The organism is Arthrobacter sp. UYCo732, assembly GCF_040547265.1.
Lineage (GTDB): Bacteria > Actinomycetota > Actinomycetes > Actinomycetales > Micrococcaceae > Arthrobacter.
In genome coordinates this window covers 1-53,508 of record NZ_JBEPPJ010000005.1, presented here as the reverse complement: position 1 = coordinate 53,508, position 53,508 = coordinate 1, and the positions used below count along the sequence as shown (strand labels likewise).

Below are 53,508 nucleotides of genomic sequence, written 5' to 3'. Positions count from 1 at the left end.
CCGTTCCGCGTGGTCTCGCTCATGAGCAGCGAAGCCGTCCGCGATCTCGGCCTGGAACTCGGCTCTGTGGCCACCGCGGTGGTCAAGGCCACCACTGTCATCATCGAAACCCTGCACGGAAAGGGCTCCGCATGAGGCGCGGCGCCCTTGCTGCCATGGCGCTGGTGCTCGCCCTGGTGCTCGCCGGCTGCGCCGCGGTTGGTCAGGGAGGCGCCGCAGGGCAGGGCGGAACGGACGACGGCGCCGCGTCAGGCGCCGCGGGCACCGTCACCGTTTTTGCCGCCGCGTCCCTCAAAGCCGCCTTCACGGACCTGGCCGGAAGGTTCGAGGCGGAGAACCCGGGGACGGACGTCGTCCTCAGCTTCGCGGGTTCGGCCGATCTCGCCACCCAAATCACCCAGGGCGCCCCGGCCGATGTCTTTGCCTCCGCGGACACCCGGACCATGGACAAACTCACGGGCGAGGGCCTGGTGGACGGCGAGCCCAGGAACTTCGCCACCAACACCCTGACCATCGTGGTCCCGCCCGGCAACCCCGCAGGCCTCACCGGCTTCAGCGACCTCGCCAGGTCTGGCGTCAAAGTGGTGGCCTGCGCCAGCCAGGTCCCGTGCGGCGCCGCAGCCCGGGCCATCGAGCAGGATACTGGCACCACGCTCAGCCCGGTGAGCGAGGAATCCTCGGTCACCGACGTCCTGGGCAAGATCACGTCGGGGGAGGCCGATGCCGGACTGGTCTACGTCACTGACGCCAAGAGCGCAGGGGCCAAGGTAAATGAGATCCCGTTTCCCGAGGCCGCCAAGGCCGTCAACACGTATCCCATCGGCGCGGTGAACGGCGCCGGGAACAAGCCTGCGGCCCACCGGTTTGTGGAGTTTGTCCTCGGCGCCGAAGGCCAGGCAGCCCTCGCAACGGCCGGCTTCGGCAAGCCGTAGGATCCCATGACCGCCCGTAAAGCCGCAACCTACACCGGCATCCCCGCCTGGATCTACGCCGTCGCGGCCGGCGGGGCGCTGTTGGTGGTGCTCCCGCTGGCGGCGATGGTGGCCAAGGTCAACTGGGCCCAGTTCATCCCGCTGGTCACCTCGGAATCCTCGCTGACGGCCCTCGGCCTAAGCCTGCGTACCTCAGCCGCCAGCACAGTCCTATGCATCGTCCTGGGGGTGCCGCTCGCGCTGGTCCTGGCCCGCGGCAGTTTCCCCGGCCAGCGGGTGCTGCGCTCGCTGGTCCTGCTGCCGCTGGTGCTGCCGCCGGTGGTGGGCGGCATCGCGTTGCTGTACACGTTCGGCCGGCAGGGACTGCTGGGCCGGACACTCGAAGTCGCGGGCCTGCAGATCGCATTCTCCACCACCGCCGTGGTCCTTGCCCAGGCTTTCGTTGCCCTGCCATTCCTGGTGGTCAGCCTCGAGGGGGCACTGCGCATCGCCGGCCCCAAATACGAAGCCGTGGCCGCCACCCTCGGCGCCAGCCCCAGCACCGTATTGCGCCGCGTCACGCTGCCGCTGGTGCTGCCCGGCGTTGCCTCCGGCGCGGTCCTGTCCTTCGCCCGCAGCCTGGGCGAATTCGGCGCCACCCTCACCTTCGCGGGCAGCCTCCAGGGTGTAACCCGGACCCTGCCGCTGGAAATCTACCTGCAGCGCGAAACGGACGCCGACGCCGCCGTCGCACTTTCCCTGGTCCTCGTAGCCGTCGCGGTGGCCGTGGTGGCGCTCGCCTACCGCAGCCCCCGGGCGGCCAGGCAGGCCACCTCCGGGAGTACGACGGCGGCGCCCGCCGCTGGCGGTGCGGTCCCGTGACGTTCCGGGTCCGGGCAGCCGTGGCTGATCGGGGATTCGAGGTGTCCCTGGGCGTCGGACCGGCCGAAACAGTGGCCGTGATGGGGCCCAACGGCGCGGGCAAATCCACCTTGCTCAACGTCGTCGCCGGCCTCCTGCATCCGGACTCGGGCACAGCTGAACTGGACGGCAGAAGCCTTTTCAACCTCGCCGCGGGCCGCGGATCATGGACTGCACCACACCGCCGCGGCACCGCCCTCCTGGCTCAGGAACCGCTGCTTTTTCCACACCTGAGCGTGCTGGACAACGTCGCGTTCGGGCCCCGGAGTGCGGGCGCCTCGAGGGAAGCCGCCAGGAAATCCGCCCTGCTGTGGCTCGCGGAAGTCGAGGCCTCGGAGCTCCAGGCCAGGCGCCCCGCAGAGCTGTCCGGCGGGCAGGCGCAGCGCGTGGCGGTGGCCCGGGCGCTTGCGGCCGACCCCGGACTCCTCCTGCTGGACGAGCCGATGGCTGCACTGGACATCCACGCCGCGCCACTGCTCCGGCGCCTGCTCAAGCGCGTACTGGCCGGCCGGCGCGCCATCATCATCACCCACGACGTCCTCGATGCCCTGATGCTGGCCCACCGCGTGGTGATCCTTGAAAATGGCCGGATCAGCGAGGAAGGCCCCACCCGCGAGGTCCTGCAGCGGCCGCACAGCCGGTTCGCCGCCGGGCTCGCCGGGCTCAACTTTGTGGCGGGGCAGATCACGGACCACGGCCTCCGGGCGGACGGGCTGGAGTTCTACGGCCAGCACCACGACCTGCCCGGCCCGCTGCCCGCCGGACAGGCGGGCGTGGCGGTCTTCCCGCCGTCGGCCGTTTCCATTTTCGTGTCCGAGGCGCACGGCAGCCCGCGCAACTCCTTCCCCGTGACCGTGACCGACCTGGAGCCGCACGGGGACCAGATCCGCGTCCGCGCCGGCGAAAACGGGCAACTGAGCGCCGATATCACCCCGGCAGCCGCGTCGGATCTCGCGCTCTCGCCGGGCGCGCGGGTCTACTTCGTGATCAAGGCCGGCACCGTGGCTATCTACCCCGCCTGAGCGGCGCCATCCCCCGAGTTTTTGTCCAGATAATCTGCTGCGGGGGCGCCATTTGGAAGATTATCTGGACAAAAACTCCGGGTAACAAACACGGTCAGGACGGGCCGAGCACAGTGAGGACGATCAGCACGCAGTTCAGGCCGACGATGAGCGTCGCACTGGTCCAGCCGGCGATCTTCAGCGGACGGGAGTCCGTGTGGATGCCCATCACCTCACGTTTGCCCGTGAGCCGAATCAGCGGAATCAGTGCGAAGGGGATCCCGAAGCTAAGCAGGACCTGGCTAAGAACCAAGGCCAGGGTCGGCTCGATTCCGGCGCCCAGAATCACCAGTGCAGGGATCAGGGTGATCACGCGCCGGATGAGCAGCGGCACGCGGATCTTCAGCAGCCCGCCCATGACAGTGGCCCCGGCGTAACATCCCACGGACGTGGAGGCCAGCCCCGAGGCCAGCAAACCAATCGCGAAGACGACGCCGATCCCGGGCCCCAACGCCGCCGTCACCGCTGCGTGCGCCCCGGCGATCGTATCGGTGCCCTCCACCCCGCGCAGGCTGGACGCCGCCAGCAGCAGCATCGCGATATTCACCACGCCGGCCAGCAGGAGGGCGCCGCCGACGTCGTATCTCGTGGCCCGAATCAGCCGGGTCCGCACCGCCGGGTCCTCGGAAAAGCCGTGCCGGTCCCGGGCGAGGGCCGAATGCAGGTAGATCGCGTGTGGCATCACCGTGGCCCCGAGCATACTTGCCGCGAGCAGGACGGTATCAGTTCCCTCGAACCGCGGCACAAGCCCGGACAGGGCGCTGCCGGCGTCCGGCGGGTTTACGAACAAACCGGAGACGAATCCGACGGCGATCACGCCAAGCAGGGCCAGGATCGCGAGCTCAAAGGACTTTTGGCTCCGGTGGGACTGCAGCGCGAGCAACACCATCGATGCCAGTCCAATGATGACGCCGCCGGTCAGCAGCGGAAGTCCGAACAGCAGATTCAAGGCCACCGCACCGCCGATGACCTCGGCCATGTCCGTGGCACCGGCGACGATCTCCGCCTGCACCCAGTACGCCCGCCGCCGACCGTTCCCAAGACGCTTGCCCAGAATCTCCGGCAGGCTCATCCCCGTGGCCAGCCCCAGCTTCGCAGACTGGTATTGCACCAGAACGGCCATCGCATTAGCCATGACGAGCACCCACACCAGCAGGTACCCGAAGCTCGCCCCGGCTGTGAGGTTGGCGGCCACGTTGCCCGGGTCCACATAAGCTATGGCAGCCACAAACGCGGGACCCAGCAATAGGAGCCTGGACCAGACCCGGGTCACCGGGCGCTCGCGAAGGGTGGTAACTGCCATCGATCATTCCTCGTCATTGGGGCGCGCTGATATTCCGAGGATAGACCAAAGTTAGGCATACCGAAAAGTAGTAATTAGGTACCCTGAAGCGATCGCATCCGGCGCTGGAATGCGCGCGCGGAACAAAGGTCCCCGGTCACACCCGTGTCCTAGGTAGATCATCGGGGCGGCGATACAGTGCAAAGACACTACTCTGCGGGAGCCCCGGTGATGTCACTGAAGGGCAAAAATGCTGATGATGTTGCAAACATCAAAGTTGAGCGTAGTAGACTCAACTTAGTTATTGAACATCCCGGAAGGAGCTCTCTTTGGACATCAAATTCACCACCAAGAGCCAGGAGGCTCTTTCGGCAGCAGCCATGAACGCCTCCACGGCAGGGAACCCGCAGGTCGAGCCGGCCCACCTGCTCAAGGCGCTGATGGACCAGCGGGACGGTGTCTCCGTCGCGCTTCTCCGCGCCACCGGTGCCGACCCGGACGCCGTGAGCGTGCAGGCGAGCGGTGCCATCAAGGCACTCCCGGCAACCTCGGGCAGCTCCACGCAGCAGGCCCAGCTGTCCCGGCCCGCGCTGCAGGCCATGCAGAACGCCAGAACCGAGGCCGACCGCCTCGGTGACACCTTCGTGTCCACCGAAGTGCTGCTGCTGGGGCTCTCCGCCGGAAGTGACGCCGTCGGCCGGTTAATGCGCGACGCCGGTGCCTCCCATGAGGCGCTTCTGGCCGCCCTGCCGGGTGTCCGCGGTGACCGCAAGGTCACCAGCCCCGACCCCGAAAACACGTTCCAGTCGCTGGAAAAGTTTGGCACCGACCTCACCGCGATGGCACGTGCGGGCAAGCTGGACCCGGTCATTGGCCGCGACACCGAGATCCGGCGCATCATCCAGGTGCTGAGCCGCCGCACCAAAAACAACCCGGTGATCATCGGCGAACCTGGCGTGGGCAAAACGGCCGTCGTCGAGGGCCTGGCCCAGCGGATCGTGGCCAACGATGTCCCCGAAAGCCTGCGCGGCAAAACGCTTATCGCCTTGGACCTGGCCTCCATGGTGGCCGGAGCCAAGTACCGCGGCGAGTTCGAGGAGCGGCTGAAAGCGGTCCTGGAGGAGATCAAGCACTCCGAAGGGCAGATCGTCACGTTTATCGACGAGATCCACACCGTGGTGGGCGCCGGTGCCACGGGCGAGTCCTCCATGGATGCCGGAAACATGCTCAAGCCCATGCTGGCCCGGGGGGAGCTGCGGCTGATCGGTGCCACCACGCTCGATGAGTACCGCGAGAACATCGAAAAGGACCCGGCACTGGAGCGCCGGTTCCAGCAGGTCTACGTGGGTGAGCCGAGCGTCGAGGACACCATCGGCATCCTCCGCGGACTCAAGGAACGCTACGAAGCCCACCACAAGGTGACCATCGCCGACTCTGCCGTGGTGGCCGCTGCCACACTGTCCAACCGCTACATCTCGGGCCGCCAACTGCCGGACAAGGCCATCGACCTGGTGGACGAGGCCGCCTCCCGGCTGCGGATGGAGATTGACTCCGCGCCGGAGGAAATCGACCAGTTGCGCCGCGCCGTCGACCGCCTCACCATGGAGGAGCTTGCCCTCGAAAACGAAAAAGACGCCGCCTCGGTGGAGCGCCTGGCTGCCCTCCGCGCCGACAAGGCGGACAAGACAGAAGAGCTGGACGCGCTCAACGCCCGGTGGGAAGCCGAAAAGGCCGGCCTGAACCGGGTGGGCGACCTGAAGGCGAAGCTCGACGAACTCCGGAGTGCGTACGACAAGGCGGCCCGCGAGGGCGACCTGGAGACGGCGTCACGCGTGCTCTACGGCGAAATTCCGGCCGTGGAGCGCGAACTGAACGCCGCCACCGAGGCCGAAGCGGCCGTGACCGACAAGTCCGCCCAGATGGTGGCTGAGCAAGTGACCGCCGACGACATCGCGGAGGTCATTTCCGCCTGGACCGGCATTCCTGCCGGACGCATGCTGCAGGGCGAAAGCCAGAAGCTGCTGCACATGGAGGAGGAACTGGGCCAGCGGCTGATTGGCCAGTCCAAGGCTGTGACGGCAGTATCTGACGCCGTCCGTCGCGCCCGGGCCGGGATCAGCGATCCCAACCGCCCCACGGGTTCGTTCCTGTTCCTCGGACCCACGGGAGTGGGCAAGACTGAGCTCGCGAAGGCGCTGGCGGATTTCCTCTTCGACGACGAACGCGCCATGGTGCGGATCGACATGTCAGAGTACGGCGAGAAGCACTCCGTGGCACGGCTCGTGGGCGCACCTCCGGGCTATGTCGGCTACGAGGAGGGTGGCCAGCTGACTGAGGCCGTCCGCCGTAGGCCGTATTCGGTGATCCTGCTCGACGAGGTGGAGAAGGCCCACCCTGAGGTCTTCGACATCCTGCTGCAGGTGCTCGACGACGGCCGCCTCACCGACGGCCAGGGCCGCACCGTGGACTTCCGCAACGCCATCCTGGTGCTCACCTCCAACCTGGGCAGCCAGTTCCTCGTCGACCAGAGCCTGGACGCCCAGGCCAAGCGGAATGCCGTCATGGCCACCGTCAACGCGTCGTTCAAGCCGGAGTTCCTGAACCGGCTGGATGAGGTGGTGCTGTTCGGCGCGCTGACTGTGGACGAGCTGTCCCACATTGTGGAACTGCAGGTGGCTGAACTCGGAAAGCGGCTGCATGACCGCAGGCTCACCCTGGAGGTGTCCGAGGGCGCCCGTGCCTGGCTGGCCATGTCCGGTTACGATCCGGCGTACGGTGCCCGGCCGCTCCGCCGGCTGGTGCAGCGCGAGATCGGGGACCGCCTGGCCAAAGCCATCCTGTCCGGTGAGATCGCGGACGGCGACACTGTGCAGGTGGACACCGCGGCCGACGTCGAAGAACTCACCATCGAGGGGCAGGAGGCTCTGACGGGGCCCGACGGCGGTGCTCCCGCCGGCACCGGCCTGGTGGTCCGGCGGAAAAAGTAGGTGGGCGGGGCCGGCGGCGGAGCAACACCCGGATCTGGGGCTGGCCGGCGGAAGCACCCTATGGCCGTTCGTATGCCCGCAGACCACCAAGTAGGGCCGGCTAATTCGCGGTGTCGGCCTTGCGGCCGGCGCCGATGGACCAGACGCGCGGGGGAGTGGTGCCGTTGACGGCGTAATCGCCGACGATGCGGGCCTTGAAGACCCACGGGTTGTGGCTCGCGGCCGTGCGGGCGTTGCGCCAGTGCCGGTCCAGGTTCTTCTTGGTGCTGGTGCCGGAGGCGGCGAGGGCGTCGAAGATGTCCGAGGTAGCCCGGGTGGAGAGCTCCGTCAGGATGACCTGCGCCTGGGCGGTTTCGAGTTCGGCGAGGTCGTTGAGGCGCTCTTCCTCTTCGGAGTTGTTCAAGAATGAGCCTTGCTAGGCTCCCTGCAGTGCGCGGGCGGCGCGTTCGAGGGTGGCTTCGGCTGCGTAGGCTCGGGCCGATACCTGGCCAACGACCTGGAGGATCTGCGGGTCGGCTGCGAAGGAGTCGGCGTTGCCGTGGGAAAAGATCCTCGTCCGGTTGCGGACCTCGGTGGCGATCTCCCGCTCCGCGGCCTTGATGCTTCCGGCCAGCACGGCGAGGAGCACGGCCTGGTAGAACGCGGTCTGGTACTTGAAGCGGGTGTCGAAGTCGATGACGTTCCCCGCCTCGACGGCTGCGTCCGTAAACGTGCTGGTGCCGGAGCCGGTGGTGCGCTGGCCAAAGCCGTCCCAGTCATCGGAGTGCGCGACGCCGGGCTGGTGGGCGTTAACCACGGCGATCACCTTGACTTCGTTGTCTGTGCGCTGGGCGAAGGTGTCGATCCAGTCGGCGAAGATGCTGCCGGTGGAGTAGTACTTGGTGCCGTTGATCCTGAAACCACCTGTGGTGCTTTTATGGTCCGGGCTGACCTTGGTGAGGACGTCGCCGATCTTGACGGTGCCGACCTCGGTCCAGGAGTTGCCGGCGATCTCGCCCTTGACGAAGCGCTCCAGCCACAGGGCGCGCTGGGGGCCGGTGGAGACGAGACGGTCCTCGACGAACGCGAAGTGGCCGCGCAGGGCCTGCGGAATGTTCGAGTCGGCGGCGGCAAGCTCGGTGAGCAGGCGGAATAACTGGGGCAGTGTGGCGCCGAACCCGCCGTCCGACACAGGTACACGGAGGGCGCCGAAGCCTGAGGCGGTGAGTTCCTTGATTTCGGCGAAGGGCAGTTGGTGGTCCTGCTCGCGGGCGCTGGCGCCCTCGGCAATGCGGGCGAAGATGGGACGGAACCGGTTGGCGAGGGTGTCGTAGTCGGCCTCAGGGGTGGTGGCGGTTAGTGATGTCATGGGATTGCCTTTCGTTCATGTTCTGCGGGAAGTGGATTTTGTTTTGCTGAGAAGTTGTTCGTGGAGTCTTTATGCGGAGACCGGTTCGGCCGCCCCGCTGGTACGGAGCGCGGCTTGTCAGGGATCCTGCGAACGGCTGGTTTTGCTGATCACCAGGGCCGCGGCGTAGAAGACGGCGAGCAGGGCAACCAGCGCGCAGAACCAACCGAGCCCGGCGGACCCAAGCTGAGCAGGGCGTTGAGCCCGACGTAAAGGGCGGTGATGCCGAAAGGGACAATGCCGGAAGCCCCGGAGAGGATCAGGCAGAGATAAGACATGGAATATTTCCGTCCACGAGGACGCCACGCCGAAGCGGGCTCGATGCTTGCCGCAGCGCTTTTGCGAGGCGGCCGGATCTTCACCTGGGGCACCCCACCACGAAGAGGGTTGCCGCCCAACAAGCCAGGGCTCAATGTTGGAACTCTTGATCTGTGAGTAGGACTCTATGGGCCGCGGGCCGGCCGTACAACAAAGTTGACGCCGAATGAAGGGACGGCTCGAACGCGCGGAGCGTCTGCGGCCTGGATTACAAAAGAAGTCGACCTGGCGCCCGGTAAGCGCGGCGACGGGGGACCCCCAGCCTCCCGTGCCTTCCACCGCAGCGAACTCCGTGGACGGCGCGCTACTCCGCATTGAAACCCTAAGTTCCACGGATGGTGCGCCCCCTTTACAAGAAGATGACATCAGTGACACTGGGCTGCGACATCGGAGGAGCATCCTGGTCTAAAGGGTTAACCTGCACAAAGAAGGAGCTGGCCGAGGCTACAGCCGGTGTCTAGATTGGCGGGGCGTTTCCGAACTGGATATTGTTCAAAACGTACCTTGGGGCAACTCCTCACCCTGAGGTCAGACCGGCAATCGTGAGTCACCCGAGATGATCTCCGTCCGAAGCCCCGCCAGCGGGTCACCGAGATCGACCGGGCCCTGCACTTCTCCGGACCCACCAAGCCCCTTGCGGTTGACGTCGACGCCGGCACCATCGCGTCCAAGCTCAACAACAGCCGGATCCTTGCCTTGGCCATCGGCGCACTGGCATAGCCTACGTGGTGGTCCACTTCATCCGCGGCGGCGGCGTTGACCTGAACCTGATCAACTTCTTCATCCTCTTCCTCGGCATCCTGCTCCTGGGCACCCCCAACGCCTAACGCCTGGAACGATCTTGTCCAGCCGTTCTGGATCCTGCCGGCACTGGCCATCTCCAAACTCAAGCTCAAGGACTTTATGGGTTACACCGTGCTCATGATGCCGAAAGCAACGACGAACTGCACAACATGCTTTCGGGCCTGCCGCTGTTCCCGTACATGGACATCTCGGTCACACCCCTGGCGAAGCACCCCTCAGACATCCACTGACGCTGGAACTGATGCAACGACGTCGTGCTCCCTTGAACAGTCAGGGGAGCACGCTGGCGTTGATCGCATTTCCGCCGTCGGCCATGACGTAGCAGTCCACCCGGCGGTCGCCCGATTCCCAGCTCGTGCTGCTGGGGTACGCGCGCTGGAAGTTCAGCGGGTAGTCATTGGCGGCAGGTGCCAGCCTGGCCGCCTGACAGGCTTCCAGGGCCTTGGCGGCGAGGGCTTCCCGGCCCGGGTAAGAATCATTGCCCGGGTAGCGGAAAACGGCCACCAGCTGGGCGGAGTGGCCCGTATCGCAGGCCACCACCGTTGACCGCAGCGCCGCAGCATCAAAGTCCTTGAAGCAGTCCCCCAGCCGGTAGTCCGGCGGAGTTACACCGTCGCGGGGAAGTGCGGGCGGGGTGGGCAGGCGAGTGGGCAAAATCTCCACGACGCCGGAGCCCGGGTCTGCGGGCGGGCCGGTTGTCTCTGCTCCGAGCCAGCTCGCGAGCCACACCAGCCCGGCCACCACCCCCAGCAGAACCACCGCAAAGACTGCTTTGAGGGAAGTGGATGCTACCCGCCGGGGTTTTCGCGGCGGGTGGCCCGTCGCTGCGTCCGTCTCTGCCGCTGTTTCCGCCGGGGCTGCCACCTGTGGCACACCCGCTGTGGGCGGGGCGGCAGGTCTGGGCGGGATGGGATGCTGTTCCCTGTTGTCCATCCGGATACCTCCCGTTTCGCCTTGTCAAAGTGCCGTTCCGTGCACCCGCACCGGCAGCTGTTGAAGAGACTCTATCCAACAAAAAAGCCCGCAACCCGCGGTTCGGCGCGGTAAGGGTACCCGACATGGCCGTCGAACGCACAGGCTGGCAAGCACCTGCCGCCGAAAGCATGTAATCTAGGTGTACGACAAATTGACCAAACATTCCGGGGCCTCACCGATAGCCAAGGTGACCACCTCCGGTCCGAGTACAAAAGGGGGTCACGCCATGGGGCGCGGCCGTCAAAAGGCAAAAGCTACCAAGCAGGCTCGGGATATTAAGTACTATTCCCCGAACACTGACTATTCAGCCCTCCAGCGCGAGCTCAAGGGCCCTGAAGGTCGAGCCACAAGCCATTTCGCGAATGAGCCCGTTGAACCGGACTATTCGGCTTATGTGGATAAGTACGCGGACGATTTGGAAGAAGACGACGACGAGGTACATACCCGTCGCATCGGCTAGTTGTCGCAAACCGGATTCGCCGTAGGGCAGCCGGTCCCGTGACGCCGCAGTACACTCGGACGCCACATCTGTTCGCTTGTACAGCGCTTCTTTTTTCAGCACCCCGGATCCGGGCGGACCTGCGGTGCTGGCCTCAGTTATCAGGCCCGTTGCCTGTGCCGGAATCCGGTGCAGGCGGCGGGCCTTTTGGTGTTGACTGGAGTCTGATGCGATGTGCCGCCCGCGAAAGGACCTCCCATGACAGAGAACTCCCCCACTCCCCGCTACCGGCACGGCGAACCGTGCTGGGCCGACGTCCAGACCCGGGACGTCAACGCCGCCAAGGCCTTCTATGCAGCGGTATTCGGTTGGACGTTCAAGGACCTGCCCACCCCTGATGGCCGCAGCTACGCCAAGGCGTTCGTGGGGGAGGACCTGGTGGCCACAGTCGCGCCGCAGAACCCGCACCAGGAGGCGCAGGGGACCCACGCCCAGTGGAACATCTACTTCGCGGCGGAGGACGCCGCAGGGCTGGCCGAGGACGTCCCGCACGCCGGCGGCTCGGTGCAGTTCGGCCCCGAGGAAGTGGGGGACACCGGCGTGATGGTGTTTGTGGATCCTCCCGGCGGCGGGACCACCGGGGTCTGGCAGTCCGGAACGCACACCGGGACAGGCCGGTACAACCAAACCGGGTGCGCTCTCCTGGACGGAACTGCTGACGCCCGAGCCGCAGGCCGCCGTCGGGTTCTTCCAGCAGCTGTTCGGCCACGAGGTGACCGAGTATCCCCAGGACGACGGCGGGACCTACTCAACGCTGATGGTTAACGGTGCCGAAGTGGCAGGGATCGTCGCGGCTGAGGCTCCGGCGAGGTGGCAGATCTACTTTGGCGTCTCCGACGTGGCCGACGCCGTGCGCAAGGCTGCGGCGGCCGGGGCGGATGTACTAATCGCGCCGGAGTCTGACGAGGACGATGCTCCCGGTGCCACCGCAACCCTCAAGGATCCGCAGGGTGGCGTGTTCAGCCTGCTGGAGGTCTGAGGCGGAATATTAAGCAGGAACGCCCCGCAGCCGCTGACGAGCGGATGCGGGGCGTTCCCGTTCGTTTAAGCGCCCTAGGCGTAGGCGTTGACCAGGCGGACAGCGCCGCCGTCCACGCCCTTGGCGCCCTGGATGTAGTCCGGACCGGACTTGAGGATGGAATCCGAGTCCGCTGTGACGGTGCCCATGATCCAGGACGGCAGGCCACGGTCGTTGAGACGGCCCACGGCGGCGTCGGCAGCTTCGGCGGACACGATGGCCACCATGCCCACGCCGAGGTTCAGGGTGCGCTCCAGGTCGGCGAGCGGGACGTTGCCCAGCTCGGAGACCAGCTTGAAGATGGCCGGCAGTTCCCAGGTGGCGCGGTCCACCGTGGCCACGAGGCCCTGCGGCAGGACGCGGGCCAGGTTGGCGGCCAGGCCGCCGCCGGTGACGTGGCTGAAGCCGTGCACAGCTGCACCGCCGGCGGAGCCGCTGACCGGGAAGGTGCGGGCCAGGTCCAGGCAATCGGCGGCGTAGACGCGGGTGGGTTCCAGCAGCTCTTCGCCGAGGGTGCGGCCGAGTTCGGAGACCTGGCGGTCCAGGGCCCAGCCGGCGTGGTTGATGACGCGGCGGACCAGGGAGTAGCCGTTGGAGTGCAGGCCGGAGGAGGCCATGCCAATGACAACGTCGCCGGCGCGGACGCGGTCCGGGCCGAGGAGGTCGGAGGCTTCGACAACACCGGTGGCAGCACCGGCGACGTCGTACTCGTGCTCGCCCAGCAGGCCGGGGTGCTCGGCGGTTTCGCCGCCCACCAGGGCGGTGCCGGCAACTGAGCAGGCCGCGGCGATGCCACGGACAATGTCTGCGATGCGCTCAGGGACAACCTTGCCGCAGGCGATGTAGTCGGTCATGTAGAGCGGCTCGGCGCCAACCACCACGATGTCGTCCACCACCATGCCCACCAGGTCAAAGCCGATGGTGTCGTGGATATCCATGGCCTGGGCGATGGCAACCTTGGTGCCCACGCCGTCGGTGGACGTAGCCAGCAGCGGGCGCTTGTAGGTCAGCAGCTTCGAGACATCGTACAGGCCTGCGAAGCCGCCCACCCCACCGATGACGGAGGAGTTGTGGGTGGCCTTCACGGCACCCTTCATCAGCTCAACGGCGCGGTCGCCGGCTTCAACGTCAACACCGGCAGAGGCGTACGTGATGCCTGCGGCGTTCCCGGAAGTGTTGCCGGCGGCGGGGGTTGCGGAAGTCATACGGACTCTTTCTTGTCGGCGCCGGTGATGGCTTCGTGGAGGATCGCGGGAACGTGGTCTTCTTCGGTGAGCAGGTTCTCGAACTCGGCGTCCGGCCCCGGATCGCAGCCGGTGGCTCCGGCCTTCTCCGCCGGGTCCTCGCCGTCGTCGACTACGGGTGCAGCCAGGGCGGCCGTGGCGCCGGGGAGAGCAGAGGCCGACGGCGTCAGGCCGCCGAGGTCGGTGCGCTCCAGCAGGTTCTTGCCCAGTTTGTCCGAGCCGGGGAGCTCGATGGGGTATTTGCCGGTGAAGCAGGCGGTGCAGAGGCGTTCGCGGGGCTGCCGGGTGGCGTCGATCATGCCGTCTTCGGAGATGTAGGCCAGCGAGTCGGCGCCGATGGCCTGGGAGATTTCGTCGATGGTGGCGCCGTTGGCGATCAGTTCCGCACGGGAGGCGAAGTCGATGCCGTAGAAGCAGGGCCACTGCACCGGCGGGGAGGAGATCTTCACGTGAACGGACGCGGCGCCGGCTTCCCGGAGCATCCGGACGATGGCGCGCTGGGTGTTGCCGCGGACGATCGAATCGTCCACCACCACAACACGCTTGCCGCGGATCACGGATTCAAGGGCGTTCAGCTTGAGCCGGATGCCCAGCTGGCGGAGGGTCTGGGAGGGCTGGATGAACGTGCGTCCCACGTAGGAGTTCTTGACGAAGCCGTGCGCGAACGGGATGCCGGATTCCTCGGCGTAGCCCACAGCGGCAGGGGTGCCGGATTCAGGAACCGGGATGACGATGTCAGCTTCCTGGGTGTTTTCGCGGGCCAGCTGGCGACCCATCTCCACGCGGGACTCGTACACCGAACGGCCGGCGATCGCCGCGTCCGGACGCGCGAGGTAAACGTATTCGAACACGCAACCGGCCGGCGTCGCTTCCGCGAAGCGCTCGGAACGTACGCCGGCCTCGTCGATGGCGATAAATTCGCCCGGTTCGATTTCACGAATGAAGCTGGCGCCGACGGTGGCCAGGGCGGACTGCTCGGAGGCAACTACCCAGCCGCGTTCCAGCCGGCCGAGGACCAGCGGGCGGATGCCGTAGGTGTCGCGTGCTGCGTAGAGGGTGCCTTCATCCATGAAGACGAAGCAGAAGCCGCCCTTGATCTTCGGCAGCAGCTCCATGGCGGTCTGTTCGAGGGACTTGCCCTCTTCGCCCTCCAGGAGTGCGGTGACCAGGGCGGTGTCCGAGGTGTTGCCCTGCTTCATTTCGCCACTGAGCTGGCCGCCGTTGCGTTCCATGATCATGGCGTTGAGCTCGGCAGTATTGGTCAGGTTGCCGTTGTGCGCAAGTGCCACGGTCCCGGTGCTGGTGGCACCGAGGGTGGGCTGGGCGTTGGCCCAGTGGCTGGCTCCGGTGGTGGAGTAGCGGCAGTGTCCCACCGCCAGGTGCCCGGTCAGGGTGTTCAGCGTGGTCTCGTCGAAAACCTGGGAAACGAGGCCCATGTCCTTGTAGACGTTGATCCGCTTGCCGTCACTGGTAGCTATACCAGCCGACTCCTGACCACGGTGCTGCAGTGCATACAGCCCGTAATAGGTTAATTTTGCTACTTCTTCACCTGGTGCCCAGACCCCGAACACGCCACAAGCGTCCTGAGGGCCTTTTTCGCCAGGGAGAAGATCATGAGAAAGTTTTCCATCGCCGCGTGCCACCGGTCGATTATCTCACGAGATGGGGTAAGACTTTTCCGCGGCCACGTTTGTGACTGCCGGCAGGCAGCCTACTGGCCGGTACCGTCGTCGGGCTCGGAATCAGGGACGGCTTCCACCACGGCGCGTTCCTGGTGCCTGACGCTCCAGCGGTCTAGGATCAGGGCCGTCACGGCGCCCAGGATGGCCCCGCCCGCACCGAAGGTGACCAGGAAGAAGCCGAACACCGATCCGCGCTCAAAGCTTTCATCACCGGGGAGCGCGTACGCCACCACGGCTGCGACGGCGACGCCCACCAGCGCGCCGAGAATGAGGAACGGCACATATTTGGGTGCCCGGCGGACGGTGACCTGGCGCCGCTCGGCGGGTGTTTCTTCAGAAGGCATGCCATCTAGCCTACTCATTCCTGCGGTTGCCCCATCAATTACAACTGGCAAAACCGCGCTGGATGGGAGCTCAGAGTGATAGGGCAACCGGGAAGGCCGATATCATCGGCGGAGGACTGGGGCGTGGGACATACCAAGGGGGACAGCACTGCATGGAGACCGTCACATACGGGTGGACAGCGGCGGAATCGGACCGCACAGCGGCGATACAGGACTATGGGTTGGCCCCGGTGTCCGCCGGCGGACCTCCGGCGCTCCCCGATGCCGAAGCCGGCGGGGCGCTCAGCAACCTGGTCACGCTGGCCGCCCGGCTCTGTGCCGTGCCGTTCGGCGTGGTGAACATCATCACCGAGGATCAGCAGGTGCAGATCGCGGCGTCGGGTGTGGACCCCGGCGTGTGCTCGCGGGAAGACTCGATGTGCGCCCAGGTCTTCCTGAGCGGACAGACCACCGTGGTGCCCGATGCGTCCCAGGACGTGAGGTTCGCCGACAACCCGTTCGTTACGGGCCGGATCGCCAAGGTCTGGTTTTATGCGTCCGTTCCTCTGAAGACGGCCTCAGGCTTTGTACTGGGCTCACTCTGCATTTTCTCCGACGGCCCCGCCAGCCCCACGGCAGAGCAGATCGGGATGCTGGAAGTGCTGGCCCACCAGGTGGTGGAGGTCCTTGAGCTGCAACACCGCACCCTGCAGCTGAGCGAAGCGCTGACGGAACTGGAACGCAGCAACTCCATGCTGGGGGAGTTCGCCGGGCGCGTCAGCCACGATCTCCGCATCCCGCTGACCACCATTCTGGGCTACGTGGAGCTCGCCGAGGACGATCCGGATATCCCGCCGGGCCATCCGGCCATGGAGTACCTGGAGTTCATCGGGGGCGGTGGCCGGCGCATGCTGAAGACCCTCGAGGATGTACTGGAATATTCCCGCGTGGACGGGGCCCTGCGCCGCGAACGGGTTTCGCTGCTGGCGGTAACCGAAGAAGCGGCACATGACCTGGGGCTGGAGCTTGGGTCCGCGTCCGGCATCTTCTGCGATGACACGGAACTGCTCGCGGACCGGTCCCAGCTGCGGACGCTAATCCAGAACCTGATCGCCAATTCCCTGAACTACCGCAGCCCGGAGCGTGACCTCCGCGTCACCGTGGGCGCAGCCGCCAGCGATCGCGGCGTGCTGGTCAGAGTCTCGGATAACGGCATGGGAATCCCGCAGGCGGACAGGAAACGTGCCGTGGAGCCCCTGGTCAGGCTGAACCGGGCAGGAGACGGCCCAGGCACCGGCCTGGGCCTGGCGACGTGCCGGCGGATCGCGCACGCCCATGGCGGGGAACTGGACATCCAGGACACGCCAGCGGGCGGCGCCACCATTTCCGCACTGTTCCGCTGGGAACTATCGGAACAAGCCGTCCGTCCCTAGGACTGTGACGTCTTGGACAGGATCCAGGTGTTCGTGCCGTCCTGCCGTTCGAAGCTCACGGTGGTCACCAGCGCCTCGATGAGCGCCAGGCCGCGGCCGGACTCGGAATCGTCATCCGGGGTGCCGGGTTCCAGCGGGCCGAACGGCGGCTTGGCATGGAAGGCGCTGACCCGGGCCTGCAGGAGCGTGGGCTGGACACTGATGTCCACGCCCAGTTCCACGCGCCGTTGGGTTTGGGCCGGGCGCGCGTGCTGGACAATGTTCGACGCCGATTCGATGACGGCCGTGGTGAACGTCATCTGGTCCATGGCCTCGACAAACGGGGCGTCGTTCCAGAGGCCGTCCAGTTCGTCATGGACGGCCTCGATGGCCTCTGCCGCGGCGAGGCCCCGGAAACTGCGGTGGGCCAGGACGTCAGTCATTGCTGAACGCTTCGTCCGCGGAGGCATAGGCATTGAGTACCCGGTCCATGCTGGTCAGCTCCAGCACCATTTTCACCTGCGGCTGGACGGACGCGATGCGCAGGTCCCCGCCGGCCTGGCGGGCGGCCTTGAGGCAGCCGATCAGTGCGCCGAGTCCGGACGAATCCATGAACGCCGTGTTCTCAAGGTTCACCACGATCCGCGACGAACCGCCGGCGATCACGTCGGTGACAAACTCACGCAGCTTCGGCGCGGACACCATGTTCAGCCGCCCGTCCGCTCTGACCTCCGCGTACGAATCCTTGACCTCGTAACTAAACTCCATCGTGTTTCCTCTCTCCAGCATCAACGTCCCCAGCGGGTTCGTAGCCCTTGTACAAAACGGCCCGAACCAGGATGCTCATGACCACCAGGTCAAAAATAACCCAGGCCACGTTCACCAGAGTGCCAAGTGGCTCGGCCAGTCCCGTGGCGAGGCGGACGAGTCCGACGACGGCGGCAACCGCCAGCAGTGCGGCGACGATGAGCTGGGGCCGGATCAGGCTCCAGCTGGGGCCGCCGGTCTGGCGGGCTTTCGGCGTCACCGCAAACCCGAGGGGGCGGCCGAACCAGACGTTCTTGGCCGCCGTCGAACACGCCTTGATCCAGGTGGGGAACAGGGCGAGGCTGTACTGCTGGCCGCGCCAGGTGGGGATCCCCCGGCCGGCCACCGCGAACAGCAGTTGGTTGGCCACCATAAACGGGATGAACCTCAGGAAGAAGTCCCAGCTGAGGCTCGTGACGGGCAGGACGCCCAGCAGCAGGTAGATGATGGGGGCGGCGAAGTAGATGACCGCCGCGTAGCCGCTGAGGTAGGTCCACATGGTGGCGAAGTACATCAGTCGCTGGCCGATCTTGAGGCCTTTCTGGACCAGCGGGTTCTCCCGGAGCAGCACCTGGATGGTTCCCTGCGCCCAGCGGAGGCGCTGGGTGAGCATGGTTGCGATGTCCTCGGGTGCCAGGCCGTAGGCGAGGATTTCGTGGTGGTAGACGCTCTCCCAGCCCATGGCGTGCATGCGCATGGCGGTGGCCATGTCCTCGGTGACGGAGATGGTGGCCAGCGGCATCACCGGCTGGGCTTCGTCGTTCCGCTCCACGTTCAGCGCGTCCAGGACGGCCTGCACGGATTCCAGTGCGCCCAGCGGCGACCAGTCGCGGGCTGCCATGCGCTGGACGGCGTCGTCGGCCACTACGGGCACGCCCGCGTCGCCAACGTGTGCAAGTTCCATGGCGGCGATTTCCTCGAGGTCCGCCTGCAGGGCGGACATGTCCGCCTGGACCAGGATCTGGACGGCGTTGTCCACACGCCGGCGGACCCGGTATGTGATTTCGCCCAGGGGCTCGGCGGCGGCGAGCTGCGCCTGGGCTTCCAGGGTGGCGGCCGCCACCTCGTCCAGCACTTCAGACACCAGGGGAGTGCCCACATCGGCGGATTTCCGGGCCTGGCGGATGGCGGAACGGGAGGCCGTCAGCGCGCGGCGGATGCTCTTTTCGGTTTCCTTGACGTAGCCCACCAGGCCCAGCTGCATCAGGGCTTCGCGGCGCAGGATGGCGTTGGAGCCGCAGAAGAAGGCCGCGTTCCAGCCGTCCTTGCCCTGCTGGATGGGGCCGTAGAAGAGGGGAGCCTGGCTGCCGAGGGGATCGTCCGTGGGGACGTTGCTGAAGTACTGCGGGGTCTGGACCAGGGCCACCCGGCGGTTGTTGAAGTACCCCAGGGTCTTTTCCAGGATGTCCGGTTCCGGGATCTGGTCCGCGTCGAGGATCAGCAGGAATTCGCCGTGGGTGACCATCAGGGCGTTGTTCAGGTTGCCCGCCTTGGCGTGGCGCGGCACGTTGGCCGTCCAGTCCTCGCTGCGGGTCACATAACCCAGGCCGTGCTCTTCGGCGAGGGCCTTGAGTTCGGGCCGGGCGCCGTCGTCGAGGATCCACGTGCTGTGCGGGTGGCGGATCCTTTTGGCGGCCAGCGCGGTGGTCATGACCATGTCCAGGTCTTCGTTGTATGTGGTGATAAAAACATCAACTGTGGCGTCCGACGGCGGGACTGGGGCGGCCTCGCGGATCTTCAGTTTCCACACCGTCATGCCAAAGAGCATCACATCGACCAGGCTGTATGTCTCGGCAACCACTAGGGGGACGGCGATCCACCAGGCATCCCAGTTGAGCGAGGCCGCCCAGCGCCAGGCCACGTAGTTCAGGCCGAAGATGACGGTCAGGACCACCACCACGCGGGTCCAGGAGCGGTTCACGCTGCGGCTCCGGCCAGGAGGCGGCGGACGACGACGACTGTGACGTCATCCTCGGCCGTTTCGGCAGGTGCCAGGGCCATGATGGCGTCGCTCGCGGACTGCGCGGACGCCTGTCCGTGGGCGGCGGAGCGCACGGCATCCGTGAATGACCCGACGGAGTCGAAGACATCCAGCACACCGTCGCTGACCACCACCAGGGAATCGCCCGGGGCCAGGCCGATGGCGGCCTGCGGCCAGGCCGAGCCTGCCCAGGCGCCCACGGGCGGACCGCCGCTCGGCAGGCGGTGGACAGCACCGGCGGTGGTGACGTGCAGGGCGAGGCCATGGCCGGCGTCGACATAATTCACGACGCCGGACGCGGCATCCAGCCGGGCGTGGAAGAGAGTGGCGAACGAGTTGGAGGAATCGAGGTCCGCCGCGATGGTCCGGGCGGCGGAGGCGAACGCCCCGTCCAGGTCCGGGCGGTGCCCGGTGGAGCGCATGACGGCCCTGACGGTGGCCGCGATCAGGGCCGCACCCATGCCCTTGCCCATGGCATCAGCGAACGTCAGGTGCAGGCCGTCCGACGTGCGGTACCAGTCATAGAAGTCCCCGCCCACGCTGCGGGAGGGCCGGAAGACGCCGGCGAGGTCGTAGCCCTCCACCCGGACGTCCTCCTTGGGCAGGAGGCTTTGCTGGACTTCGGTGGCACGCTCAAGCTCGCTGCGCGCGGCGGTGTCCACGGCAGTGGCCGGCTGCCGGCGGCGGAACAGGGCGTTGATCCTGGACTGGAGTTCGCGCGGGCTGAACGGCTTGCTGATGTAGTCATCGGCGCCGTTGTCCAGGCCGGCGAGCTTGTCCAGCTCATCGGTACGGGCGGTCAGCATCACAATAAAGGCGTCCGAAAACTCACGCAGGAGCTTGCACACCTCCAGGCCGTCCAGATCCGGGAGGTTCAGGTCCAGGGTGACCAGATCAGGCTTGGCGCGGCGGACTTCTTCCACTCCGGGGAGGCCGGCCTCGGCCTGGGTTACCTCGAAGCCCTGCTTGACCAGGACCCGGACCAAGAGGCCACGGATATCGGGGTCGTCCTCGATCACAACGGCACGGCGGGATTCGGGCATGGATGGCATAACTCTACTTCTACAGTATTAAGGCAACTGGGGCATGTCACAGGTCTGACGCCGCCAGTTGACTGGTCATGCGGAAGCCCGATTCAGGCTACCCCAACGCCACACGCGGGTGTCAGGTCTTGTGGGAATATTTGCGCTGCCTTGATGGGACCTTGAGCGTCCATGGCCACACTCGAAGCAGGAGCTTCGAGGAAGGCTTTGACAGAATGCGCGGCTTGCCTGAGGACGGTGCAGGGGTGATGGAAAGAACTGAATCCGATAACGGACTTTCGGTCAGGGTGGCTGGCTCGTGGCGGTTCTTGAAGCAGGGCCGCCGTCCTCGCAGGACTGTCCATTACCTCAGCCATTACTGGAAGCTCCGGTCCCTTTCGCGGTCGCTGGCCAAGGCGCTGGGCGAATCCTGGGAGGCATCGAGTTGGCCCGGTGACCGGCTGGCTGTCGGCATCGAGCTTTCTGAAAAAGTGGAAAAACTCACCCTTCGCCTCAACCGCGAAACCGAGGTCCACGGCCGCCTGGTGGCGCTGCTGAAGTAGCCGTTCCTTCCTGACCCAATCCATGCCAGACTTACCACCATCGAGTGGCTGGGGATACCAAGTCAGGAGATCGCCGTGCATTGGTATACAGGTTGGGCTTACCTTTTAGCTGGGCTTATGACCATGGACGCGCTTCTGCTGGCCCTGTGGGTGATCGATTCCGGCTGGCCAAATAACTGGCGAAAAAAGCCCTGACTCATTCCGGCCGTGGTGAGGTCCACCTATGTGCCCTTGTCGTCCGCCGGGTAGCCCTCGATGGGTCGGGGCGCCAGAGCTGCGGGCCAACTCCACGTCACCTTTGCGCAGGTGGCAGATGCCGTAGCCGCGGTGGCCCGGCCGGACCCTGATGCTTGGCCGGGATCCGGTACCTCAGGCCAGCCCACGTTGGCGTGGAGCCGCTTGGGCCCCACAACGGTCCGGACATCCTCAAAAAGCGTGCCGGGGCGAACTTCGATCGCCATGCCTGACTCCGATCTGCGGCTGCCTCTACCGGCCAGGCTAGGCCGCGAGCGCGTCCCGGAGAGCTGCGACGTGGCCCTGTGCCTTGACCTGGTACTGGGCCAGCGCAACATTGCCCGCGGGGTCGACCACTACGGTGGACCGGACGAGGCCTTCGACGATTTCGCCGTTCACCAGCTTTTCGCCGAAGGCGCCGTAGGCGAGGGCCACCGCGTGGTCTTCGTCGGACAGGAGCGGGAAGGTCAGGTCAAACTCGCCCGCGAAGTCGGCGAGCTTCTCGGGGGCGTCCGGGGAAATGCCCAACACTTCGTATCCGGAGCCCTGGAAGGACGTGAGGCTGTCGCGGAAATCGCAGGCCTCGGTGGTGCAGCCCGGTGTTGCAGCGGCCGGGTAGAAGTACACGATGACGTTCTTGCCGCGGTAGTCAGACAGGGACGTGGCCTTGCCGGCGGCGTCCTGCAGGGTGAAATCCGGGGCCTGGGTACCTGGCTGAAGCTTGATGGTCAGTTGGGGGCGCATGGCGTTCCTTCGGGAGACTCTGGTGGCTAAAGGCAAAAACTAGTGAAGCGGGCTTTCTGCTCCCGTAACAACCCGGGCGTCATATGAAGTATTCCGCAGGTCCCGGATCTTTCATTGACTTCAGCTCCGGCAGGGATACCGTTAAAGATACTCAGAATGGTCTCTGCAGTACGTTTGCCGCCCGCCTTTAACCGCGCCGCCCTGCGTGGTCCCTTATGCGCCCGCGAATCATTTCTTAGGCTGTGTCCTTTATGACCGCAAATTTCATCCGAGCCCTGGCCGTTAAGTCCTTGGACGTCCCGGACAAAAAGAGATGCCCGGACAAGGCCGAGTTCGATCTTGTCACCGTCGATGACTACTCGGTGGCCCGGCTGATCCTCGCTCCCGGCTGGCGTTGGTCCGAGTCCGCCAAACCCACTGAACTGACGGAGTTCTGCGAACACAACCACCTGGGCTATTGCGTCTCCGGCTCGCTGCAGATTCAAACGTCCGACGGCGTGAGCTCCACTATCCGCGCCCACGACACGTATGCGCTGCCGCCCGGGCACGATGAGTGGGTGGTTGGCGCCGAGCCGTTCGTCGCCGTCGAGTTTTTGGGGACGGCGTCCTTCGGCCGGCCGCGGAGCCGGGGATTGCACGCGCTGATTTGAGCCGGCGCTGACTGTTGCGGGGGACTGTTGCCGGGGCTTAGACGGGCACGGCATATTTGTAACGCACGCTGTGCTGCAGTGAGTCCACCACGTCCGCAGGCGGCTGGCCGGCGTCGAGCTTGAGGAAGGACCGGTACTCCGGCAGGGATCGGTAGGCGTTTTGGAGTGACACCAGGTCTGCCAGCGTCTCGGTATCTGTGCCGGGCGCCATGATGCGCCGGTGGGCCACCGCGGGTTCCACATCCAGGTGCACCACGGCATCGGGTGCCGCCAGGCGGGACAGCAGCCGGGGGAGCAGTCGGCCGCGCGGCAAGCCCTTCGCTGTGCGCAGCGCGAGCTGGCAGTACAGGTGCCGGTCCATCACCACCAGCCCGCCAAAGCGGCTGGCCCGGACGGTGGGACACGAGCGCATTGGCAACGCGGAGGGTGGCCTCCACGGCCTCGGCAAAGCGACCTCCTCGTCCCGCGGTGACGCGCACTTCACATCTCACCCTGGGGTTGATTCCTGGCGAGCTGCGAGTCTTCACTCGGGCAAGACCCCAGGTCCGGTTTCTTGTCAGTGCGCAGCCATACGAAGATCGGCGACGCCTTCATCGAGGGATGTTCGGATGCCCTGCTCTTTCGCGACGAAGGCGGCCGTTCCTTCGTCGAACGGCACCAGAAGCGCTGGGTCGCGGTCCCATTCCTCGATGCAGGGGGGCACACCCCACGACCCCCGATACCTGTGCACGGCGAGATCCGCCATTGCGCAGTACTGTTCCGCCCACGCAACCACGGACTCTTCGACTCCGAACTGGCACGAGTTCATACCCGTCGGTAGTCACGGTGACGAATGCGAACCCTCCGCCGACGGCGACGGCGACGTCGACGGAATCGGGACAGGGGTCGGCGCTACTCGGCGCAGCTGAACTAGCGTCTCCCTGTGGCGCGGGGGATCGATTAGCGGGCAACGACGAGAACCGATCCGACGTTGCGGATGTTGGACCGCACGACTTCTTCCACAGAACGGCTGAGGTCCGCGAGGTCGGCCATGGTCCAGTCCGGGTCCGCGGGTGTGGTGACTTCCACGTGGAGCCGGTGTCCGCTCCAGCGCAGCCTGACGGTGGACGCTGCCGGGGCGACCGGCGCGATGGCAGCTTCCGCGCGTTCCAGCAGGCCCGGTTCCACGCCGTCCAGAAGCCGGCGGCCGATGTCCCGGGCCGTGCCCCACAGCAGGACGAAGATGGCGACCGAGATCAGGATGCCGATGATGGGGTCCGCCAGGGGGAACCCGAGCCAGACGCCGATGACACCTGCGACGACGGCCAGGGAGGTAAAGCCGTCGGTCCGGGCGTGGACACCGTCCGCGACCAGTGCCGCGGAACCGATTTCCTTGCCGACCCGGATCCGGTAGACCGCGACGATCTCATTGCCGGCGAAGCCGAGCAGGCCGGCGGCCAGAACCCAGCCGAGGTTGTTCAGGGGCTGGGGCTGGAAGATGCGGATAACCGACTCCACCGCAGCCACCACGGCGGAGAGGGCGACCATGGCAATGATGAACAGCCCGGCCAGGTCCTCGGCCCGGCCGAAGCCGTGATTGTAGGTCCGCGTCGCCGCACGGCGGCTGAGAATGAAGGCCACCCACAGGGGAACGGCGGTCAGGGCGTCGGAGAAGTTATGGATGGTGTCCGCCAGCAGGGCCACCGAGCCGCTGAAAAGAAAGACCGTCAGCTGCAGCAGCGAGGTGACCGCCAGCACCGCGAGGGAGATCTTCAGGGCCCGGATGCCCTTGACGGAGGATTCCATCGCTTCGTCCACCGAATCCGCCGCGTCATGGCTGTGCGGAACGAACAAACCGTGGAAGAAACCCTTCAGTCCGCGAGGGTGCCCGTGCCCATGCTCATGCCCGTGCTCAGGGTCATGCTCGAGGTCGCGGCCATGATCCTGATCGTGATCGTGGGTGTGGGTCGGCCCGACCGTACCGTGGTCCTGGGTGTGATCGTGGGTCTGTTTCATGGGTTCTTGGTCCCTGTCGTCCGGTGGTGGTGGCGCGGTGTGCCGCCCAGGGAATGTTCGGCCTGGAAGATAGCATCCGCGACCAGCTGGCGGGCGTGCTCGTTCTCGAGCCGGTAGTACACCCTGGTTCCTTCCTGGCGGGTGGAGACCATCCGGCCCAGCCGCATCTTGGCCAGGTGTTGCGACACGGCGGACTGGGGCTTGCCCACGGTTTCGGCGAGGTCGTTGACGGACATTTCGCCGTCGCGCAACGCCAGGATCAGCCGCACCCGGGTCGCGTCCGCGAGCATGGCGAAGATTTCGACGGCCAGCTCGACGTATCCGCTGTCCACGTGCAACCCGCAATCCCTATCTGCATCCATGCGAATATTATTACATAAGTGCAGGGGGCTAGGCTTCCTGGCCAACATTCGATGTAGCTGGCTAGTTTCCTGCGCCAGTGCAGCTGCCACTGGCAGTGAGCCAGTGCGGGAAGCCTGAGGATGATGCGGCCTCACCTTGGCCAGGATCCGCTGCCGGCAGCTCGTCCCGGATCGCGCTTCCTCGCGTGATCGGTTGGTGTCGCCAGCCTAGACTCGTGGTGGCCTGAGAGCGCCAGCCAGGTCGACGGCAAAGCTACCCGAGGAGGACTCTTATGCGCCATGCAACCACCAGCCCGGAGGCTGCGCCCGCCGCCCAGACGCTTTTCCGGGTCGCTCTCGGAGGCGTGCTCATCGCTCACGGATAAGCGGACACCTACCAGCTGAAGGAATCTCAATGCTGTGTAAGGGATTTTCCTTGTGTTCCCGGCCCCAACTTTGCTGGTGTGGAACTCTGTATTGTCTGGGAAGCCGCCCCTGAGGTACGGATGCTGTGCTGTAGCCTCCTGTGACTGTGAATGCCCAGGTGAATCCCTTATTCTCGGCCTTCGAGGTCCCGGCAAAAAGCTTTTCAATGAATCATTTTCATGCTGCAAGGTCGGCCACCGTCTTGTCAGGAGTGAGGGGAACCCATGGTGGAAATCGCGCTGACCTGTGCTCATGCAATGCGTGCCCTTGCTGGTGCCTTCGATGCCCCCCTCCGCCGAACTACCCGAAGAGTTTTTGGGAGCCAGCCCCTCCTGCGTCGCTGATTTCCTCCGAAGATTTCCCGGATCTTGCCCTGCGGGTGGAGGGGCCTCCGTCGGCCACAGCTCCGCAAGCTTCGCCAGCAGCCAAAAACAACGGGGGAATCAGGGACGCAGATGGCACGGTTACGCCGTCCCCTCACCCCATCTTCGGACAAAAGGAGCAACACCATGACTGTTGCAATCCGCGCTACCGGCCCGGCCGACATCCTCGGTTTCATCCCGCACGCACTGGGCGCCGAGCCCCGCGAGTCGTTTGTTTTCGTGACCATGCAGGGCAACCTGCTCGGTGCCCCGCTCCGCGTGGACGCCCCCATGGAAGCGGCGCCGGGCGTGTTCGCCCGCGTCATGCGCGGCTATCTCGCAGCGGATACGGCGGCCACGGCCGTCCTGCTGGCCGTCTTATAGGGACCTGCCCGCACCGGATGGCCCGTGCCCGTTCCATGGGCACATCGATGCGCTCATTGAAGTATTCGACGCCGCCGGGACCCCGCTCAAGGACGGGTGGCTGGTGACGTCCACGCACTGGCAGAACCTGCGGTGCGACAGCGAGGCCGGATGCTTCGCACCCCAGCCGCTGGACTCCATCAAGGACAGCAACGTGAACGCCGCACTGGCCACCGAGGACATAAGCGCACTGCGGGCCCTGTGGCAGGCAGCACTGCAGTACGCCGGGGAAGTTTCCGCGCACCACGCCATGGAGCTGGTGGCCGCGGTGGTGCGTGCTTGGATTCGGCGTTAGAAGGCCGGCCACATCGGCAGTGCAGGGCAGCGTACGACGGCGGCTGGCCGGCCGCCGTCGCACGCTCCCGCGGGAGCCTATTGGCAGAAGGTGGACAGCGCCTTGTTGGCAGCCTGATTGTTCGACTGCATCTCTGCAATCTTGTCCTGGTCCGGGGTCTCCTTGGAGGCCTCATCCGCGTACTCGATCAGGGATCCGAGCGCGGGCTTGAGGTCGTCCGATGCCACGGCTTCGATGGGCCGGATCTGGTTGGCGAGGCGCACCAGGCCGGTCTTGGTCTGGCCGCCGCCGTTTGTGGGGTTAGAGATGACAACCTGGACGCGCTCGCAGGTTTCGGCGGTGGAAAGTTTGGTGGGCGCGGTGCATGCCGAAGCGGTGAGTACGAGGCCGGCGGCGATCAGGGCGGTGGCGAGTTTCTTCATGGGTCCCTCAGTAGGCGGTTGAGGTTTCGATTGTAAGCAGAGTGCGCGGTCCGGTGCCTCTTGTACGGCTCCGGCGGGCGGAGTGTGACCGGCCAAGGAGGGGGTTTGAAGTCTGGCGGGCACCGCGCGGGGTGCTTAAACTGGCAGGATAACCGTGCGGGCCTGCCGCATGTTGGCCTGTGCGGATCCGTCGAATCAAGGAATCCAAAATGGCCCGCACAACCCACAATTCAGGAAAAGTACAACGCCGTACCGCCATGGTCTTCTTCGCGCTCATGGGGCTGCTGGCACCTGTCAGCCCGGCCGTAGCTACGCCGCCAGGAGACTCAGTCATTGTGCTTGAGGGCGCCACCTCTGCGGAGGGGATCGCTGCCGGGAGGGGAACAACCTTCTACGCCGGCGACCTGCTGCTCGGTGACATTTACCGCGGTGACATCCGTGGCGGCAGCGCAGAACTGTTCATTGATGTTTCCGATTTTGATTCGACGCAACGGGCCGCCGTCGGCATGAAAGCCGATGTCCGGAACGACCTGCTGTTCGTGGCAGGCGGCGCCACTGGCAAGGCGTATGTCTATGACACTGAGTCGGGCAAGCCGGTCAAGGACTTCACCCTGGCATCCGGCTTCATCAACGACGTCACGCTCACCCGCGATGGGGCCTGGTTCACCAATTCAGCAGCTGCGCAGCTGTACTTCATTCCGGTGGGCCGGCACGGCAGGCTCGGGGATGTGCAGACGCTGACGCTGCATGGCCCGGCCGCAGAGTTCGCGGGCGACTTTAACCTCAATGGCATCGCTGCAGCCGACGGCGGCGGGACGCTGATCGTTGCCCACTCGGGCTTCGGCAAGCTCTTCACCGTGGACCCGGAGACCGGCAACAGTGCGGTTATTGCCGGCGTGGATGTGCCCAATGTTGACGGCATCCTGGTCCGGGGCCATCAGCTCTGGGCGGTGCAGAACTTCTCGAACCAGATCAGCCGCATCAGGCTCGCCGATGATCTGTCCTCCGGCGAGATCCGGGACGTCATCACCAGCAGGGACTTCAAAGTGCCCACAACCGTTGCCCTTTTCGGCAACTCGCGCTCCGGCGCCAGGCTGGCCGCAGTGAACGCCAAGTTCGGCGACACCACGGCCACCCAGTACGAAGTAGTGCTGGTGCCGGCCTGGGACTAGCGGCCGCCCAGGCTGCCGCCAAGGGGCGGGGCGGTCCTGTCGTTGGGCCGGCCGCGCCTGCGATCACCCCTGCTGTGGTGCTCGCCGTCCGCCGATTCATCCGACTCGCCTTCGAGATCCACCAGGCCGCCTGTTTGGTCGAACGAGGGTGCGAACCGGTTGTATTCGTGGGGCGCATCGCTGGCTGCGCCCCGGGCGCCTCCAGGGACTGACTCCCGCGATGCCCCGGTGGCGTGGCCCTCGTGTTCGATGAAGTCTTCGAAGTTCCCCAGATCCTGGTTTGCCTGGCGGCCCACCACATGCAGGAGGTCGCCTACCTTCTCCAGCGTTCCCTCCGGCAGGTACTCGAGGGTGGGGGACACCTCGGTCCGGTTCCCGCCGGCGTCGGAGAATTCCACGGCGCCGGAGTTTGTGGCGCCTTCGGTGCTCGCCCACGCAACCCTGTGGTCCGGGACCTGCTCCAGGATGGTTGCCTCCCATTCCCTGCGGACGCCGACGATGCGCGCCACCCATTTCAGCCGGTTAGCGCTGAGCCTGGTCACGCCTTCCACACCGTCCACGAAGTGTGGGAATTCCTCAAACTGCGTCCACTAGTTGCAAGCCGTGCTGACGGGCACGTCCACCGCAATGCGTTTCTCCACTTTGCTGCTCATGGCGCCTCCTTCGACTGGAACAGGCTGATGGCTAGTCATCGTCGGGGTCGGCGCCTTCGGCCGGTTCCTGCGAATGCACGCGGATGTCGGTGGGGTCCGCGGCTTCGTCCCCTTCGGCCGGTGCCTCGCTGTGGATCCGCTGCGCTGGTACTGGTTTGTCCTTCATGACAGATGCTCCCCGGGATGCGTGGTGGATGGCGGCATATTCATCATTCAGCGCCTCCGGCAGCGGAGTGTCAATAACCCCGGAGTACCTATGGCTGTGGCAGGGTTTTGTGCTGGACTGAGGGGGCACTGTGCCGCTTCACCGCCCAAAACTCACTGGCCAGCCGGGCCGCCGGCTGATGGCAAGGAAACAATCGCATGGCAACGTACAAGATCGGATATTTCGTGGGGAGCCTGGCAACAGGGTCCATCAACCGCACGCTCTCCCAGGCGCTGATCAACCTCGCGCCGGAGGACCTCGAATTCACCGAGATCCCCATCAGAGACCTGCCGCTCTATGGCTACGACTACGACGCATCGGGACGGCCGTGATGCAGTCCTCCATGCGCGGCGTGCTGAGCTTTCTGGGTGCTCCCCAGCTCAATGCCCCGGAGGTCTGTCTATCCAGTTCAAGCCCGAGGTCTTCGGGGAAGGCGGCGAAGTCCAGGACGAATCGACGGCCAAGTTCCTGCGGCACTACATGGAGGAATACAGCGCGTTCGTTCAGCGGGGGCTGGCCGCCAATGCGCCGGGCCACATCGGCGACCCGGAGCCGGACCCGGACAAGCTTTCACGGTAGGCCGTCCATCCCAAGCCCGGGCTCAGTCCAGGGGCAGGGTCACCGTGACAGTGGTGCCTTGCCCCGGCGTCGAACAAACCCGAACGGTGCCGCCGGCCTCGTGCACGGCCACGGACATCAGCCGCAGCCCGTACCCGTGGTGCCGCCCGCTGAAGGCGAGCTGACTGTCAAAGCCCGTGCCGTCGTCGGTCACTACCAGGCGCACGCCGTGATCGATGGCGGCCAGCTGGACGGTAAGTTCGGCGGCCTCTGAGTACTTGAAGGCGTTGCTCAGTGCTTCGCGGGCTGACTGGTAGAGCAGGGACGCGCAGTCCGCCGGGATCTCGACGCCCCAGTGCGGAGTATCCCAGCGGACCGCCGTCCCTTGCTGGCGGAGAGGGGCGGTCAGCCGGTCAATGCAACCGGCCAGCCCCAAGCTGTAGAAATCGAGCGGATGGTGATCGGTGATCACTCCTCCGACCGCGACTACCTCGTCGAGAGCTGATTCGTTCCCCATGAATCTTCCTGCTTCCCCGCCGTTTGTGCCGATACGTCCAGCGTGAACCGCTAACCGCATGGGTTACGAAGGGTTCACTCAAGATCGCATCAATTTTTTTGGATGAGGAGACCACCACCCCCGCTGGCGAGGACTGAGCCGCAAAATTCGATCGTTACATGCCGCAACAGTTCGGTGCCAAAAGGCCCGTGGGGAGACCTTTTCGTGCTGCGCGCCCGGACAACATTGGGGCCATAGCCAGCCCCAAGGAGGGTGAGATGCGCAGGCCAGCGCCGTTCGGCAGAGCGATTCCCGCAACGTTTCTCGTTGCCTTCCTCCTCACCGCGTGCGCGCCGCAGGCAGCGCCGCCGTCGACCGGAAATCCCAGCTCCACGGTCCCCTGCGCCACGGCGACAGCAACGGGAACCGCAACTGCGGCGCCCGGCGCAACGGCCACCGCGCCGGGGTCGGCCCCGTGGAGGGTGCACACCACGGCGGACGGCCAGCTGGCGTTCGACCTTCCCGCGGCGTGGAGCGTCAGGGAGCCGGCCGGGGAACTGCCTGCAGGCGGCGGTGTGTTCGCGGAGGTGACCAACCAGGCAGGCAAGCCGCTGGCCTCCCTTCGGACCAATTTGGCCACCGGTTCCACGTGTATGGAGCGTCACCCGTACTCGGTGCTGGAGTCACAGGAACTGCCGGCACTGGCTCACAACGGCACCGCACCGCGGTACATTTTCGAGACCCGCGGGAACGATGCCGCTCCGGGGCCGGCCGATACTCCGGCAGCGGCCTACGGAATGAAAACGAGTGCGCTGCCCACCGGTGACTCGGCCTGTGCCATCTTCCAGTTCTTCACATGGCCGCCCACCGCTGCCATCTGCGGAGCGTTCTACAGCCCCGAGAACAACGTGACGCCAGGAGCGGACTCGCTGCCGTACCTGGTTCGAACCCCCGAACGGAACCTTGGAAGCCCCCGCGCGCGAGTTCACCTCGCGCGGGGGGCTTCCCATCAAGGGAACGCCCGACGGCGGCCGCGCGGCGTACGCACTGACTCAAACGAGCGTGGCACTCGGCGCAGCGGCTGGCGGCAGTTAGCCTCGGGCGTGCGCCTGGGCGGCTTCGGTGATGTGCTCGGTCACGGCCCAGGAAGCGAGGAGCTTGAGGGCTTCCTCGGCGGGGCTGCCAGGAGTGGCAGGGTAGACCGTCAGCGTATGCCCGGGGTCCTCTTCCAGCCCGAGTACTTGGTAGTTCAGCTCTAGGGGCCCCACCACCGGGTGCTGAAAAATCTTGGTGCCGGCGTAGTGCCGCCGGACGTTATGCGCTGCCCACCGGGTGCGGAAATCGTCACTGCGCATCGAGAGCTCACCAACCAGTTCGGCGATGCCCTTGTCGTGCGGGTTCCGGCCTGCTTCGCGGCGCAGGATGGCGACGTTGGTGTTTGCCGCCCGCTCCCAGTCGGCGTAGAAGTTGTGCGCCCGCGGGTCGAGGAAGATGAAACGGGAATGGTTGGCCGGGCGTGCGGTGCCGCGGTACATCTCCGAATACAGGGCGTAGCCCAGGGTGTTGGCGGCCACGATGTCCATCCGGTTGTTCCCGATGAAAGCCGGCGCCCCGGTAATGGTGTCGAGCAGGAACTGCAGCTCGGGGCGCACGGCTGAGGGCACCGGGGCTGCAGCACGTTTCCGGCCTGAGGTGTTCGCCGTGCGGGCGAGGTCATAGAGGTGGTCATGTTCGGCCCGGTCAAGTTCCAGGGCACGGGCGATGGCATCCAGGACGCTGTCCGAAACGCCGGTGAGGTTTCCGCGTTCCAGCCGGGTGTAATAGTCCACGCTGACACCGGCGAGGCGCGCCACTTCCTCCCGCCGAAGTCCGGGCACACGACGCCGGCCGTAGGGTTCGATGCCGGCCTGTTCCGGTGTGATGCGCCCCCGGCGGGTGGAGAGGAACTGCCGGATCTCGGCTCGGTTATCCATAAGGACACGGTACGACGGATCCGGAAAACGTTGGGAGGCTCTGCCATAACGCGTTTCAGCAATGCCCTCGCTGAGCCTTCCCGGAGCCGGTTTGATGGAAACAACTCCCAAGCCACTGACCAGCCAGTCATCAACCAGGCCAGTCATCAACCAGATGGAGCACCAGCCCATGCACACACCGGCAGCAGCGCCGCAGACGGCCGTCCCGGCGAGACTCGTGGCCACGGTCATCTTCCTCACCGCCGTCGCTCCGCTGGCCACCGACATGTACGTCCCGGCGTTCCCGCGCCTGTCCCGTGAGTTCGGCGGCGCGGTCATCCTGCAGCTGACCGGCTGGCGGATGACCTTCTGGACCCTCGCCGCCCTGGGCATCCTGATGACGCTCTGTGCCCTGTTCGTCGTTCCGGAGTCCATGCCGCCGGGGAAACGGCACGCAGGCGGACTGGGCGAATCCGGCCGTGCGGCTAAGGCTGTGCTTTCGAACCGCCGCTTCGTTGGCTACGTGGTGGTGCCGTCGTCGGCCTTCATTGCCCTGTTCGCCTACGTGGCCCCGTCCGCGTTCATCCTGCAGAACATGAACGGGCTCTCGCCAGTGGAATACTCAGTGGTTTTCGCCGCGAACGCGGGCGGCATGACCATCGCCGCACTCGTCTCCGCACGCCTGGCCGGGCGGGTGCCCACCCGCCGCGTCATTTTGATAGGGCAGATCATCGCACTGGCTGCGGGCATCGTTGCCCCCATCGCGGGCCTGGGCGGCGACGAGACTGCGGTGCCCATGGCCGTGCTCATGATCGGCGGAGCGCTGCTGTCCCTGTTCGGGCTCCTGGTCCTGGCCCGCCCGCATTCCTCACGCCCGCATTCCGCACGCCCGGAAACTCCCCAGAGCCCGCAACTCGAACGAGACTCATTACTGCCCGCAACATCCTGCAGCAATTAGCACCTGAAAGGGAGCGCCATGAACATCGGACCAACCCGCGAGACCACCAAGAACCCGCCGGAACAGTTCGCCGGCGACGCATCGCCATCCTGGTGAACGGCGACGACCCGGCCGCCACCACCATCTGGCACGAGCACATCAGCGACGCCGAGTACGAGGGCCGCTAAAGGGGGTCTGCCGTAACCCGTTTCAGCAGGGCCCTCCCTGGATGTGCCCGGACAGGGTTTGATGTTAACCAACCCCCTGTAGCATCCAGTTATCCCCCCAAGAAAGACACAGGAGACCCATGACTACCGTCAAGGCCTATGCATCGCCGTCCTCCACCGAGAACCTCATCCCCATCACCGTCGAACGCCGCGCCGTCGGCCCGCACGACGTCCTGATCGAGATCAAGTACGCCGGCATCTGCCACTCCGACATCCACACCGTCCGCGGCGACTGGGGCCCGCAGCAGTATCCGCTGGTGCCCGGCCACGAGATCGCCGGTGTCGTCACCGAAATCGGCTCCGCCGTCACGCGGCACAAAGTAGGTGACCGGGTTGGCGTCGGCTGCATGGTCAACTCTTGCGGCGAGTGCGTCAACTGCCAGGCCGGCGAGGAGCAGTACTGCCTCAAGGGCAACACCGGCACCTACGGCGCCGTGGACCGCGATGGCACCATCACCCAGGGCGGCTACTCCACCCACGTCGTCGTGACCGAAGACTTCGTCGTGACCATCCCCGAGGGCATCGAACTCGACGTCGCGGCTCCCCTGCTGTGCGCCGGCATCACCACCTACTCGCCGCTGCGCCACTGGAACGCCGGCCCGGGCAAGAAGGTAGCCGTCGTTGGGCTCGGCGGCCTCGGCCACATGGCGGTCAAGCTCGCCCACGCGATGGGCGCCGAGGTCACGGTCCTCTCGCAGTCGCTCAAGAAGCAGGAAGATGGCCTGCGGCTGGGCGCGGACCACTACTTCGCCACCAGCGATCCCGGCACGTTTGAAGAGCTTGCCAGCAGCTTCGACCTGATCATCAATACGGTCAGCGCTTCGATCGACATCAGTTCCTACCTGCAGCTGCTGACCCTCGACGGCGCGCTGGTCAACGTGGGTGCCCCGGCCGATCCGCTTCCCGTCAACGCCTTCGCCCTGATCGGCGGGCGCCGGTCGTTCGCCGGCTCCATGATCGGCGGCATCCCCGAAACCCAGGAGATGCTGAACTTCTGCGCCGAGTATGGCATCGGTGCGGAGATCGAGGTCATCCCGGCCGAAAAGATCAACGACGCCTACGAGCGCGTCCTGGCTTCGGACGTCCGGTACCGCTTCGTGCTTGACACCGCCACCCTCTAAGCAGGGTTAACCTGCGGCGGGACGGCTCCCAAAAAGGGGGCCGGCCCGCCGTCGTATCTGTCCTGCCGTCGTACCCACCAGGTCAGGACCAGTCGAAAAAGCCCTTGCCGCTCTTGCGGCCCAGCTCGCCGCGGGCCACCTTGTCCTTGAGGATCTGCGGCGGGGCGAACCGGTCCCCGAGCGTGGACTGCAGGTATTCGGCGATGCCCAGCCGCACGTCCAGGCCCACGATGTCCGTGGTCCTCAGCGGGCCGGTGGGGTGCTTGTAGCCGAGGACCATGGCGGCGTCGATATCCGCCGGGGAGGCCACCCCATCCTCCACCATGCGCATGGCCTCCAGCGCGATGGCCACGCCGAGGCGTGAGGAGGCAAAGCCGGGCGCGTCGTTTACGACGACGGCGGTCTTGCCGAGTGCCTCCACCCACCTTTTCGCTGCGGCGGCCAGGTCCGCGGAGGTTTGCTCGCCGAGTACCACCTCAATGAGCGTGGATGCTGGGACCGGGTTGAAGAAATGCAGGCCGAGGAAGTTTTGTGGCCGCTTCAGCTCCCGGGCCAGGCCATTGACCGACAGGGATGACGTGTTGGACGCCAGGTATGCGTCCTCGGCCAGGCGCTCTTCGATGCCCCGGAGCGCGGTGACCTTCAGGTCCCAGTCCTCGGGAACGGCCTCCACAACCAACTGGCGGTCGGCGAAGTCGTTGTAATCCACCGCCACCGCGAGCCGGGACGCCATCTCATCCAGGTTGACGTCGGTGGCGCCGCGTTCGATGCTTTTGGCGGCCGCGGATTCCACCCGTTCCCGGGCGGCTTCGGCGGACTCTTCATCGCGCTCCACCACCAGGACGTTGGCCCCGTTGATGAGGAAGGCGTGGGCGATTCCCGCGCCCATGCGGCCGCCGCCGAGGACGCCGACGCTGGAAGGAAGGTTCGGATTCGTCATGACTGCTTCTTCTCCGTCTTGGTGTCGCCTGGCTCATTTTCCGGCTTCTTGCTCCCCGACTTTTTGTCCAGGAACGCCTGCATGCGGTCGAACTTCGCCTGGGATTCAAAGAGGATTCCCTGCGCCAGCTGGTCAATCAGCGGATGCGACTCGGCCGGGGCGTGGAACACGGACTTCGTGATCCGCACGGCCAGCGGGTCCTGGCGGCCGATCCTGTCTGCGAGGTTGTGGGCGGCGTCCATCAGGTCCGGCGCCTCGTGGATTTCCGTGATGAGGCTGGCGGACAGGGCGTCCTCTGCCCTCAGCACCAGGCCCGCGAGCAGGATCTGCTTGGCCAGCGGTTCCCCCACCAGTTCCTTGAGCCGCCAGCTGGCGCCGGCCGCTGCGAGGATGCCCAGCCCGGTTTCGGGATTGCCGATCCGGACGCTGGGTGTTCCGATCCGGAAGTCCGCGGCGTATGCGAGTTCGGCACCGCCGCCCAGGCAGTAGCCATCCAGCGCCGCGATAACGGGCAGGGGCAACTTGGCAATCCGGACAAAGATTGTGGAATTGATGCCCTGCAGCGCGTCGTCACGGCGCCGCTCGCGTAGCTGGGCAATGTCCGCCCCGGAGGCGAATACACCGTCCACGCCGGCCATGATTAGGACTTTGGGGGTCTGTTCCAGAGCGGCGCAGACCACGTGCAGTTCGTCCACCATCTGCTGGTCGATGGCGTTCCGTACCTCCGGCCGGTTAAGGAGGACCACCACGCGGTCCTCACGTTCCTCGACCAGGAGGGTGCTGAAGCGTTCGTTTGCGAGGGATCCGTTCCCATTCTCCGGCGCCGGCATCAGACGCGCTCCAGCAGCATCGCGGTGCCCTGTCCGACGCCGATGCACATGGTGGCGAGGCCAAGTTTGGCGTCCTCGCGTTCCATCCGGCCGAGCAGGGTGATGGCGATCCGTGAGCCGCTGGAACCGAGCGGATGCCCCAGACTGATGGCGCCGCCGTCGTTGTTGACAATGTCCGGATCCAGGCCCAGCCGCCGCATGCTGGCCAGCGATTGCGTGGCGAACGCCTCGTTGAGTTCGACGGCGCCAAGGTCGCCTACACTGAGCCCGCTCCGCAGGAGGACTTTTTGCGTGGCGGGGACAGGGCCGATGCCCATAATTTCGGGTTCGCAGCCGGCGGAGGCGCCGTCGATGATCCGGGCCCGGGGCGTCAGGCCCAGCCTTTCGATGGCGGCCTCGGACGCGACGATGATGGCTGAGGCGCCGTCGTTCAGGGTGGAGGAGTTGCCGGCAGTGACCACAGAACCGCCCTTGACCACCGGGCGCAGAACTGCCAGGACGTCCATGGTGGTGCCCGCCCGGGGGCCCTCATCGGTGTCCACCACGGTTTCGGCTTTGCGGGACTTGACGGTCACGGGAACGATTTCGTCCGTGAACCGTCCGGCTGCGATGGCGGCGAGAGCGCGTTCGTGGGACTGGACCGCGAAGGCGTCCGCGTCCTCGCGGGAGATGCCGTCCACGCGGGCTACCTCTTCCGCGGTTTCCGGCATGGAGTAGGTCATCTTGCCGTTGCGCGCCAGTTCGCCCTTCTGGAAGAGCGGGTTCACGAACCGCCAGCCAATGGAGGTGTCGAAGATCTGGCCGGGCTTGGCGAAGGCGGTGGCTGGCTTTTCCTGGACCCACGGCGCCCGGCTCATGGACTCCACGCCGCCGGCGATCACCACATCCGCGGCACCGGACTTGATCATGTGGCTGGCCTGGATGATGGCGCTCAGCCCGGACGCACACAGCCGGTTGACCGTGATGCCGGAGATGTGAAGGGGGAGGCCGGCAAGCAGGGTTGCCATCCGGGCCACATTGCGATTTTCCTCGCCGGCGCCGTTGGCGTTGCCGAGGATCACTTCCTCAATGCTGTCCGGATCCAGGCCGGCACGGGAGACAGCCTCGCGGACCACCAGTGCGGCCAAATCGTCTGGGCGGACCGAGGAAAGCGCTCCGCCGTAACGGCCCACCGGTGTCCGGACGCCACCAACAAGAAAAGCCTCAACCATAAGAACAGATCCTTTACACCAGGCAACCGGGGCCGGACTTGAATTAGTTACCGACCGTTCGTTCTATAAAGATGGCATGCTGCGCTGTGGAGGTCAACTGCTAGCGGGCTGCGTGAAGCCCGTCGAACGCGATGGTGATGACGTCGTCGGCCAGTTTTTCGGGGGAGAGGGATCCGCCCGGTTTGTACCATTCGACGATCGAGTTGATGGTGCCGAACAGCAGTCGGGTCACGGTGCGCGGGTCGATGTCCTGGCGCAGCGATCCCTCGTCGCGTGCCGCCGAGATGAGCCCTGCCACCTCGTGGTCGAAGGCGCGGCGGCGTTCCAAGGCGTCACGTTCGATCTCCGTGTTGCCGCGCAGGCGCAGGAGCAGGGTGACAAAAGGCAGGCGCTCCACCAGTACGGCGACGGTCTGCCGCAGCACATATTCCAGCCGTGAATCGGCCGCGCCGGAGCTGGCTTCGGGCTGTTCCAGGATGGCCTCGAGGCCACCGAGCGCGTGATCCAGGGCCAGCTTCAGGAGGTCACCCTTGGACGGCACGTGGTGGTAGATGGCGGACTTCGAGATGCCCAGGTTTTCGGCCAGGATGCCCATGGAGGTGGCGTCGTAGCCGTGCCGGTTGAAGACGTCGACGGCGATGAGCAGCACGGACTGCTGGTCGTAACCGGGGCGCCCTCGCTTGGCGGCGGCGGTGCTGGCTGTCTCAGTGGTGCTGGGCATGGTGCCTATTTTCTCATGAATGGTCAGTCAGGCGGCGCAGCCGGGAGGCTGCACCGCCCGGCCTCACTACTGCTGCGGCCGCAGGTCGTAGATACGCTTCAGCTTGCCGTTGGACCGCTCCAGCGAGCCGGGCTCCACCACGTCCACCGTGCACGAAGAACCCACATGGATCTTGATTTGCTCCTGCAAGGTGCGCCCCGCCGTCGTACTCTGCTCAACTGTCGCCGTCTCCCGGCGTTCGATCTTCACCGTCATCCGGTCCATCCGCTGGTTTTCCGGCCGGGTGAGTTCCAACTGGAAATGCGGGCTCAGCTCGGGAATCCGCAGCGCGATTTCTTCAATCTGCGAGGGGAAGACATTCACGCCGCGAAGGATGATCATGTCGTCGCTGCGGCCGGTGATGCGGCCCATGCGGCGGTGCGCGGGGCGGGCGGTGCCGGGCAGCAGGCGGGTGAGGTCCTTGGTGCGGTAGCGGATGATGGGCAGCGCTTCCTTGGTGAGGGAGGTGAACACGAGCTCGCCGTGCTCGCCGTCACGCAGCACGTTCTCCGTGCCCACCAACGGGTTGAAGGCGTCAATGATCTCGGGGCGGAAGTGGTCCTCCCAGATGTGGCTGCCGTCCTGCGTCTCTACTGCCTCGCCGGCGACGCCGGGGCCCATCACCTCGGAGAGGCCGTAGATGTCGCAGGCCTTGATGTTCATGGTGACTTCGAGTTCGTGCCGCATCTCCTGGGTCCAGGGCTCGGCACCCAGCACCGCGAACTTCAGGGACGTGGAGGCGGGGTCGATGCCCATGTGCGCCATGGCGTCGGCGATGGTGAGCAGGTAGGTGGGAGTGGCCAGGATGGCGTCCGGCTTAAAGTCCTGGATGAGCTGGATCTGGCGTTCGGTTTGCCCGCCGGAGATGGGGATGACGGTGCAGCCGAGTGCTTCGGCGCCGGCGTGGGCGCCCAGGCCGCCGGTGAACAGGCCGTAGCCGTAGGCGTTGTGGACCTTCATGCCGGGCCGGACGCCGGAGGCGCGCAGGGAACGGGCCACCAGTTTGGCCCAGTCGGCGAGGTCCTGCTTGGTGTAGCCGACGACGGTGGGCCGGCCCGTGGTGCCGGAACTGGCGTGGATGCGGGCCACTTCGTGCTGCGGCACGGCGAACATGCCAAACGGGTACTCGGCGCGCAGGTCGTCCTTGGTGGTGAAGGGGAAGTTGCCCAGGTCGCTGAGTTCGCGGAGGTCCGCGGGGTGGATGCCGGCGTCGTCGAATTTGCGCTTGTAGAGGGGAACACGCTCATAGGCGTAGGCAACCGTGTGCTGCAGGCGGCTGAGCTGGAGGGCCTCGAGCTCGTCGCGGGACATGGTTTCCTCGCGGTCCAGCACGGCGTCGGTTGCAGGGCTCGCGGTAGTCGCGGCGGGGGTTTCGGGGGCATGGAGGGTCATGGTGTCCTACTTCTTGGGGATGGTGCGGCTGCGGCCGCGGAACTCGGCGATGAGTTCCCCCGGCTGGCCGGAACTGAACAGGCCGGAACCGGGCTGGCCGGAACTGGGCGGGGAGCCGGTCTGCGCGCCAGGGTCGGCGGCGAAGATTTGGATGTCATACAGCCCGCTGCGGCCTGCGCTGGAGCGACGGTCTGCAACGGCGGTAATCACCTGGCCGCGGAAGGCGGGCTTGAGGAAGTTGATGTCGACGCCGGCGGCCACTGTGATGCTGTCCGCGTCCCCGGGCCCCGGGTTCACTGGGTTGCAGGCCAAGGCGAAGGCGGTGTCTGCGAAGGCGAAGATCATTCCGCCATGGGCCATGCCGAAGCCGTTGAGCATTTCCTGCCGGAGGGTCATGCGGATGGTGGCATGGCCGTCGGTGACAGCGAGGACTTCGATGCCCATCCATTCGGAGGCGTAGTCGTTTTCCAGGATGGGGTGGGTGGCCCCGGAAAGGGCTGCTTCAGTCATGCGTCATTGCCTCCAGCTTTATTTACCGAATGTTCATTAGGTAATCCCAAATGCATGGCCGCTGTCAAGGGTGCGGCGGCACCGGCTAGTGCTTCCGCCTGATCAGCAAGTTGGTGATGCGGAGGGTGCAGAGCCGCTGGCCGGCGTCGTTGGTGATCAGGACTTCGTGGGTGGTGAGGGTGCCGCCGAGGTGAATGGGCGTGGCCGTGATGGTGATCAGGCCCTCGCGCGCCGAGCGGTGATGCGTGGCGGAAACGTCGACGCCCACCGCCGTTTTGCCCAGCGTGCTGGCGTGGATCACGGCCGCCCAGGAGCCCACAGCCTCCCCCGCTGCCAGGGACGCGCCGCCGTGCAGCAGCCCGAACGACTGCCTGTTGCCCTCCACTGGCATCGTGGCCACCACGCGGTCCACGGACTCCTCGACGATCTTCACGCCCATCTTCTCGTCGAGTTCGCCCAGGGTGATTTTCCACAGTGCGGGTTCGGTGAGTTCGGGGGCGAGGTCGGAGCTGTTCTGGGATGGGGCGTTCATGGGCTCTCCTTTGTGGGCGTTGATCTTTCAGTGTGCGGCGCAGCACATTCATGTACTGTAGTCATATTACCGAACGGACGGTCAGTAATGCTCTGGCCGATGTCGTTTGTCCCCTTTTTGGAAGGACCCGTCAACGATGACCACCACCGCAACAGCTGAAGCCACGGTCAATACCGTCGAGACCGTTCCCAGTTTTGTGCAGGATTCCTGGTGGACGCCCGACGCCGGATCGGCAGCTTCCGCTGTCCCCGTGCGGGATGCGAGCACCGGCGAAGTCCTGGCCAAGGTAAGCGCCGACGGCCTGGACCTCGCCGCCGTCGTGGACTACGGCCGCACCACCGGCCAGGCGGAACTGGGCAAGCTGACCTTCCACCAGCGGGCGCTCAAGCTCAAGGAACTGGCGCAGTACCTGAACGACCGGCGCGAGCACTTCCACACGTTCTCGGCCCAGACCGGCGCCACGAGGATCGACTCCATGATCGACATCGACGGCGGCATCGGCGTGCTGTTCACTTTCGGTTCCAAGGGCCGGCGCGAGCTGCCCAACTCCCAGGTGGTGGTGGACGGCCCCATGGAGATCCTGTCCAAGGACGGCTCCTTCGCCGGCGAGCACATCTACACGCGCATCCCGGGCGTCGCCGTGCAGATCAACGCGTTCAACTTCCCGGTCTGGGGCATGCTGGAGAAACTCGCTCCTGCCTTCATCGCCGGGGTCCCCACCATCGTCAAGCCGGCCACCCCCACCGGGTATGTGGCCGCGGCAGTGGTGAAGGCCATCATCGAATCCAACATCTTGCCCCCCGGCTCGCTGCAGCTGATCTCGGGCTCTGTCCGTGGCCTCCTGGACGTGCTGGACTACCGCGACCTGGTGGCTTTCACCGGCTCCGCGTCCACCGCGCTGACCCTGAAATCGCACCCCAATGTCGTGGCGGGCGGGGTACGGTTCACCTCTGAAACCGACTCGCTCAACGCCGCCATCCTCGGCACCGACGCTGTGGAGGGCACGCCGGAGTTCGACGCCTTCGTTAAGTCCGTGGTCACCGAGATGACGGTCAAGGCGGGCCAGAAGTGCACCTCCATCCGCCGGGCCATCGTTCCGCAGGAGCTGGTCCCGGCAGTTATCGCCGCTGTGGGCAAGCGCATCCAGGAGCGTGTGGTCCTGGGTGACCCCCGCGCCGAGGGCGTCACCATGGGCGCGCTGGCGTCGCTCGAACAGCTCGCCGACGTCCGGGCGGCGGTGCAGTCGATGCTCGAAGCCGGCGGTGAGCTTGCGTACGGAACGCTTGATTCGCCGTCGGTCACCTCCGCCGACGGGACCACCGGCGAAGTGGAGGGCGGCGCGTTTATGTCGCCCGTGCTGCTGGGCTGGGACGACGCCGAGGCTGAGGCGCTGCACTCACTGGAGGCATTCGGCCCGGTTGCTTCGGTAGTCGGCTACAAGGACCTGCCCGACGCCGTCCGCCTCGCCGCCCGGGGTGGCGGTTCCCTGGTGGCCACGGTCTGCACGAACGATCCGTCCGTGGCGCGGGAGCTCGTTACGGGCATCGCGGCGCACCACGGCCGCGTCCTGATGCTCAACCGCGAAGACGCCCGCAGCTCCACTGGCCACGGCTCGCCGGTACCGCACCTGGTCCACGGTGGACCGGGACGCGCCGGCGGCGGCGAGGAACTGGGCGGCATCCGCTCGGTGATGCACCACATGCAGCGCACCGCCATCCAGGGTTCGCCCAACATGCTCACCGCCGTCACCGGCGTCTGGCACGCGGGCGCGGACCGGAACTTCACGCTCGAGACCGAAGGCCAGCACCCTTTCCGGAAGCACCTGGGCACGCTGCACATCGGCGACTCCTTCCGCTCCGAACTGCGCGAGGTCTCCCTGGCGGAGATCACCAAGTTCGCCAACTCCACCGGCGACACCTTCTACGCCCACACCAACCAGGAGGCTGCGGAGGCCAACCCGTTCTTCCCGGGCATCGTGGCGCACGGCTACCTCCTGCTGGCGTGGGGCGCCGGCCTGTTCGTGGAGCCAGCGCCGGGTCCGGTGCTGGCCAACTACGGACTGGAGAACCTGCGCTTCACCACGCCTGTGGCCGCAGGGGACTCCATCCGCGTGACCCTCACCGCCAAGAAGATCACCCCGCGTGAAACCGACGAGTACGGCGAGGTGGCCTGGGACTCGCTCCTGACCAATCAGAAAGACGAAATCGTAGCCACTTACGACGTGCTCACTCTCGTGGCAAAGGGCTGAATAAAGAGCCCGCTTCACTTGCCCCATCACCCATCGGCCCATATACTGAACGAACGGTCGGTAAAGAATAGCGCCTGGAAGGGCCCTTTGCATTAGGAGCAACCATGGCAATGCAGAATCTGCAGTCAGTGCCCGCTGAGTTATCCCCGGAAGAACGTGAAGCTGCTGCCCGGCGCGACGCGGACGGCCGGGCGAACTTTGACCGCGTGATCGCCGATGATTCGCGGATTGAGCCGCGGGACTGGATGCCGGACGGGTACCGCAAGAGCCTCCTGCGCCAGATTTCCCAGCACGCGCATTCGGAGATCATCGGCATGCAGCCGGAGGCCAACTGGATTTCCCGGGCGCCGAGCCTTAAGCGCAAGGCCATCCTGATGGCCAAGGTCCAGGACGAGGCCGGCCATGGCCTGTACCTGTACTCGGCCGCGGAGACCCTGGGCCAGTCCCGCGACGACATGATGGACGCGCTGATCGCCGGCAAGGCCCGGTACTCGTCCATCTTCAACTACCCGGCCCGGACGTGGGCGGACATGGGTGCCATCGGCTGGCTGGTGGACGGTGCCGCCATCTGCAACCAGGTGCCGCTGTGCCGTGCCTCGTACGGGCCCTACGGCCGTGCGATGGTCCGAGTCTGCAAGGAAGAGTCGTTCCACCAGCGGCAGGGCTTCGAGATTCTCCTGGAGCTCGCCAATGGTACGCCGGAGCAGAAGCAGATGGCTCAGGACGCCGTGAACCGGTGGTATGCCCCGGCGCTGATGATGTTCGGCCCGCCGGACGACGATTCGCCCAACTCCCGCCAGTCCATGGCCTGGAACATCAAGCGCTTCAGTAACGATGAACTCCGCAGCCGCTTCGTGGGCATGATGGTGGAGCAGGTCCGAGTGCTGGGCCTCAACCTCCCGGACAGCGAGGTCCGCTTCAACGAGGACACCAAAAAGTGGGAGCACGGCCCGCTGGACTGGAACGAGTTCAAGGAAGTCCTGGCCGGCCGCGGCCCCTGCAACGCCCAGCGTCTGGAGCGTAGAAGGCAAGCGCACGAGGACGGCGCCTGGGTCAGGGAAGCAGCTGCCGCCTATGCAACCAAACAGTCAATGAAGACGAAGGAATACGCAGCATGAGCCCCCATGGCAACCCGGAAGTCCCGGCCAGCGAAATCAACCGCGAGGCGCCCAAGGCCAGCCCGGCGGTGTCGACCAGCGAGGTTTCGGCGGGCTCAACCACCGGAAGGCCGGCGGGGGAGCCTGTCGAAACCAGCCATGCCTGGGGGCTGTGGGAGGTTTTCGTCCGGTCCAGCCGCGGCCTGAGCCACGTCCACGCCGGTTCCCTGCACGCGCCGGACGCCGCCATGGCCCTGCGCAACGCCCGCGACCTGTACACCCGCCGCAACGAGGGCGTGTCCATCTGGGTGGTCCCGGCCGAAGCCATCGCCGCCAGCGATCCCGACTCCAAGGGCTCGTTCTTTGAGTCCCCGCAGGGCAAGGACTATCGGCACGCCACCTACTACACCAAGAGCGAAGGGGTGAAGCACCTGTGAGCAGCCCCGAAACAGCAACGGGCCACGGTGACATCTCCACCGGCGTGGCGGGTGGCGACAGCAACGCCAGCGCCACCCGCATCACCCCTGGCAACGCCCTCCGCCCGGAGGACATCGCCCTGGAGGTCCGCACCGGCCTCGCGAAACCCACGGAGGATGTGGCCGAGTATGCGCTGCGCCTGGGCGACGACGCCCTGATCCTGGCACAGCGACTGGGCCACTGGATCTCCCGCGCTCCCGAACTGGAGGAGGACGTGGCACTGGGCAACATCGCCTTGGACCAACTGGGCCATGCCCGGAGCTTCCTTACCTACGCGGGCGGCGCTCTTGGCGACAACGGTGTGGTCAAGACCGAGGATGACCTCGCCTACTTCCGCCGGGAGCACGAGTTCCGCTCCGCCCACCTCTTTGAGCAGCCCAACGGCGACTTCGCGGCCACCATCGCGCGGCAGTTCGTGGTGAGCTACTACCAGTTCGAGCTGTACCGCCGGCTGACGGAATCCACGGACGCCACGCTGGCCGCCATCGCAGCCAAGTCGGTGAAGGAAGTTGATTACCACCGGGACCACAGCGCCCAGTGGGTCCTGCGCCTGGCCGGGGGAACGGACGAGTCCCGCAAACGGATGATTCACGGCCTTAAGCTGATGTGGCCCTACGTTGCCGAGCTCTTCGAGGACGATGAGCTGGTGACCCGCCTCGTTGAGGCGGGTGCCGCCGTCGAGCCTTCCAGCCTGCGCGCGGACTTTGACCGGCTCACCGGGGAGGTCCTGGCTGAGGCCGGGCTGGAGGTGCCGGACGTTCCGTCGGCACCCGGCGGTGGCAGGCAGGGCAAGCATTCGGAGCATCTTGGCTACATCCTGGCCGAGATGCAGGTGCTTGCCCGCGAGCATCCAGGCGCGAACTGGTGACCTCGGTGATCACTGAAAGGATAACCGCGCAGCAGAGGGCCTGGGACATCGCCGCCACCGTCTGCGATCCGGAAATCCCCGTCCTCACCATCGCGGACCTTGGCATCCTCCGCTCGGTGGATGTGGTCGAAGGTCACACGGACGTCGGCCCCCCAACTGACTCGCAGTTAACGCTCCCAAAACGGGAAATGACGACGTTAACTGCGAGTCAGTTGGGCGGCGCCGCTGAAAGTGCCCCCACGGTCCGCGTCACCATCACCCCCACGTACTCCGGCTGCCCGGCGATGGACGCCATCCGCGATGACCTGACGGCTGCTTTCGCTAAGGAAGGCTACGCCAGCGTGGACGTGGACCTGGTCCTCGCGCCGGCCTGGACTACGGACTGGATGACCGACGCCGGCAAAGCCAAGCTGCAGGAATACGGCATCGCGCCGCCGTCGGGCATGTCCAGTGCCGTCCGCCACGCAGGTCCCATCCGCCTGACGATGGCTGTGAAATGCCCGCAGTGCGCCAGCCTCAACACCAAGGAACTCACCCGCTTCGGCTCCACGTCCTGCAAGGCGCTTTATGTGTGCAAGGACTGCAAGGAACCGTTCGACTACTTCAAAGTCCTGTAAGGAAGCCCCCCCATGCCTGTAGTCCGCCAGACCGCCGCCGAGACGGCGCAGGCCACCGGCCGCCGTCGTCCGTCCTTCCACACCCTCACCGTGGCTGAGGTGCGCCGGCTGACCGATGACGCCATCGAGGTCACCTTCGCCGTCCCCTCGGAGCTCGCCGGCCAGTTCGACTACCTGCCGGGACAGTACGTGGCCCTGCGCACCACGCTGCCGGATGAGGAGGGCGAGCCGCACGAGGTGCGGCGCAGCTACTCCATCTGCGCGGAACCGCGCACCTTCGGGGACGGGTCCAGCGAGATCCGGGTTGCGGTGAAGAAGGACCTGGGTGGGCTGTTCTCCACGTGGGCCAACGCCGAGCTGAAGGCCGGGAACACCCTGGAGGTCATGAGCCCCATGGGCGCGTTTGTGTCCAAGCATGGCCGGGACGGCCAGGCCGTGGAGCAGAACCGCATGAACTCCATGAACCACCCGGAGGAACTGGCTGGGGATGTAGCTTCCAGCGGCGAGGCCAGCTTTGTGGCCATCGCGGCCGGCTCGGGCATCACCCCGGTGCTCGCGATCGCACGGACGCTGCTGGCAGCGAACCATGGAACCCGGTTCGACCTGATCTACGCCAACAAGGCCGCCATGGACGTAATGTTCCTGGAGGAGCTGGCGGACTTGAAGGACAAGTACCCGCAGCGCCTGGCCATCCACCATGTATTGTCCCGCGAGCAGCGGATCGCGCCGCTGCTCAGCGGCCGGATCGACGCCGAGAAGCTCCGGCAGCTGCTGGGCACGGCCATCCATGCGGACGATGTGGACGAGTGGTTCCTGTGCGGGCCGTTTGAACTGGTGCAGCTGTGCCGGGACACCCTGGCCGAGCGCGGCGTCAGCCCGGACAATATCCGCTTTGAGCTGTTCACGTCGGGCAAGCCGGACCGCCCGGAAGGCCATGCCGGCCGGCCTGTGGTGGTGGACGAATCCAAGGAGACGTACAAGATTACGTTCAAGCTCGATGGCCTGCAGGGCGAGGTGGCCAGCCCCACGCACGCCCGCGAATCCATCCTCAACGCCGCGCTGAGGGTCCGCCCGGACGTGCCGTTCGCGTGCGCCGGGGGAGTGTGCGGCACCTGCCGGGCCAAGGTGGTCACCGGGACCGTGACCATGGACGAAAACTACGCGCTGGAGCAGGATGAACTGGACAAAGGCTACGTGCTGACCTGCCAGTCCCACCCCACCAGCGAGGAAGTCACCGTCGACTACGACGTCTGACGGTGGTTGAGCCTGTCGAAACCCGGAAAGAAGGCCCCATGATCTCCCTCTCCATCGCCAACCACGTCGCCGAAGTGGTCCTGGATGCGCCGTACAAGCTGAACTCGCTCGATGAGCAGGCGCTCACGGATTTAACCCAGGCGTACGACGACGCCGCTGCCGCCGCCGCACGCGGTGAGGTGCGGGCGCTACTCCTGAGGGGAGAGGGCCGCGCCTTCTGCGCGGGGAGGGACATCCAGAATGTCACCCCGGAGAGTGACGACGCCGAAGCGTATTTGGCCGGGCTGGTGCAGCCGCTGCTGAAAAAGATGAGCGCGTTCCCGGCGCCGACGTTCGCCGCTGCCCAGGGCGCCTGCCTGGGTGTGGGGCTGGGCCTTTTGCTGGCGACGGACGTGGTCTATGTGGCGGAGAATGCCAAGTTCGGTTCACCGTTTGCCAGACTGGGCGCCACCCTGGATTCCGGCGGACACTGGTACTTCACCGAGCGGCTTGGCATGCACCGGACGCTGGACCTGATCTACACCGCCGAGTTGATATCGGGGACGGAAGCCGTGGCCCAGGGGATGTTTAGCCGGGCGATGCCTGCGGATGAACTTCTTCCGCGCACATGGGAAATCGTGTCCGGGGTGGCCTCCGGAGCGACAGGTGCCTTCAACGCGAGCAAGGAGCTGGTGGCGCACGTCCGCGACCAGCGGCTCGGCCTGTGGGACGCCATCGCGGAAGAGAACGCCGAGCAGGCACGCCTCTGCAAGAGCGAAGACTACGCCGAAGGTTTCCGCGCGTTCCAGGAGAAGCGGACGCCGGTATTCAAGGGCACAGCCTCCGGCTAGCGAGCGCGAAAGTTTTTGGTGTGTTCCACGACACACCCATAGTACTATCAACGGTAACTGAACGTTCGATCAGTAAATAAATCGGCACCCTAATTTGCAGCGACGCTGCCCCAGCCATGGAGTTCCAATGACCGCAACTTCACACATCGATTCAGAGTCTGGTCCCAGCAGCAAGCATGAAGAACGAAAAGTCCTCGCCGGGACCCTGGTGGGCACCACCATCGAGTGGTATGACTTCTTCATCTTTGCCCAGCTGACGGGGACGCTGCTGTCGCCGCTGTTCCTTGCGCCGCTGAATGACTCCAATCCGGGACTGGCCCAGATCCTGTCCTTCGCCCTGATCGGAATCAGCTTCCTGTTCCGCCCACTGGGCGCCATTGTCGCTGGCCACCTGGGTGACCGCCTGGGCCGCAAGGCCATGCTGGTCTTCACGCTCATCATGATGGGTGCCGCCACGGCCTTGATCGGCATGCTGCCCACCTACGCACAGATCGGCTTCTGGGCTCCGGTCCTGCTGATCCTGCTTCGCGTCGTCCAGGGCTTCTCTGCCGGGGGTGAATGGGGCGGGGCGGCTCTGATGGCCGTGGAGCATGCACCCAAGAGCAAGCGTGGCCTGTTCGGCGCGTATCCACAGATCGGTGTTCCGGTGGGCATGATTCTCGCAACGGGCCTGCTTTTCGTGCTCAACTCGAACATGTCCAAGGAGGACTTCGCCTCCTGGGGCTGGCGGGTGCCGTTCCTGCTGTCCATCGTGTTGATCGTCGTCGGCTACCTCATCCGCCGCGCCGTTGCCGAGAGCCCGGTCTTCAAGGAAATGTCCGCCCGCAAGGAAGAAAGCAAAGCGCCTCTCGGAGAGCTCATCCGGAACCACAAGCTGCCTGTTCTTTACTCGACGCTGATCTTCATCGGCAACAACGCCGCCGGTTACCTGTTGATCGCCTTCTTCATCTCCTACGCCACCAGGACGCTGAAGATGCCAGTCCCGGAAATCCTGCTCGCCACCACGATCGCTTCCTTTGGCTGGCTGATCTTCACCCTGGTGGGCGGCTGGCTTTCGGACCGGATCGGCAGGGTCAAGACGTTCCTGATCGGCTACGCAATCATTTTTGTGTGGATGATCCCGATGTTCGCCCTGATCGACACCAAAAACATAATGCTCTACGGAGTGGCCCTGTTCGTCCTGACCGTCGGACTTGGCCTGTCCTACGGCCCGATGTCTGCCATGTACGCCGAAATGTTCCCCGCCAACGTGCGTTACTCGGGGATCTCCATCGGGTACGCGTTCGGCGCCATCCTCGGCGGTGCGTTCGCAGCGACCATTGCCGAGTCCCTGCTGCAGAGCACCAAATGGACCGGATCCATCGGGATCTACATCATGATCCTCTGCGTCATTTCCTCCATCGGCGTCCTGCTCGCCAAGGAGACCAAAGGACGCCCGCTGGGCGTCAGCCACCACTGACCCGGTTCCTTGCGGCAGGCGGGTTAGGCACCTGCGGGCGGGCGCGCGGTCGCCAAGCTGATTGAGCTGCTGAACCACCACCACCACGACGCCGGCCGACGGCTGAAAGAGAGCGGCCCCGCTCCCGCACTGGCAGTGCGGGAGCGGGGCTGTCTGCGCGGACAGAACCCGCGTTGGCGGTCAGCGCTGGACGTTGCCTCCGAGGGGAGGAACCGTCCCGGGCTCGTTATCCTCGCGGCGCTCGGCCGCGTTGTGGATTTCGCCTTCAGCGGTTTCGTCTGACTCGCCCTCAAGGTCCACCAGGCCGTTGGTCTGATCGAAGGGCTTCCCCGGTGCTCGGTCCGTGCCGAGAGCTGCGGAGCCGGGCATGGAACTGACTCCAGCATGCGGTGCCGCGCCAGGTACCGCCGTCGTACTGGCAACTGAATCGGTAGGGACGTGCTGTATCGGCGTGGGCTCAACGATTAGCGGCTCGACCGGCGGGGTAACGGTGACGCCGGTGGTTTCGCCGGAATCCTTTTCGGTTCCGGAGCTCATGGCAGCAGCCGCACCGGCGACTGCCGCAACGCCCAACCCTGCAGCCATCTTGCCGGAAATTCCGGCCTTCCCCGAGTCCCCGCGTGAGGCGCTGGCATCTTCCACGCCAGGCGCACCTACTGAACTGCCCTCATTGACAGACTCGCGCCAAGCACCGCTGGCGTAGCCTGCATCCTCGATGAACTCCTTAAAGCGCTTCAGGTCAGCTTCTGCCTGGCGGTCAACGACGTGAAGCTTGTCGCCGATTTTTTCGACAATGCCCTCAGGGTCGTATTCGAGCGTGAGCCGCAGCGAGGTCTGGCCGCCTCCAACGTCTTCGAACTCCACGGCCCCGGCATTGGTGGCACCTTCCGTGGCGGCCCAGGCAACCTTGCGGTCAGGGATCTGTTCCAGGATCTTCGCGGTCCACTGCCTGCGGACTCCGGCGATTTCGGCAACCCACTCGAGCCTGTCGTCGCTGGTCTGTTTCACGCTTTTAACCCCGCCCATGAAGTTGGGAAACTCTTCGAACTGGGTCCACTGGTTGTAAGCGGTGGCCACTGGCACATTCACCAGAATGCGTTTTTCGACCTTCGTGCTCATAACATCTCCTTCGAGAGTAGAACCGGACCTGATGAGGAAAGCAACTATTCATCAGTATGCTTAGCATATCGTCAGGGTCAACCCCGCGGCCAGCCTCGGGGAGACGGCTGTCCGTGGGTCCAACTTTCGTGCAGGGACCGGCACTTGGATAACACTCCGGACCAGGACAGCCACGCAGAGACCGGCCTCAACGACGGCCAGAAACCCCGCGGAGCGCCCAAGACAGGCGAAGTACCAGGATTTCAGCCCCGCAGCGCCCCAGCCGACATCCGGCTCCGGCACAAAAAATGGTCCTCCGGAAAACCCGGGCGTCACAGAACCGCCTAAATCAGCACGGTCCTAGCGCGAGAACGTCTTGAAAAGCGGACTTTCAACGTCGTCCAAGTGTCCTGGGCGCGCATGGTGGCCCCCGGCCAGAGAACGCCTGCGACCTACAGCGGCCTGAAGCCGGGCTTGCTGCGCGGCTCTTGCATAACCTCCAAGGTCAGCTTTCTGTGTGGCTTGCTCATGAGTAAGGGTCCCTCCCAATGTGATAGAGGAATCCGCGCCAGCGGCCGAAAAGCGTCGGACCTTATAGAGGGGGCGGCGGCCCCTGATGGCTCTTTTGACGACTTTCTCAGTCAGACGAGGGAAGTGCTTCACGGGATTGGCTGGCCTTCCCGCGGACTTCCCTGACCGAAGGGTGCGATCCGCTGTCCGTCGGCGCCCTTCATCCACCCCAGGCTGTGGCGGTGAATATCCTTGTAAAGCTCCCACTCAGCCTCGGAAAGTTTACGGGCCATCCTCGCTTCAAATTGCAGATATTCGTCGTCCTGCAAAGCATTGTGTTCTTCGATGAAGAGCCGGAGTAAGTGCTGGGTGCGGCGGCCGTGATGGCATGCGGGCTGGCTGACGCGTTCACGTTCCTCATCGAGTCGCCCACCTATGCAGTGGGGCACCGGCTGGTGCTTCTTGGGTCCCTGGCGTTTGCCGGGGCGGCGGTCTGGGCGCGGCTGCTCGGAAGGCCTTTCTGGGTGTCCGTGCTGACCGGCCTGCCTGCAGTGGCGGTTGGCGGCCTCGCCCTGCAGTTTGAGGACGGCAGCTGGGGCGCCCTCACCGGGTTCTTCCTGATCCCCGCCGCGCTGATCGCCATGTTGGGGAACCTCATCAGCCCGTACGACGCCGGCCGGGGGTAAGTGCGGCCCTGTCCCCGCGCTGGGAGGCGGGAACAGGGCCCTGTGCGCGGACAGAACCCGCGTCCCTGGTTACCGCTGGACGCTGCCTTGCCTAAATTCCATGTAACTCCGACCCATTGTGCGAAGCGATGCTCCTGCCAAGGTGGTTCTCGCAGAACCATCAACCACCTTCCCCTGCAGTTCGAATCTGGTGCCGTCTGGTGTCTCACAGCCGGATACCCACAAACGTGAGAGCGCGGAATATCCCCATTGTTTGGATCAAAAAGCTTTTAAAATGTTCGTCTTGAACTGTTGACTTGAACTTCTGTTCATGTCAAAGTTTGGGGGACGAGAAAAGTGATTGGCATCACATCGGAGGGGCTCAAAGTAGACGCCGGCCGATTTGATAAAGACTAAAAGTTTTGGGTTTGCAGGCGATCCCTGTCGGAGCGCGGACAGGGGCTCAATCCCATTCCTCAATGCAGTCTTATTTGCATCAAAGATTGAACAGCTCTGACAAATCTGTCATCACACTATTTACAGGAGAGATCATGGAAACCACACTCGTAGGAACACTCAGCAAGGCTGGCTCCATCCATAAGGTAGAAAACGGGTTCATCGGCCTGCCGTCGATGGACGAGCCCGGGACGGTCGCCGCGATCGGCGACTCCCTCCACAACCCCGAGGGCTCGGTCATGTGCGCCGGCTTCTTCGAGCTGAAGGCTTCCGAGCCGCTGGTGTACACCTACACCTACGACGAGATGAAGGTCGTCATCAAGGGCGAGTTCATCCTCACGGACCAGACCACCGGCGAAGTCACGCACGCCAAGGAACGCGACGTGCTGTTCTTCCCCAAGGGCACCACCGTCAAGTTCGAGACCCCCGAGTACGGCCTGGGGTTCTTCGCCGGCGACCGCACCTTCAACCCGTAAGGACCGGCCATGCGCCCGTGTCCGTGACACCGGCAGCAGGCGCGGGCTGCGAACAGGGTTGCGGTAAACTGCGGCCTTCTTACGTCCCGGCGGAGCCACCTTGTGGCCCAACGCGGGGTCGGTGTGATTGCCCATCAGCTCACGCTTCAGGCAGCACCCCTTCCCAATAGGCCAGCTCAGTCATCAAGGTCGAAGACGGCGCTGGCCGCTCTCTGGCACTTCTTCGGCTTGGCCGAACTTGACGAGGGCCAACGGTTCGCAGTGAACCTGGCTCGTAGCGGCCTCGGTTTGGAAGTTCCGGCTGGCGTTTCGTTGCTGGAGACCCCCCGACATGCCAGGACATCCCCAACATGTGCCGCAAAGGGCTCTGTGGGGAATGTTTCCTGCCAGTAGTTCGCCGGGCGCCCCTGCACCGGGAGCTCTGTCTGGCCGATCAGTAAAAGACCGCGAACACCACCATGATGTGGCTGCGTTCCGCGCCTGAACCAGGAATTGGAGTTGGACATTTGAGCATCATTAATATCGATAAAGACCCTGACACCGCGCCCGCCGAACCCACTGAGGACCGCGTGCCCAAGGTTAACTGGCGGGTCTTCATCATCGCGTCTGTCATTATTATTGCTTTCTCCAGCTGGGCGATGCTGGTGCCTGCCAGCGCCCAGTCCACCATGAAGACGGTGGTGGGTTGGATCGCGGAGAACCTCGGCTGGTTCTACGTACTTACCGTCACCGTAGTCATCGGCTTTGTCCTGTGGGTGGCGCTGTCCAAGGTCGGGTCGGTCCGGATGGGTCCGGACCACTCCCGTCCGCAGTACAAACTGTTCACCTGGGTGGCCTACCTGTTCGCCGCCGGTGTGGGCATCGACAT

General features: G+C 65.5%; 56 protein-coding genes, 3 pseudogenes and 1 riboswitch (1 of these 60 only partly in view). Of the genes and pseudogenes, 29 read left to right on the top strand and 30 right to left on the bottom strand.

Annotated elements, in window-relative coordinates:
• The 4 genes in view from ABIB45_RS09760 to ABIB45_RS09745 are tightly spaced (at most 6 nt apart) and all read left to right on the top strand, a layout consistent with a single transcriptional unit that may run on beyond the window.
• Positions 1 to 135, top strand: the 3' portion of a protein-coding gene (locus ABIB45_RS09760; RefSeq protein ID WP_354215657.1) for a TOBE domain-containing protein. It extends 276 nt beyond the left edge of the window; the window shows 135 of its 411 coding nt (coding positions 277-411); its start codon lies beyond the left edge, outside the window; it ends in the stop codon at positions 133 to 135.
• On the top strand, positions 132 to 932 hold the full coding sequence (modA, locus tag ABIB45_RS09755) for a molybdate ABC transporter substrate-binding protein (RefSeq protein WP_354215656.1): 801 nt from the start codon (positions 132 to 134) through the stop codon (positions 930 to 932). The genes ABIB45_RS09760 and modA overlap by 4 nt, the downstream gene beginning before the upstream one ends.
• A 6-nt stretch (positions 933 to 938) precedes the next feature.
• Positions 939 to 1,793, top strand: coding sequence for an ABC transporter permease (locus tag ABIB45_RS09750; protein WP_354215655.1), 855 nt, complete (start codon positions 939 to 941; stop codon positions 1,791 to 1,793).
• A complete protein-coding gene (locus tag ABIB45_RS09745) occupies positions 1,790 to 2,854 on the top strand; it encodes a sulfate/molybdate ABC transporter ATP-binding protein (protein WP_354215654.1) in 1,065 nt (354 codons plus the stop codon). The genes ABIB45_RS09750 and ABIB45_RS09745 overlap by 4 nt, the downstream gene beginning before the upstream one ends.
• Positions 2,855 to 2,948: 94 nt before the next feature.
• On the opposite strand, the gene ABIB45_RS09740 is transcribed toward ABIB45_RS09745, so the two are convergent.
• On the bottom strand, positions 2,949 to 4,196 hold the full coding sequence (locus ABIB45_RS09740) for an Nramp family divalent metal transporter (RefSeq protein WP_354215653.1): 1,248 nt from the start codon (positions 4,194 to 4,196) through the stop codon (positions 2,949 to 2,951).
• A gap of 308 nt (positions 4,197 to 4,504) precedes the next feature.
• On the opposite strand from ABIB45_RS09740, the gene clpB reads away from it, so the two are divergent.
• A complete protein-coding gene (clpB, locus tag ABIB45_RS09735) occupies positions 4,505 to 7,162 on the top strand; it encodes an ATP-dependent chaperone ClpB (RefSeq protein ID WP_354215652.1) in 2,658 nt (885 codons plus the stop codon).
• A gap of 100 nt (positions 7,163 to 7,262) precedes the next feature.
• Here the strand turns inward: clpB and ABIB45_RS09730 are convergent, their stop codons facing one another.
• Positions 7,263 to 7,565, bottom strand: coding sequence for an acyl-CoA dehydrogenase family protein (locus tag ABIB45_RS09730; protein ID WP_354215651.1), 303 nt, complete (start codon positions 7,563 to 7,565; stop codon positions 7,263 to 7,265).
• Positions 7,566 to 7,577: 12 nt separating this feature from the next.
• Positions 7,578 to 8,510, bottom strand: a complete 933-nt coding sequence (locus ABIB45_RS09725; RefSeq protein ID WP_354215650.1) for an acyl-CoA dehydrogenase family protein — start codon at positions 8,508 to 8,510, stop codon at positions 7,578 to 7,580.
• A gap of 355 nt (positions 8,511 to 8,865) precedes the next feature.
• Positions 8,866 to 8,979: riboswitch (SAM riboswitch) on the bottom strand.
• Positions 8,980 to 9,790: 811 nt separating this feature from the next.
• Here ABIB45_RS09725 and ABIB45_RS09720 point away from each other — a divergent pair.
• Positions 9,791 to 9,901 (top strand): annotated as a pseudogene (locus tag ABIB45_RS09720) (muconolactone Delta-isomerase family protein); the annotation flags it as partial.
• Positions 9,902 to 9,941: 40 nt separating this feature from the next.
• Here ABIB45_RS09720 and ABIB45_RS09715 read toward each other — a convergent pair.
• A complete protein-coding gene (locus ABIB45_RS09715) occupies positions 9,942 to 10,604 on the bottom strand; it encodes a septum formation family protein (RefSeq protein WP_354215649.1) in 663 nt (220 codons plus the stop codon).
• Positions 10,605 to 10,872: 268 nt separating this feature from the next.
• Here ABIB45_RS09715 and ABIB45_RS09710 point away from each other — a divergent pair, with 268 nt between their 5' ends.
• The 3 genes from ABIB45_RS09710 (at position 10,873) to ABIB45_RS09700 (ending at position 12,124) form a co-directional block, all read left to right on the top strand.
• Positions 10,873 to 11,106: a DUF3073 domain-containing protein gene (locus ABIB45_RS09710; RefSeq protein WP_354215770.1), complete on the top strand. Its 234-nt coding sequence runs from the start codon at positions 10,873 to 10,875 to the stop codon at positions 11,104 to 11,106.
• Between the two features lie 237 nt (positions 11,107 to 11,343).
• Positions 11,344 to 11,910, top strand: coding sequence for a VOC family protein (locus tag ABIB45_RS09705; RefSeq protein ID WP_354215648.1), 567 nt, complete (start codon positions 11,344 to 11,346; stop codon positions 11,908 to 11,910).
• Positions 11,798 to 12,124, top strand: a complete 327-nt coding sequence (locus ABIB45_RS09700) for a VOC family protein (RefSeq protein ID WP_354215769.1) — start codon at positions 11,798 to 11,800, stop codon at positions 12,122 to 12,124. The genes ABIB45_RS09705 and ABIB45_RS09700 overlap by 113 nt, the downstream gene beginning before the upstream one ends.
• Positions 12,125 to 12,198: 74 nt before the next feature.
• Here the strand turns inward: ABIB45_RS09700 and purM are convergent, their stop codons facing one another.
• The 3 genes from purM to ABIB45_RS09685 form a co-directional block, all read right to left on the bottom strand.
• Positions 12,199 to 13,368, bottom strand: a complete 1,170-nt coding sequence (purM, locus tag ABIB45_RS09695) for a phosphoribosylformylglycinamidine cyclo-ligase (RefSeq protein ID WP_354215647.1) — start codon at positions 13,366 to 13,368, stop codon at positions 12,199 to 12,201.
• On the bottom strand, positions 13,365 to 15,050 hold the full coding sequence (gene purF / locus ABIB45_RS09690; protein ID WP_354215646.1) for an amidophosphoribosyltransferase: 1,686 nt from the start codon (positions 15,048 to 15,050) through the stop codon (positions 13,365 to 13,367). Before purF ends, purM begins: the two co-directional genes overlap by 4 nt.
• Positions 15,051 to 15,118: 68 nt before the next feature.
• Positions 15,119 to 15,433 carry a hypothetical protein gene (locus tag ABIB45_RS09685; RefSeq protein ID WP_354215645.1) on the bottom strand — a complete coding sequence of 105 codons (315 nt, stop codon included), beginning with the start codon at positions 15,431 to 15,433 and terminating at the stop codon, positions 15,119 to 15,121.
• Between the two features lie 152 nt (positions 15,434 to 15,585).
• Here ABIB45_RS09685 and ABIB45_RS09680 point away from each other — a divergent pair, with 152 nt between their 5' ends.
• On the top strand, positions 15,586 to 16,845 hold the full coding sequence (locus ABIB45_RS09680; protein ID WP_354215644.1) for a GAF domain-containing sensor histidine kinase: 1,260 nt from the start codon (positions 15,586 to 15,588) through the stop codon (positions 16,843 to 16,845).
• Here ABIB45_RS09680 and ABIB45_RS09675 read toward each other — a convergent pair.
• The 4 genes from ABIB45_RS09675 to ABIB45_RS09660 are packed head-to-tail and all read right to left on the bottom strand — an operon-like array spanning position 16,842 to position 20,664.
• The gene (locus ABIB45_RS09675) at positions 16,842 to 17,267 is read right to left on the bottom strand and encodes an ATP-binding protein (RefSeq protein WP_354215643.1); all 426 of its coding nucleotides are present in this window, start codon (positions 17,265 to 17,267) and stop codon (positions 16,842 to 16,844) included. The two genes, ABIB45_RS09680 and ABIB45_RS09675, sit on opposite strands and share 4 nt — an antisense overlap.
• Positions 17,260 to 17,592: an STAS domain-containing protein gene (locus tag ABIB45_RS09670; protein ID WP_354215642.1), complete on the bottom strand. Its 333-nt coding sequence runs from the start codon at positions 17,590 to 17,592 to the stop codon at positions 17,260 to 17,262. Before ABIB45_RS09670 ends, ABIB45_RS09675 begins: the two co-directional genes overlap by 8 nt.
• Positions 17,582 to 19,552 carry a glycosyltransferase family 2 protein gene (locus ABIB45_RS09665; RefSeq protein ID WP_354215641.1) on the bottom strand — a complete coding sequence of 657 codons (1,971 nt, stop codon included), beginning with the start codon at positions 19,550 to 19,552 and terminating at the stop codon, positions 17,582 to 17,584. Before ABIB45_RS09665 ends, ABIB45_RS09670 begins: the two co-directional genes overlap by 11 nt.
• Entirely contained in the window at positions 19,549 to 20,664 is a 1,116-nt protein-coding gene (locus tag ABIB45_RS09660) for a PP2C family protein-serine/threonine phosphatase (RefSeq protein WP_354215640.1), read from the bottom strand. The genes ABIB45_RS09665 and ABIB45_RS09660 overlap by 4 nt, the downstream gene beginning before the upstream one ends.
• A 239-nt stretch (positions 20,665 to 20,903) precedes the next feature.
• On the opposite strand from ABIB45_RS09660, the gene ABIB45_RS09655 reads away from it, so the two are divergent.
• Positions 20,904 to 21,197 carry a hypothetical protein gene (locus ABIB45_RS09655; protein ID WP_354215639.1) on the top strand — a complete coding sequence of 98 codons (294 nt, stop codon included), beginning with the start codon at positions 20,904 to 20,906 and terminating at the stop codon, positions 21,195 to 21,197.
• Positions 21,198 to 21,418: 221 nt separating this feature from the next.
• Here the strand turns inward: ABIB45_RS09655 and ABIB45_RS09650 are convergent, their stop codons facing one another.
• Together ABIB45_RS09650 and bcp are read right to left on the bottom strand one after the other, a co-directional pair.
• Positions 21,419 to 21,658, bottom strand: a complete 240-nt coding sequence (locus tag ABIB45_RS09650; protein ID WP_354215638.1) for a hypothetical protein — start codon at positions 21,656 to 21,658, stop codon at positions 21,419 to 21,421.
• Positions 21,659 to 21,695: 37 nt separating this feature from the next.
• Positions 21,696 to 22,175 carry a thioredoxin-dependent thiol peroxidase gene (gene bcp, locus ABIB45_RS09645; RefSeq protein WP_354215637.1) on the bottom strand — a complete coding sequence of 160 codons (480 nt, stop codon included), beginning with the start codon at positions 22,173 to 22,175 and terminating at the stop codon, positions 21,696 to 21,698.
• Between the two features lie 251 nt (positions 22,176 to 22,426).
• Between bcp and ABIB45_RS09640 the strand changes: the two genes are divergently transcribed.
• Positions 22,427 to 22,825, top strand: a complete 399-nt coding sequence (locus ABIB45_RS09640) for a cupin domain-containing protein (RefSeq protein ID WP_354215636.1) — start codon at positions 22,427 to 22,429, stop codon at positions 22,823 to 22,825.
• A gap of 37 nt (positions 22,826 to 22,862) precedes the next feature.
• Here ABIB45_RS09640 and ABIB45_RS09635 read toward each other — a convergent pair whose 3' ends face one another.
• The 4 genes from ABIB45_RS09635 to ABIB45_RS09620 form a co-directional block, all read right to left on the bottom strand.
• The gene (locus ABIB45_RS09635) at positions 22,863 to 23,237 is read right to left on the bottom strand and encodes a nucleoside/nucleotide kinase family protein (protein ID WP_354215635.1); all 375 of its coding nucleotides are present in this window, start codon (positions 23,235 to 23,237) and stop codon (positions 22,863 to 22,865) included.
• 144 nt (positions 23,238 to 23,381) lie between these two features.
• Entirely contained in the window at positions 23,382 to 23,633 is a 252-nt protein-coding gene (locus ABIB45_RS09630; protein WP_354215634.1) for a hypothetical protein, read from the bottom strand.
• Between the two features lie 131 nt (positions 23,634 to 23,764).
• On the bottom strand, positions 23,765 to 24,820 hold the full coding sequence (locus tag ABIB45_RS09625) for a cation diffusion facilitator family transporter (RefSeq protein WP_354215633.1): 1,056 nt from the start codon (positions 24,818 to 24,820) through the stop codon (positions 23,765 to 23,767).
• Positions 24,817 to 25,182, bottom strand: coding sequence for an ArsR/SmtB family transcription factor (locus ABIB45_RS09620; RefSeq protein WP_354215632.1), 366 nt, complete (start codon positions 25,180 to 25,182; stop codon positions 24,817 to 24,819). Before ABIB45_RS09620 ends, ABIB45_RS09625 begins: the two co-directional genes overlap by 4 nt.
• Before the next feature lie 914 nt (positions 25,183 to 26,096).
• Here ABIB45_RS09620 and ABIB45_RS09615 point away from each other — a divergent pair.
• Both ABIB45_RS09615 and ABIB45_RS09610 read left to right on the top strand, forming a co-directional pair.
• Positions 26,097 to 26,333, top strand: a complete 237-nt coding sequence (locus tag ABIB45_RS09615; RefSeq protein WP_354215631.1) for a DUF4192 family protein — start codon at positions 26,097 to 26,099, stop codon at positions 26,331 to 26,333.
• Positions 26,334 to 26,436: 103 nt separating this feature from the next.
• Positions 26,437 to 26,667, top strand: coding sequence for a hypothetical protein (locus tag ABIB45_RS09610; RefSeq protein ID WP_354215630.1), 231 nt, complete (start codon positions 26,437 to 26,439; stop codon positions 26,665 to 26,667).
• A gap of 77 nt (positions 26,668 to 26,744) precedes the next feature.
• Here ABIB45_RS09610 and ABIB45_RS09605 read toward each other — a convergent pair whose 3' ends face one another.
• Positions 26,745 to 27,089 carry a hypothetical protein gene (locus ABIB45_RS09605; RefSeq protein ID WP_354215629.1) on the bottom strand — a complete coding sequence of 115 codons (345 nt, stop codon included), beginning with the start codon at positions 27,087 to 27,089 and terminating at the stop codon, positions 26,745 to 26,747.
• 209 nt (positions 27,090 to 27,298) lie between these two features.
• Between ABIB45_RS09605 and ABIB45_RS09600 the strand changes: the two genes are divergently transcribed.
• Positions 27,299 to 28,261 (top strand): SMP-30/gluconolactonase/LRE family protein, encoded by a 963-nt coding sequence (locus tag ABIB45_RS09600; RefSeq protein ID WP_354215628.1) that lies wholly within the window; start codon positions 27,299 to 27,301, stop codon positions 28,259 to 28,261.
• On the opposite strand, the pseudogene ABIB45_RS09595 reads toward ABIB45_RS09600, so the two are convergent.
• Positions 28,258 to 28,839 (bottom strand): annotated as a pseudogene (locus ABIB45_RS09595) (SRPBCC family protein); the annotation flags it as partial. The gene ABIB45_RS09600 and the pseudogene ABIB45_RS09595 overlap by 4 nt on opposite strands.
• 106 nt (positions 28,840 to 28,945) lie before the next feature.
• Positions 28,946 to 29,080, bottom strand: a complete 135-nt coding sequence (locus ABIB45_RS09590; protein WP_354215627.1) for a hypothetical protein — start codon at positions 29,078 to 29,080, stop codon at positions 28,946 to 28,948.
• 197 nt (positions 29,081 to 29,277) lie between these two features.
• On the opposite strand from ABIB45_RS09590, the pseudogene ABIB45_RS09585 reads away from it, so the two are divergent.
• Positions 29,278 to 29,698 (top strand): annotated as a pseudogene (locus ABIB45_RS09585) (NADPH-dependent FMN reductase).
• 22 nt (positions 29,699 to 29,720) lie between these two features.
• Here ABIB45_RS09585 and ABIB45_RS09580 read toward each other — a convergent pair.
• Positions 29,721 to 30,194, bottom strand: coding sequence for a sensor histidine kinase (locus ABIB45_RS09580; protein WP_354215626.1), 474 nt, complete (start codon positions 30,192 to 30,194; stop codon positions 29,721 to 29,723).
• Between the two features lie 1,070 nt (positions 30,195 to 31,264).
• Entirely contained in the window at positions 31,265 to 32,146 is an 882-nt protein-coding gene (locus ABIB45_RS09575; protein WP_354215625.1) for a helix-turn-helix transcriptional regulator, read from the bottom strand.
• A 94-nt stretch (positions 32,147 to 32,240) separates the two neighbouring features.
• Here ABIB45_RS09575 and ABIB45_RS09570 point away from each other — a divergent pair, with 94 nt between their 5' ends.
• Both ABIB45_RS09570 and ABIB45_RS09565 read left to right on the top strand, forming a co-directional pair.
• The gene (locus ABIB45_RS09570) at positions 32,241 to 33,083 is read left to right on the top strand and encodes an MFS transporter (protein ID WP_354215624.1); all 843 of its coding nucleotides are present in this window, start codon (positions 32,241 to 32,243) and stop codon (positions 33,081 to 33,083) included.
• A 286-nt stretch (positions 33,084 to 33,369) separates the two neighbouring features.
• A complete protein-coding gene (locus tag ABIB45_RS09565) occupies positions 33,370 to 34,410 on the top strand; it encodes an NAD(P)-dependent alcohol dehydrogenase (RefSeq protein WP_354215623.1) in 1,041 nt (346 codons plus the stop codon).
• An 82-nt stretch (positions 34,411 to 34,492) separates the two neighbouring features.
• Here ABIB45_RS09565 and ABIB45_RS09560 read toward each other — a convergent pair whose 3' ends face one another.
• The 7 genes from ABIB45_RS09560 to ABIB45_RS09530 form a co-directional block, all read right to left on the bottom strand.
• On the bottom strand, positions 34,493 to 35,350 hold the full coding sequence (locus ABIB45_RS09560) for a 3-hydroxyacyl-CoA dehydrogenase family protein (RefSeq protein WP_354215622.1): 858 nt from the start codon (positions 35,348 to 35,350) through the stop codon (positions 34,493 to 34,495).
• The gene (locus ABIB45_RS09555) at positions 35,347 to 36,180 is read right to left on the bottom strand and encodes an enoyl-CoA hydratase/isomerase family protein (RefSeq protein WP_354215621.1); all 834 of its coding nucleotides are present in this window, start codon (positions 36,178 to 36,180) and stop codon (positions 35,347 to 35,349) included. The genes ABIB45_RS09560 and ABIB45_RS09555 overlap by 4 nt, the downstream gene beginning before the upstream one ends.
• The gene (locus ABIB45_RS09550; RefSeq protein ID WP_354215620.1) at positions 36,180 to 37,391 is read right to left on the bottom strand and encodes a thiolase family protein; all 1,212 of its coding nucleotides are present in this window, start codon (positions 37,389 to 37,391) and stop codon (positions 36,180 to 36,182) included. Before ABIB45_RS09550 ends, ABIB45_RS09555 begins: the two co-directional genes overlap by 1 nt.
• 100 nt (positions 37,392 to 37,491) lie before the next feature.
• Positions 37,492 to 38,112: a TetR/AcrR family transcriptional regulator gene (locus tag ABIB45_RS09545; RefSeq protein ID WP_354215619.1), complete on the bottom strand. Its 621-nt coding sequence runs from the start codon at positions 38,110 to 38,112 to the stop codon at positions 37,492 to 37,494.
• A gap of 66 nt (positions 38,113 to 38,178) precedes the next feature.
• Positions 38,179 to 39,543, bottom strand: coding sequence for a phenylacetate--CoA ligase PaaK (gene paaK, locus ABIB45_RS09540; protein WP_354215618.1), 1,365 nt, complete (start codon positions 39,541 to 39,543; stop codon positions 38,179 to 38,181).
• 6 nt (positions 39,544 to 39,549) lie between these two features.
• A complete protein-coding gene (locus tag ABIB45_RS09535) occupies positions 39,550 to 40,053 on the bottom strand; it encodes a hotdog fold thioesterase (protein ID WP_354215617.1) in 504 nt (167 codons plus the stop codon).
• A gap of 85 nt (positions 40,054 to 40,138) precedes the next feature.
• Positions 40,139 to 40,585: a PaaI family thioesterase gene (locus ABIB45_RS09530; protein WP_354215616.1), complete on the bottom strand. Its 447-nt coding sequence runs from the start codon at positions 40,583 to 40,585 to the stop codon at positions 40,139 to 40,141.
• Positions 40,586 to 40,721: 136 nt separating this feature from the next.
• Between ABIB45_RS09530 and paaZ the strand changes: the two genes are divergently transcribed.
• The 8 genes from paaZ (at position 40,722) to ABIB45_RS09490 (ending at position 49,435) form a co-directional block, all read left to right on the top strand.
• A complete protein-coding gene (gene paaZ, locus ABIB45_RS09525; protein WP_354215615.1) occupies positions 40,722 to 42,833 on the top strand; it encodes a phenylacetic acid degradation bifunctional protein PaaZ in 2,112 nt (703 codons plus the stop codon).
• A gap of 104 nt (positions 42,834 to 42,937) precedes the next feature.
• Positions 42,938 to 43,951, top strand: a complete 1,014-nt coding sequence (gene paaA / locus ABIB45_RS09520) for a 1,2-phenylacetyl-CoA epoxidase subunit PaaA (protein WP_354215614.1) — start codon at positions 42,938 to 42,940, stop codon at positions 43,949 to 43,951.
• Entirely contained in the window at positions 43,948 to 44,367 is a 420-nt protein-coding gene (paaB, locus tag ABIB45_RS09515; RefSeq protein ID WP_354215613.1) for a 1,2-phenylacetyl-CoA epoxidase subunit PaaB, read from the top strand. Before paaA ends, paaB begins: the two co-directional genes overlap by 4 nt.
• Positions 44,364 to 45,275: a 1,2-phenylacetyl-CoA epoxidase subunit PaaC gene (gene paaC / locus ABIB45_RS09510; RefSeq protein WP_354215612.1), complete on the top strand. Its 912-nt coding sequence runs from the start codon at positions 44,364 to 44,366 to the stop codon at positions 45,273 to 45,275. Before paaB ends, paaC begins: the two co-directional genes overlap by 4 nt.
• Positions 45,272 to 45,892, top strand: coding sequence for a 1,2-phenylacetyl-CoA epoxidase subunit PaaD (gene paaD / locus ABIB45_RS09505; protein WP_354215611.1), 621 nt, complete (start codon positions 45,272 to 45,274; stop codon positions 45,890 to 45,892). Before paaC ends, paaD begins: the two co-directional genes overlap by 4 nt.
• A gap of 12 nt (positions 45,893 to 45,904) precedes the next feature.
• Positions 45,905 to 47,146 carry a 1,2-phenylacetyl-CoA epoxidase subunit PaaE gene (gene paaE / locus ABIB45_RS09500; protein ID WP_354215610.1) on the top strand — a complete coding sequence of 414 codons (1,242 nt, stop codon included), beginning with the start codon at positions 45,905 to 45,907 and terminating at the stop codon, positions 47,144 to 47,146.
• Positions 47,147 to 47,184: 38 nt separating this feature from the next.
• Positions 47,185 to 47,976, top strand: a complete 792-nt coding sequence (locus ABIB45_RS09495) for an enoyl-CoA hydratase/isomerase family protein (RefSeq protein ID WP_354215609.1) — start codon at positions 47,185 to 47,187, stop codon at positions 47,974 to 47,976.
• Positions 47,977 to 48,103: 127 nt separating this feature from the next.
• The gene (locus tag ABIB45_RS09490; RefSeq protein WP_354215608.1) at positions 48,104 to 49,435 is read left to right on the top strand and encodes an MFS transporter; all 1,332 of its coding nucleotides are present in this window, start codon (positions 48,104 to 48,106) and stop codon (positions 49,433 to 49,435) included.
• Positions 49,436 to 49,615: 180 nt separating this feature from the next.
• On the opposite strand, the gene ABIB45_RS09485 is transcribed toward ABIB45_RS09490, so the two are convergent.
• A complete protein-coding gene (locus tag ABIB45_RS09485) occupies positions 49,616 to 50,554 on the bottom strand; it encodes an SRPBCC family protein (RefSeq protein WP_354215607.1) in 939 nt (312 codons plus the stop codon).
• An 851-nt stretch (positions 50,555 to 51,405) separates the two neighbouring features.
• Between ABIB45_RS09485 and ABIB45_RS09480 the strand changes: the two genes are divergently transcribed.
• The 3 genes from ABIB45_RS09480 to ABIB45_RS09470 all read left to right on the top strand — a co-directional run.
• On the top strand, positions 51,406 to 51,729 hold the full coding sequence (locus ABIB45_RS09480) for a hypothetical protein (RefSeq protein WP_354215606.1): 324 nt from the start codon (positions 51,406 to 51,408) through the stop codon (positions 51,727 to 51,729).
• Positions 51,730 to 52,259: 530 nt separating this feature from the next.
• Complete coding sequence (locus ABIB45_RS09475; protein ID WP_354215605.1) at positions 52,260 to 52,640, top strand: cupin domain-containing protein; 381 nt, start codon at positions 52,260 to 52,262, stop codon at positions 52,638 to 52,640.
• Positions 52,641 to 53,146: 506 nt separating this feature from the next.
• On the top strand, positions 53,147 to 53,508 hold a 362-nt coding region (locus ABIB45_RS09470), incomplete at its 3' end, for a BCCT family transporter (RefSeq protein ID WP_502914526.1).

What these genes read in the sequence shown, in the direction of transcription:
- modA (WP_354215656.1), top strand. Translation starts at nt 132, where the DNA reads ATGAGGCGCGGCGCCCTTGCTGCCATGGCGCTGGTGCTCGCCCTGGTG.
- ABIB45_RS09750 (WP_354215655.1), top strand. Translation starts at nt 939, where the DNA reads ATGACCGCCCGTAAAGCCGCAACCTACACCGGCATCCCCGCCTGGATC.
- ABIB45_RS09740 (WP_354215653.1), bottom strand. Translation starts at nt 4,196, where the DNA reads ATGGCAGTTACCACCCTTCGCGAGCGCCCGGTGACCCGGGTCTGGTCC.
- ABIB45_RS09725 (WP_354215650.1), bottom strand. Translation starts at nt 8,510, where the DNA reads ATGACATCACTAACCGCCACCACCCCTGAGGCCGACTACGACACCCTC.
- ABIB45_RS09715 (WP_354215649.1), bottom strand. Translation starts at nt 10,604, where the DNA reads ATGGACAACAGGGAACAGCATCCCATCCCGCCCAGACCTGCCGCCCCG.
- ABIB45_RS09710 (WP_354215770.1), top strand. Translation starts at nt 10,873, where the DNA reads ATGGGGCGCGGCCGTCAAAAGGCAAAAGCTACCAAGCAGGCTCGGGAT.
- ABIB45_RS09705 (WP_354215648.1), top strand. Translation starts at nt 11,344, where the DNA reads ATGACAGAGAACTCCCCCACTCCCCGCTACCGGCACGGCGAACCGTGC.
- purM (WP_354215647.1), bottom strand. Translation starts at nt 13,368, where the DNA reads ATGACTTCCGCAACCCCCGCCGCCGGCAACACTTCCGGGAACGCCGCA.
- ABIB45_RS09685 (WP_354215645.1), bottom strand. Translation starts at nt 15,433, where the DNA reads ATGCCTTCTGAAGAAACACCCGCCGAGCGGCGCCAGGTCACCGTCCGC.
- ABIB45_RS09680 (WP_354215644.1), top strand. Translation starts at nt 15,586, where the DNA reads ATGGAGACCGTCACATACGGGTGGACAGCGGCGGAATCGGACCGCACA.
- ABIB45_RS09675 (WP_354215643.1), bottom strand. Translation starts at nt 17,267, where the DNA reads ATGACTGACGTCCTGGCCCACCGCAGTTTCCGGGGCCTCGCCGCGGCA.
- ABIB45_RS09670 (WP_354215642.1), bottom strand. Translation starts at nt 17,592, where the DNA reads ATGGAGTTTAGTTACGAGGTCAAGGATTCGTACGCGGAGGTCAGAGCG.
- ABIB45_RS09660 (WP_354215640.1), bottom strand. Translation starts at nt 20,664, where the DNA reads ATGCCATCCATGCCCGAATCCCGCCGTGCCGTTGTGATCGAGGACGAC.
- ABIB45_RS09655 (WP_354215639.1), top strand. Translation starts at nt 20,904, where the DNA reads ATGGAAAGAACTGAATCCGATAACGGACTTTCGGTCAGGGTGGCTGGC.
- ABIB45_RS09650 (WP_354215638.1), bottom strand. Translation starts at nt 21,658, where the DNA reads ATGGCGATCGAAGTTCGCCCCGGCACGCTTTTTGAGGATGTCCGGACC.
- bcp (WP_354215637.1), bottom strand. Translation starts at nt 22,175, where the DNA reads ATGCGCCCCCAACTGACCATCAAGCTTCAGCCAGGTACCCAGGCCCCG.
- ABIB45_RS09640 (WP_354215636.1), top strand. Translation starts at nt 22,427, where the DNA reads ATGACCGCAAATTTCATCCGAGCCCTGGCCGTTAAGTCCTTGGACGTC.
- ABIB45_RS09635 (WP_354215635.1), bottom strand. Translation starts at nt 23,237, where the DNA reads ATGCGCTCGTGTCCCACCGTCCGGGCCAGCCGCTTTGGCGGGCTGGTG.
- ABIB45_RS09630 (WP_354215634.1), bottom strand. Translation starts at nt 23,633, where the DNA reads ATGAACTCGTGCCAGTTCGGAGTCGAAGAGTCCGTGGTTGCGTGGGCG.
- ABIB45_RS09625 (WP_354215633.1), bottom strand. Translation starts at nt 24,820, where the DNA reads ATGAAACAGACCCACGATCACACCCAGGACCACGGTACGGTCGGGCCG.
- ABIB45_RS09620 (WP_354215632.1), bottom strand. Translation starts at nt 25,182, where the DNA reads ATGGATGCAGATAGGGATTGCGGGTTGCACGTGGACAGCGGATACGTC.
- ABIB45_RS09615 (WP_354215631.1), top strand. Translation starts at nt 26,097, where the DNA reads ATGACTGTTGCAATCCGCGCTACCGGCCCGGCCGACATCCTCGGTTTC.
- ABIB45_RS09605 (WP_354215629.1), bottom strand. Translation starts at nt 27,089, where the DNA reads ATGAAGAAACTCGCCACCGCCCTGATCGCCGCCGGCCTCGTACTCACC.
- ABIB45_RS09600 (WP_354215628.1), top strand. Translation starts at nt 27,299, where the DNA reads ATGGCCCGCACAACCCACAATTCAGGAAAAGTACAACGCCGTACCGCC.
- ABIB45_RS09590 (WP_354215627.1), bottom strand. Translation starts at nt 29,080, where the DNA reads ATGAAGGACAAACCAGTACCAGCGCAGCGGATCCACAGCGAGGCACCG.
- ABIB45_RS09580 (WP_354215626.1), bottom strand. Translation starts at nt 30,194, where the DNA reads ATGGGGAACGAATCAGCTCTCGACGAGGTAGTCGCGGTCGGAGGAGTG.
- ABIB45_RS09575 (WP_354215625.1), bottom strand. Translation starts at nt 32,146, where the DNA reads ATGGATAACCGAGCCGAGATCCGGCAGTTCCTCTCCACCCGCCGGGGG.
- ABIB45_RS09570 (WP_354215624.1), top strand. Translation starts at nt 32,241, where the DNA reads ATGGAAACAACTCCCAAGCCACTGACCAGCCAGTCATCAACCAGGCCA.
- ABIB45_RS09565 (WP_354215623.1), top strand. Translation starts at nt 33,370, where the DNA reads ATGACTACCGTCAAGGCCTATGCATCGCCGTCCTCCACCGAGAACCTC.
- ABIB45_RS09560 (WP_354215622.1), bottom strand. Translation starts at nt 35,350, where the DNA reads ATGACGAATCCGAACCTTCCTTCCAGCGTCGGCGTCCTCGGCGGCGGC.
- ABIB45_RS09555 (WP_354215621.1), bottom strand. Translation starts at nt 36,180, where the DNA reads ATGCCGGCGCCGGAGAATGGGAACGGATCCCTCGCAAACGAACGCTTC.
- ABIB45_RS09550 (WP_354215620.1), bottom strand. Translation starts at nt 37,391, where the DNA reads ATGGTTGAGGCTTTTCTTGTTGGTGGCGTCCGGACACCGGTGGGCCGT.
- ABIB45_RS09545 (WP_354215619.1), bottom strand. Translation starts at nt 38,112, where the DNA reads ATGCCCAGCACCACTGAGACAGCCAGCACCGCCGCCGCCAAGCGAGGG.
- paaK (WP_354215618.1), bottom strand. Translation starts at nt 39,543, where the DNA reads ATGACCCTCCATGCCCCCGAAACCCCCGCCGCGACTACCGCGAGCCCT.
- ABIB45_RS09535 (WP_354215617.1), bottom strand. Translation starts at nt 40,053, where the DNA reads ATGACTGAAGCAGCCCTTTCCGGGGCCACCCACCCCATCCTGGAAAAC.
- ABIB45_RS09530 (WP_354215616.1), bottom strand. Translation starts at nt 40,585, where the DNA reads ATGAACGCCCCATCCCAGAACAGCTCCGACCTCGCCCCCGAACTCACC.
- paaZ (WP_354215615.1), top strand. Translation starts at nt 40,722, where the DNA reads ATGACCACCACCGCAACAGCTGAAGCCACGGTCAATACCGTCGAGACC.
- paaA (WP_354215614.1), top strand. Translation starts at nt 42,938, where the DNA reads ATGGCAATGCAGAATCTGCAGTCAGTGCCCGCTGAGTTATCCCCGGAA.
- paaB (WP_354215613.1), top strand. Translation starts at nt 43,948, where the DNA reads ATGAGCCCCCATGGCAACCCGGAAGTCCCGGCCAGCGAAATCAACCGC.
- paaE (WP_354215610.1), top strand. Translation starts at nt 45,905, where the DNA reads ATGCCTGTAGTCCGCCAGACCGCCGCCGAGACGGCGCAGGCCACCGGC.
- ABIB45_RS09495 (WP_354215609.1), top strand. Translation starts at nt 47,185, where the DNA reads ATGATCTCCCTCTCCATCGCCAACCACGTCGCCGAAGTGGTCCTGGAT.
- ABIB45_RS09490 (WP_354215608.1), top strand. Translation starts at nt 48,104, where the DNA reads ATGACCGCAACTTCACACATCGATTCAGAGTCTGGTCCCAGCAGCAAG.
- ABIB45_RS09485 (WP_354215607.1), bottom strand. Translation starts at nt 50,554, where the DNA reads ATGAGCACGAAGGTCGAAAAACGCATTCTGGTGAATGTGCCAGTGGCC.
- ABIB45_RS09475 (WP_354215605.1), top strand. Translation starts at nt 52,260, where the DNA reads ATGGAAACCACACTCGTAGGAACACTCAGCAAGGCTGGCTCCATCCAT.